Source organism: Hymenobacter sp. R533113 (genome assembly GCF_056835965.1).
Window position 1 is genome coordinate 1 of the sequence record NZ_JAKWBD010000002.1, and the last position, 56893, is coordinate 56893.

At 55.7% G+C, this 56893-nt stretch carries 56 protein-coding genes and 1 pseudogene (1 of these 57 cut by a window edge); 26 read left to right on the forward strand and 31 right to left on the reverse strand.

Annotated features, from left to right (window positions below; translation table 11 throughout):
• Positions 1-272: 272 nt before the first annotated feature.
• Positions 273-929 carry a hypothetical protein gene (locus MKZ35_RS05770; RefSeq protein WP_482512283.1) on the forward strand — a complete coding sequence of 219 codons (657 nt, stop codon included), beginning with the start codon at positions 273-275 and terminating at the stop codon, positions 927-929.
• A gap of 334 nt (positions 930-1263) precedes the next feature.
• Here the strand turns inward: MKZ35_RS05770 and MKZ35_RS05775 are convergent, their stop codons facing one another.
• The 6 genes from MKZ35_RS05775 to alaS all read right to left on the reverse strand — a co-directional run bounded on the left by MKZ35_RS05775 (position 1264) and on the right by alaS (position 7983).
• Complete coding sequence (locus MKZ35_RS05775; protein ID WP_482512284.1) at positions 1264-2421, reverse strand: redoxin family protein; 1158 nt, start codon at positions 2419-2421, stop codon at positions 1264-1266.
• Positions 2422-2628: 207 nt separating this feature from the next.
• Complete coding sequence (gene gatB / locus MKZ35_RS05780) at positions 2629-4092, reverse strand: Asp-tRNA(Asn)/Glu-tRNA(Gln) amidotransferase subunit GatB (RefSeq protein ID WP_482512285.1); 1464 nt, start codon at positions 4090-4092, stop codon at positions 2629-2631.
• Between the two features lie 76 nt (positions 4093-4168).
• On the reverse strand, positions 4169-4432 hold the full coding sequence (locus tag MKZ35_RS05785; RefSeq protein ID WP_482512286.1) for a Txe/YoeB family addiction module toxin: 264 nt from the start codon (positions 4430-4432) through the stop codon (positions 4169-4171).
• Positions 4429-4659 (reverse strand): hypothetical protein, encoded by a 231-nt coding sequence (locus MKZ35_RS05790; RefSeq protein WP_482512287.1) that lies wholly within the window; start codon positions 4657-4659, stop codon positions 4429-4431. The genes MKZ35_RS05785 and MKZ35_RS05790 overlap by 4 nt, the downstream gene beginning before the upstream one ends.
• A 94-nt stretch (positions 4660-4753) precedes the next feature.
• Positions 4754-5239: a DUF6650 family protein gene (locus tag MKZ35_RS05795; protein ID WP_482512288.1), complete on the reverse strand. Its 486-nt coding sequence runs from the start codon at positions 5237-5239 to the stop codon at positions 4754-4756.
• Positions 5240-5250: 11 nt separating this feature from the next.
• Positions 5251-7983: an alanine--tRNA ligase gene (alaS, locus tag MKZ35_RS05800; RefSeq protein WP_482512289.1), complete on the reverse strand. Its 2733-nt coding sequence runs from the start codon at positions 7981-7983 to the stop codon at positions 5251-5253.
• 261 nt (positions 7984-8244) lie between these two features.
• Between alaS and MKZ35_RS05805 the strand changes: the two genes are divergently transcribed.
• From MKZ35_RS05805 to MKZ35_RS05820, 4 genes are all read left to right on the forward strand, one after another.
• On the forward strand, positions 8245-8601 hold the full coding sequence (locus tag MKZ35_RS05805; RefSeq protein ID WP_482512290.1) for a MerR family transcriptional regulator: 357 nt from the start codon (positions 8245-8247) through the stop codon (positions 8599-8601).
• A 148-nt stretch (positions 8602-8749) separates the two neighbouring features.
• Positions 8750-9949 (forward strand): DNA-processing protein DprA, encoded by a 1200-nt coding sequence (gene dprA, locus MKZ35_RS05810; protein ID WP_482512291.1) that lies wholly within the window; start codon positions 8750-8752, stop codon positions 9947-9949.
• 66 nt (positions 9950-10015) lie between these two features.
• Positions 10016-10900: a transposase gene (locus MKZ35_RS05815; protein ID WP_482511702.1), complete on the forward strand. Its 885-nt coding sequence runs from the start codon at positions 10016-10018 to the stop codon at positions 10898-10900.
• Positions 10901-11084: 184 nt separating this feature from the next.
• A complete protein-coding gene (locus tag MKZ35_RS05820; RefSeq protein ID WP_482512292.1) occupies positions 11085-11921 on the forward strand; it encodes an aminotransferase class IV in 837 nt (278 codons plus the stop codon).
• On the opposite strand, the gene MKZ35_RS05825 is transcribed toward MKZ35_RS05820, so the two are convergent.
• The 7 genes from MKZ35_RS05825 to MKZ35_RS05855 all read right to left on the reverse strand — a co-directional run bounded on the left by MKZ35_RS05825 (position 11906) and on the right by MKZ35_RS05855 (position 16796).
• Positions 11906-12127 carry a hypothetical protein gene (locus MKZ35_RS05825; RefSeq protein WP_482512293.1) on the reverse strand — a complete coding sequence of 74 codons (222 nt, stop codon included), beginning with the start codon at positions 12125-12127 and terminating at the stop codon, positions 11906-11908. The genes MKZ35_RS05820 and MKZ35_RS05825 overlap by 16 nt on opposite strands.
• Before the next feature lie 158 nt (positions 12128-12285).
• Positions 12286-12879 (reverse strand): energy transducer TonB, encoded by a 594-nt coding sequence (locus tag MKZ35_RS05830; protein WP_482512294.1) that lies wholly within the window; start codon positions 12877-12879, stop codon positions 12286-12288.
• 260 nt (positions 12880-13139) lie between these two features.
• The gene (locus MKZ35_RS05835; protein ID WP_482512334.1) at positions 13140-13934 is read right to left on the reverse strand and encodes a thymidylate synthase; all 795 of its coding nucleotides are present in this window, start codon (positions 13932-13934) and stop codon (positions 13140-13142) included.
• Positions 13935-14164: 230 nt separating this feature from the next.
• Complete coding sequence (locus MKZ35_RS05840; protein WP_482512295.1) at positions 14165-14989, reverse strand: hypothetical protein; 825 nt, start codon at positions 14987-14989, stop codon at positions 14165-14167.
• Between the two features lie 234 nt (positions 14990-15223).
• On the reverse strand, positions 15224-15520 hold the full coding sequence (locus MKZ35_RS05845; RefSeq protein ID WP_482512296.1) for a TIGR03643 family protein: 297 nt from the start codon (positions 15518-15520) through the stop codon (positions 15224-15226).
• A gap of 236 nt (positions 15521-15756) precedes the next feature.
• A complete protein-coding gene (locus MKZ35_RS05850; RefSeq protein ID WP_482512297.1) occupies positions 15757-16128 on the reverse strand; it encodes a hypothetical protein in 372 nt (123 codons plus the stop codon).
• 446 nt (positions 16129-16574) lie between these two features.
• Positions 16575-16796, reverse strand: a complete 222-nt coding sequence (locus MKZ35_RS05855; protein ID WP_482512298.1) for a hypothetical protein — start codon at positions 16794-16796, stop codon at positions 16575-16577.
• Positions 16797-16947: 151 nt separating this feature from the next.
• On the opposite strand from MKZ35_RS05855, the gene MKZ35_RS05860 reads away from it, so the two are divergent.
• The 11 genes from MKZ35_RS05860 (at position 16948) to MKZ35_RS05910 (ending at position 28269) form a co-directional block, all read left to right on the forward strand.
• Positions 16948-17463 carry a hypothetical protein gene (locus tag MKZ35_RS05860; RefSeq protein WP_482512299.1) on the forward strand — a complete coding sequence of 172 codons (516 nt, stop codon included), beginning with the start codon at positions 16948-16950 and terminating at the stop codon, positions 17461-17463.
• Positions 17463-19250 carry an efflux RND transporter permease subunit gene (locus tag MKZ35_RS05865; RefSeq protein ID WP_482512300.1) on the forward strand — a complete coding sequence of 596 codons (1788 nt, stop codon included), beginning with the start codon at positions 17463-17465 and terminating at the stop codon, positions 19248-19250. The genes MKZ35_RS05860 and MKZ35_RS05865 overlap by 1 nt, the downstream gene beginning before the upstream one ends.
• 57 nt (positions 19251-19307) lie before the next feature.
• Positions 19308-19511: a hypothetical protein gene (locus tag MKZ35_RS05870; RefSeq protein WP_482512301.1), complete on the forward strand. Its 204-nt coding sequence runs from the start codon at positions 19308-19310 to the stop codon at positions 19509-19511.
• Positions 19512-19705: 194 nt separating this feature from the next.
• A complete protein-coding gene (locus tag MKZ35_RS05875; protein WP_482512302.1) occupies positions 19706-19915 on the forward strand; it encodes a hypothetical protein in 210 nt (69 codons plus the stop codon).
• Between the two features lie 33 nt (positions 19916-19948).
• Positions 19949-20554, forward strand: coding sequence for a hypothetical protein (locus MKZ35_RS05880; RefSeq protein ID WP_482512303.1), 606 nt, complete (start codon positions 19949-19951; stop codon positions 20552-20554).
• Between the two features lie 212 nt (positions 20555-20766).
• Positions 20767-21117, forward strand: coding sequence for a hypothetical protein (locus MKZ35_RS05885; RefSeq protein ID WP_482512304.1), 351 nt, complete (start codon positions 20767-20769; stop codon positions 21115-21117).
• Positions 21118-21380: 263 nt separating this feature from the next.
• A complete protein-coding gene (locus tag MKZ35_RS05890; protein WP_482512305.1) occupies positions 21381-21773 on the forward strand; it encodes a hypothetical protein in 393 nt (130 codons plus the stop codon).
• A gap of 49 nt (positions 21774-21822) precedes the next feature.
• A complete protein-coding gene (locus MKZ35_RS05895) occupies positions 21823-23028 on the forward strand; it encodes a DUF4982 domain-containing protein (RefSeq protein ID WP_482512335.1) in 1206 nt (401 codons plus the stop codon).
• A 193-nt stretch (positions 23029-23221) separates the two neighbouring features.
• Positions 23222-23881 carry a hypothetical protein gene (locus tag MKZ35_RS05900; RefSeq protein ID WP_482512306.1) on the forward strand — a complete coding sequence of 220 codons (660 nt, stop codon included), beginning with the start codon at positions 23222-23224 and terminating at the stop codon, positions 23879-23881.
• 510 nt (positions 23882-24391) lie between these two features.
• Entirely contained in the window at positions 24392-26188 is a 1797-nt protein-coding gene (locus tag MKZ35_RS05905; RefSeq protein WP_482512307.1) for a S41 family peptidase, read from the forward strand.
• Between the two features lie 98 nt (positions 26189-26286).
• Entirely contained in the window at positions 26287-28269 is a 1983-nt protein-coding gene (locus MKZ35_RS05910) for an AAA domain-containing protein (protein ID WP_482512308.1), read from the forward strand.
• A gap of 326 nt (positions 28270-28595) precedes the next feature.
• Here the strand turns inward: MKZ35_RS05910 and MKZ35_RS05915 are convergent, their stop codons facing one another.
• The gene (locus MKZ35_RS05915) at positions 28596-29735 is read right to left on the reverse strand and encodes an SMP-30/gluconolactonase/LRE family protein (RefSeq protein WP_482512309.1); all 1140 of its coding nucleotides are present in this window, start codon (positions 29733-29735) and stop codon (positions 28596-28598) included.
• 222 nt (positions 29736-29957) lie between these two features.
• Between MKZ35_RS05915 and MKZ35_RS05920 the strand changes: the two genes are divergently transcribed.
• Positions 29958-30473 carry an FKBP-type peptidyl-prolyl cis-trans isomerase gene (locus MKZ35_RS05920; RefSeq protein WP_482512310.1) on the forward strand — a complete coding sequence of 172 codons (516 nt, stop codon included), beginning with the start codon at positions 29958-29960 and terminating at the stop codon, positions 30471-30473.
• Positions 30474-31122: 649 nt separating this feature from the next.
• On the forward strand, positions 31123-32007 hold the full coding sequence (locus MKZ35_RS05925; protein ID WP_482511702.1) for a transposase: 885 nt from the start codon (positions 31123-31125) through the stop codon (positions 32005-32007).
• 19 nt (positions 32008-32026) lie between these two features.
• Here MKZ35_RS05925 and MKZ35_RS05930 read toward each other — a convergent pair whose 3' ends face one another.
• The 3 genes from MKZ35_RS05930 to MKZ35_RS05940 all read right to left on the reverse strand — a co-directional run bounded on the left by MKZ35_RS05930 (position 32027) and on the right by MKZ35_RS05940 (position 33451).
• Positions 32027-32314, reverse strand: coding sequence for a hypothetical protein (locus MKZ35_RS05930; protein WP_482512311.1), 288 nt, complete (start codon positions 32312-32314; stop codon positions 32027-32029).
• Positions 32315-32376: 62 nt separating this feature from the next.
• Positions 32377-32814, reverse strand: coding sequence for a helix-turn-helix domain-containing protein (locus MKZ35_RS05935; protein ID WP_482512312.1), 438 nt, complete (start codon positions 32812-32814; stop codon positions 32377-32379).
• 34 nt (positions 32815-32848) lie between these two features.
• Positions 32849-33451 (reverse strand): acyl carrier protein phosphodiesterase, encoded by a 603-nt coding sequence (locus tag MKZ35_RS05940; protein ID WP_482512313.1) that lies wholly within the window; start codon positions 33449-33451, stop codon positions 32849-32851.
• Here MKZ35_RS05940 and MKZ35_RS05945 point away from each other — a divergent pair.
• The 3 genes from MKZ35_RS05945 (at position 33434) to MKZ35_RS05955 (ending at position 39423) form a co-directional block, all read left to right on the forward strand.
• Positions 33434-34069: a pyridoxamine 5'-phosphate oxidase family protein gene (locus MKZ35_RS05945; protein ID WP_482512314.1), complete on the forward strand. Its 636-nt coding sequence runs from the start codon at positions 33434-33436 to the stop codon at positions 34067-34069. The genes MKZ35_RS05940 and MKZ35_RS05945 overlap by 18 nt on opposite strands.
• A 221-nt stretch (positions 34070-34290) precedes the next feature.
• Positions 34291-36264 (forward strand): porin, encoded by a 1974-nt coding sequence (locus MKZ35_RS05950; RefSeq protein ID WP_482512315.1) that lies wholly within the window; start codon positions 34291-34293, stop codon positions 36262-36264.
• Positions 36265-36426: 162 nt separating this feature from the next.
• Positions 36427-39423: a leucine--tRNA ligase gene (locus MKZ35_RS05955; protein WP_482512316.1), complete on the forward strand. Its 2997-nt coding sequence runs from the start codon at positions 36427-36429 to the stop codon at positions 39421-39423.
• A gap of 342 nt (positions 39424-39765) precedes the next feature.
• On the opposite strand, the gene MKZ35_RS05960 is transcribed toward MKZ35_RS05955, so the two are convergent.
• The 5 genes from MKZ35_RS05960 to MKZ35_RS05980 form a co-directional block, all read right to left on the reverse strand.
• Positions 39766-40779, reverse strand: a complete 1014-nt coding sequence (locus MKZ35_RS05960) for a hypothetical protein (protein WP_482512317.1) — start codon at positions 40777-40779, stop codon at positions 39766-39768.
• Positions 40761-41378 carry a hypothetical protein gene (locus MKZ35_RS05965; protein WP_482512318.1) on the reverse strand — a complete coding sequence of 206 codons (618 nt, stop codon included), beginning with the start codon at positions 41376-41378 and terminating at the stop codon, positions 40761-40763. The genes MKZ35_RS05960 and MKZ35_RS05965 overlap by 19 nt, the downstream gene beginning before the upstream one ends.
• Positions 41375-41761 carry a hypothetical protein gene (locus MKZ35_RS05970; protein ID WP_482512319.1) on the reverse strand — a complete coding sequence of 129 codons (387 nt, stop codon included), beginning with the start codon at positions 41759-41761 and terminating at the stop codon, positions 41375-41377. Before MKZ35_RS05970 ends, MKZ35_RS05965 begins: the two co-directional genes overlap by 4 nt.
• A 147-nt stretch (positions 41762-41908) precedes the next feature.
• On the reverse strand, positions 41909-42265 hold the full coding sequence (locus MKZ35_RS05975; protein WP_482512320.1) for an MmcQ/YjbR family DNA-binding protein: 357 nt from the start codon (positions 42263-42265) through the stop codon (positions 41909-41911).
• Between the two features lie 7 nt (positions 42266-42272).
• Positions 42273-42446, reverse strand: coding sequence for a DUF6728 family protein (locus MKZ35_RS05980; protein ID WP_482512321.1), 174 nt, complete (start codon positions 42444-42446; stop codon positions 42273-42275).
• Positions 42447-42719: 273 nt separating this feature from the next.
• Between MKZ35_RS05980 and MKZ35_RS05985 the strand changes: the two genes are divergently transcribed.
• On the forward strand, positions 42720-43178 hold the full coding sequence (locus tag MKZ35_RS05985) for a nuclear transport factor 2 family protein (protein ID WP_482512322.1): 459 nt from the start codon (positions 42720-42722) through the stop codon (positions 43176-43178).
• 6 nt (positions 43179-43184) lie between these two features.
• Here the strand turns inward: MKZ35_RS05985 and MKZ35_RS05990 are convergent, their stop codons facing one another.
• The 5 genes and pseudogenes from MKZ35_RS05990 to ispG all read right to left on the reverse strand — a co-directional run bounded on the left by MKZ35_RS05990 (position 43185) and on the right by ispG (position 48048).
• Positions 43185-43853, reverse strand: a complete 669-nt coding sequence (locus tag MKZ35_RS05990; protein ID WP_482512323.1) for an HAD family hydrolase — start codon at positions 43851-43853, stop codon at positions 43185-43187.
• A 64-nt stretch (positions 43854-43917) separates the two neighbouring features.
• A complete protein-coding gene (locus tag MKZ35_RS05995; protein WP_482512324.1) occupies positions 43918-44592 on the reverse strand; it encodes an NAD-dependent epimerase/dehydratase family protein in 675 nt (224 codons plus the stop codon).
• A gap of 155 nt (positions 44593-44747) precedes the next feature.
• Complete coding sequence (locus MKZ35_RS06000) at positions 44748-45176, reverse strand: hypothetical protein (protein ID WP_482512325.1); 429 nt, start codon at positions 45174-45176, stop codon at positions 44748-44750.
• Positions 45177-45261: 85 nt separating this feature from the next.
• On the reverse strand, positions 45262-45717 hold the full coding sequence (locus MKZ35_RS06005) for a WapI family immunity protein (protein WP_482512326.1): 456 nt from the start codon (positions 45715-45717) through the stop codon (positions 45262-45264).
• A 175-nt stretch (positions 45718-45892) separates the two neighbouring features.
• Positions 45893-48048, reverse strand: a pseudogene (ispG, locus tag MKZ35_RS06010) ((E)-4-hydroxy-3-methylbut-2-enyl-diphosphate synthase).
• A 695-nt stretch (positions 48049-48743) separates the two neighbouring features.
• On the opposite strand from ispG, the gene MKZ35_RS06015 reads away from it, so the two are divergent.
• On the forward strand, positions 48744-49865 hold the full coding sequence (locus tag MKZ35_RS06015) for a lactonase family protein (protein WP_482512327.1): 1122 nt from the start codon (positions 48744-48746) through the stop codon (positions 49863-49865).
• 26 nt (positions 49866-49891) lie between these two features.
• Here MKZ35_RS06015 and MKZ35_RS06020 read toward each other — a convergent pair whose 3' ends face one another.
• On the reverse strand, positions 49892-50866 hold the full coding sequence (locus tag MKZ35_RS06020; protein WP_482512328.1) for an NAD(P)H-quinone oxidoreductase: 975 nt from the start codon (positions 50864-50866) through the stop codon (positions 49892-49894).
• A gap of 277 nt (positions 50867-51143) precedes the next feature.
• Here MKZ35_RS06020 and MKZ35_RS06025 point away from each other — a divergent pair, with 277 nt between their 5' ends.
• The 3 genes from MKZ35_RS06025 to MKZ35_RS06035 all read left to right on the forward strand — a co-directional run bounded on the left by MKZ35_RS06025 (position 51144) and on the right by MKZ35_RS06035 (position 53033).
• A complete protein-coding gene (locus MKZ35_RS06025; protein WP_482512329.1) occupies positions 51144-51650 on the forward strand; it encodes a hypothetical protein in 507 nt (168 codons plus the stop codon).
• A 214-nt stretch (positions 51651-51864) separates the two neighbouring features.
• Positions 51865-52407, forward strand: coding sequence for a hypothetical protein (locus MKZ35_RS06030; protein ID WP_482512330.1), 543 nt, complete (start codon positions 51865-51867; stop codon positions 52405-52407).
• 209 nt (positions 52408-52616) lie between these two features.
• The gene (locus MKZ35_RS06035) at positions 52617-53033 is read left to right on the forward strand and encodes an STAS/SEC14 domain-containing protein (protein ID WP_482512331.1); all 417 of its coding nucleotides are present in this window, start codon (positions 52617-52619) and stop codon (positions 53031-53033) included.
• Positions 53034-53208: 175 nt separating this feature from the next.
• Here the strand turns inward: MKZ35_RS06035 and MKZ35_RS06040 are convergent, their stop codons facing one another.
• The 3 genes from MKZ35_RS06040 to MKZ35_RS06050 form a co-directional block, all read right to left on the reverse strand.
• Positions 53209-55284, reverse strand: coding sequence for a HelD family protein (locus MKZ35_RS06040; protein WP_482512332.1), 2076 nt, complete (start codon positions 55282-55284; stop codon positions 53209-53211).
• 199 nt (positions 55285-55483) lie between these two features.
• On the reverse strand, positions 55484-56017 hold the full coding sequence (locus MKZ35_RS06045) for a hypothetical protein (protein ID WP_482512333.1): 534 nt from the start codon (positions 56015-56017) through the stop codon (positions 55484-55486).
• A 295-nt stretch (positions 56018-56312) separates the two neighbouring features.
• Positions 56313-56893, reverse strand: partial view of an IS110 family transposase gene (locus MKZ35_RS06050; RefSeq protein WP_482512062.1) — the 3' portion only. 547 nt of this gene lie beyond the right edge of the window; only the last 581 of its 1128 coding nucleotides appear in the window; its start codon lies off the right edge, out of view; it ends in the stop codon at positions 56313-56315.

Sequence of the window (56893 nt, forward strand, 5' to 3'; positions counted from 1 at the left end):
CTCGGCGGCCGCATGAAACCAGATGAAGCCACCGAACTAAAGGCTATTTTTGAGTTGGAGTAATAGTGCTGCGCTTCATGAGGAATGAAGAATGTTCTTCACTCTTTGCCATCTCATAATTTTACCACTTCACCACTCACCACTCACCTATGCACGAGGCGTCGCTGGCTTTTTCAAAACTTCTACACCAACGTATCGCTGTACGTGGTGGCGGAGACTGCTGAAAATGCCCCCAGCTACCAGTAGCGGCGGCGGTGGCTAAGCTTACTCCGGTGGCAACTGCTGCTCAGCCTGTTACTCCAGTGGCGGCGCCCGTTTTGCCCCCAGCCCTCTGCCCCACCCGCAGCACCGGTAGTACCGGCACCGACGGTTTTCGCCCCACCCGTGGCGGTGAAGCCTGTTGCGCCCGCGAGGCTGCCTTCAATGGCCGGGCTGAATTTGCCCCCACGCCACCCGCTTCCGCGCCGACAATTCCGGCTCCGCCTGCCCCACCCGTGGAGGATAGGCCACAGCGCACAGCCCCGCCCCTTACCGAAACGCCTTACTCCACACTTGGCAGCAATGCGAACGGCCTTATTATCATCGTGCGCATGGACCCGGAGCGCTTTCGGCGACTGCCCAAAAACGTATTCCTCAACAACCTGCTCAAGGCTATCCGCCTGATTGTGGAGGATGTAGTGCTGATCAACGTGGAATCACATTTACCCGTGGCCCTGAGCACGTTGCGACAGAAGCTGGCCGCCAAGCAAATCATTGGCTTTGGCAAAAACCTGCCCGATGTAGCCGTGTACAAAACCCAGCTTTACGAGCCCGTACTGCTGGTCAATGATGTGGCCTATCTGCCCGCCGCCGAAATCGAGTTACTGGAAGAAGATACCAGTCGCAAAAAGCTGCTTTGGCAAGCCATGCAGCGTATGTTTTTGAGTTAAAGCGAGGCTTACTAGTTGAACTTGGCAGTAAATTCAAACAAGCGGTCATGCAGAGGCGGAGCCGAAGCATCTCGTGTGCTGATGCGGGATTAATAACTGTCATGCTGAATCTGGCGTCCGCTTGTCGAAGCATCTCTACCGCTTCGTTGAGATTACTAACCAAGTAGAGATGCTTCGACAAGCAGACGCCAGATTCAGCATGACGTTCTCTTTGGTTGATTTACTGTGGCAACGACCGCACACGAGATGCTTCACTCTGTTCTGCATGACGTCCTATAAAAAAGCCCCCCAGTATCTAGCTGGGGGGCTTTTTTACTTATAACAGCTCAGAACTTTAGTTCGCCGCCAGCACTGATTTCAGCTTCTCCTCCAGCTCCTCACCGCGCAGGTTCTTAGCGATGATGCGACCCTGCGGGTCCAGTAGCAGCGTCTGGGGAATGGATTTTACGCCATAGGTCTGGCCCGCGGCGCTTTCCCAGCCTTTCAGGTCCGAAACGTGGGTCCAGGTGAGTCCGTCTTTAGCAATAGCCTTCTCCCACTTGGTTTTGTCCTGGTCGAAAGAAACGCCATAGATTTCGAAGCCTTTGCTTTTGTACTTGTTGTACATGCGCACCACGTTGGGGTTTTCCTGGCGGCAAGGGCCGCACCACGAGGCCCAGAAATCGATGAGCACGTACTTGCCCCGCAGGCTGCTCAGCGCCACGGGCGCACCGGCCGGAGAGGTCAATTGAATCTCAGGCGCCACCACACCCACGGCCGTGGGGCGCAGCACATCCAGCCGCGTCACCAGCGACTGCGTGTAGCGCGAGTCGGGCAGGGTTTTCTTGAACTGCGTGGCCATGGAATCGGCAAACGCAAACTGCTCATCCGGATTCAGTACGTTGCCCACCACGAAAGCCGACACGACTGAATTGGGGTTCTGCCGCACTAACTGTTTGATACCAGCGATGTTGCGAGCTTGCACTGTTGTGAAGCGCTCCCGGATGGCGCGCAGGGTGTCCTCGCGGCCAGCCTGCGCCGCCTGGTTGTAGCGCTCACCCAGACTTTCTACCGTTTTTTTGGTTTTGTCCAGCTCCTGCATCAGGCGTTGCAGCAGCTCTGAATCGGGTGAGCCTTTTACCGTGTAGCTGGTGCTTAGTTGAGTAGCGTCGCCGCTTACCTGCACCTGGCTGCCATTGTTGAGAGCCAGCAGCACCTGGTTGGCATCGTCCGTTTTAAGCTGATACAGGCCGGCTTCAGGCACGCTGCCTTTCAGGGTGAAAGCGCCTTTCTCGTCAACAATGGCCGTATCGCGGGAGATATACTGGGTTTCGCCCAGCTCAGCCAAATACACTTTGGTACCGGCCGGGGCATTGGTCAACTGTCCGCTTACCTGGTAACTCTCGCTGGCAGCAGCGTTGGCTGTGCCGGAGGTAGGCGCGGCAGCGCGGTTGCAGGCATTAGCCATGCCCAGCACGGCGGTAAACAGCACAATACTCTTCATCTTGTTCATTTTCTCGGTTAAAAACCCTGATCAGACCAGGGAGTATTCATTCTAAGCCGAATTCGGCTGCTGAGGTTCCCCGGTCGGTAACCCAAGCTTCACTGGGCGGGCGCTTAAATGTAGAGACACCTATTTATATCTCCTCGTTGAACAGCCTGGCCGCGAATCGTTTAACGGTATCGTTCAGAGAGGAGACACAGGTATGTGTCTCTACATTTAAGCGCTGGCATCCAGCTTCTGGCGCAGCAATTGGTTCGCTGCTTTCGGGTCGGCTTTGCCGCCGGTCAGCTTCATCAGCTCGCCCATAAACATGCCGGTCAGCGCCTTTTTGCCGGCGCGGTATTCGGCTACTTTGGCCGGGTTGGCCGCCAATACCTGCTCTACCATCGCCAGCAAGCCTGCCTCGTCCGACTCCTGCAGCAGGTTCTGCTCCTGCGCGGCCTGGGGGGCATTTTTACTTGGGTTTTCGAGCAAATAAGGGAACAGCTGCTTGGAGGCAACCGAGTGGCTGATCTTATTCGCGTCGATAAGCTCAATAATATCGGCTAAGTGCTGCGTGCTCAAAGGAAAATCAGCCAGTGGCAAGGCACGCTCATTCAGGTACGATTTCACCGGACCCATTACCCAGTTAGCAGCGGCTTTGGCGTTGGTCGTCTGGCGGGTCAGCTCATCAAAGTACAAGGCGACTTCCTTCTGGTCGGTGAGCACCGAGGCGTCGTAATCCGAGAGGCCTAGCTCCCCGGTGAAGCGTGCGTAAAGTTGCTGAGGCAAGGCCGGCAACTCGGCCTGCACGCGGTGCAGCCAGGCATCATCGATGACCACGGGGGGCAAATCCGGCTCGGGGAAGTAGCGGTAGTCGTTCATTGTCTCCTTGCTCCGCTGCCCACTCGTGGTGCCCGAGGCCGCGTCGAAGCCACGCGTTTCGCTGTCGATGGTTTCGCCGGCTTCTAGAATAGCTATCTGCCGCTCAATCTCGTGCTCAATGGCGCGCTGCACGTTGCGGAAGGAGTTCATGTTCTTCACCTCCACCTTGGTCCCGAACTTATCGGCCCCGCGCAGCATCACCGAAATATTGGCGTCGCAGCGCAGAGAGCCTTCCTCCATGTTACCGTCGCAAATACCCAGATACACCACCAGCTTCTTGATTTCGGCCAGATACGCGTAGGCTTCCTCCGCGTTGCGAATGTCCGGCTCCGACACAATCTCAATCAGCGGCACGCCGGCGCGGTTCAGATCCACCAGCGTTTCCACCTCGCCCGCCAGGTGCATGGATTTGCCCGCGTCTTCCTCCATGTGAATGCGCGTCACCCCGATTTCCCGCGTGGTGCCGTCACTCAGCCGAATCGGGACGTGGCCCTGGGTGCAGATCGGAGTTTTGTCCTGGGTGATCTGGTAGCCCTTGGGCAGGTCGGGATAGAAGTAGTTTTTGCGGGCAAACAGGTTGTCACGGGTAATGTGGCAGTTGGTGGCCAGGCCCATTTTCATGGCAAACTCCACGGCCGTATAGTTCACCCGCGGCAGCGTGCCGGGGTGCCCCAGCGTAATCACCGACAGGTTATGATTGGGCAGCGCGCCGTACTCATTCTCGTCGGAGGAGTACATTTTGCTGTGCGTGAGCAGCTGCGCGTGCACTTCCAGCCCGATTACAGGCTGGTATTTCGATTTTATTGCTTCGTCCATGAATCGCAGATTTACGCGGATTTTTCGGCTGATTAGGCTGATTTATAATGCGAAGGTAGGATACGCTGGCTACCTTTTATTTCTCGTAGTGGTAGCGGCAGGAAGCTACGAACACATTAGCTGCATCAACCTTATACACTAACCTGTGTTCCTGGGTGATGCGCCGCGACCACAGCCCCGCTAACTCACCTTTCAGCGGTTCGGGCTTGCCGGTTCCCGCGAAAGGTGTCCGCTGGCATTCGCGTAAAAGTTGATTGAGTTTGCGCAGGATTTTCTGGTCGGTTTCCTGCCAGTATTGGTAATGCTCAAAGGCATTCACTGAAAAATTTACGCTTCTCACTCCGCCGGAATATCTACCTGCACGGTTTGCCCCCGCCGTATTTGCGCAAGCGACTCGCGCAGGTGTTCGGCGTTGGCCGGCGAAGCCAGCAGGTATTCGGTGGTATCCTGATCTGCATCCGGCTCACTTTCGGTCGTCTCCCCGCGCAAAGTAATGTAGGGCAGCCCACGCAATAATTCCAAGATAAAGGCGGCGCGGTTATCGGGCACTTCAAACGTGATTCGCATATTTTGAATGAGTTTACAAGGTGCAGTTGTTTAACGCCGGGCGGGTCAGGGAAGTGCAGCTAATACTTCAACAAGAGTGTTGATATTAAATAATTTATCGGACATCTGGCGGCAGAATTCGCGCTAATTCATCTTTAACTTCTAAACCATACATGATTGCTACAGCGCTAATACGCAAGCCTAAATCAGCTCTGAGCTTCCCTAATGCAGTGAAGAACGTCCAACTTTCCGGACCTGAACTAAATCTACTATCGACAACCAAGCGAGGCCTTCGTTTATCTTGAACTGCGTCAAGGAAACTCCTGCAAGCACTACGCATTGGGCGAATCTGTTCAGCTAGCGCACTACCGTCATTCAACCCTTTCAATGTATCAGTTAGAAATTCTCGGATTTTTATTACGGATTGAGCACAGTATTCCGGGCTTTCCAATTCATAATCGTTGAACAATACACGGCGGTCTTCGAGGAAAACAAGCAATTGACGCGCTACTGTAATTTCAGGGGCAGATGGGTTCCAAGACACGCCAAATACTGGAATGCTAAAACCAGTAATTCGACTAAGTATTTCTGTAAAATTCATTGATACACAAATTAGCCAATGGTATTATTTATAAGTTCCTCCGCCTTCCCAATAGCCGCCGCCAATCCAGCCACATTTTTGCCCCCCGCCGTAGCAAAGAACGGCTGACCGCCGCCGCCGCCCTGAATTTCTTTAGCTAGTTCGCGCACCAGCGTGGAGGCGTTCAATTTGCCCCCCGCGGCCAGTTCATCAGCCAGCATTACGGCTAATTGCGGTTTGCCATCAATCTCAGCGCCGAGCACCAGCACCAAATTGGGCACAGCTTGACGCAGATTGAAGGCTAGCGTTTTGAGGCCGTCGGCGGAGGTGGCCTGCACCTGAGCGGCGAGGAAGTTTACACCATTTAGGGGCTTTACCTGGGCCACCAATTGGTCTTTCTGCTGGTTGAGGCTTTGCTGGGCAAACTGCTCAATCTGCTTGCGCAGGCCAGCAATTTCTTCCGTTTGCTTTTCGATGCTGGTCAACAGATGCTGCGGGTTGCCCAGCGCCTCACGCACCTGCTGAAGTAAGTCCACCTGCTGATTCACGTAGGCCTCGGCAGCCTCAGCCGTTACGGCTTCGATGCGGCGCACGCCGGCTCCTACCGCCGACTCGGCGGTGATTTTGAGGAAGCCGATGTCGCCGGTGGTGCGCACGTGGGTGCCGCCGCACAGCTCCACCGAGAACTCTTTATCGAAGGTGATGACGCGCACAAACTCGCCGTATTTCTCCCCGAATAAGGCCGTGGCACCTAGTTCTTTCGCCTCGGCAATGGGCACGTTGCGGCGCTCATCCAGCGGGATTTGCTGACGGATACGCTCATTTACCAAGGTTTCCACTTGGCGCAGCTGATCGTCGGTTACTTTGGTGAAGTGGCTGAAATCGAAGCGCAGGAGCTTTTCGTTTACCAGGGAGCCTTTTTGCGCGACGTGGGTGCCTACTACCTCGCGCAGCGCGGCTTGCAGCAAGTGCGTAGCCGTATGATTGCGCCGAATCTGGTCGCGGCGGGCGCGGTCGATGCGGCCGATAAACTCGACGTTCAGGTCTTCGGGCAAATCCAGCACGGTGTGCACGATGAGGTCATTTTCCTTTTTCGTGTCAATCACCCGCACCTTCGACAAGTCCGACTCCAGGTAGCCCGTGTCGCCAATTTGCCCCCCAGACTCGGCGTAGAACGGCGTTTGATCCAGCACCACCTGGTACTCGGTTTTGCCTTTGCGGTCGGTGCGGCGGTAGCGCAGAATGCGGGCCGGCGCTTCCTCCAGGTCGTAGCCCACAAAGGCCGGCTGCTCCTCCGATTCCGTTACGATTGTCCAGTCGCTCTGCTCGGCCTCCTGGGCGTTGCGCGAGCGGCTTTTCTGGGCTTCCAGTTCTTTCTTAAACCCTTCCTCGTCCACAGTAAGGCCTTTTTCGCGGGCAATGAGAGCGGTAAGGTCCAGGGGAAAGCCGAAAGTATCGGATAGCTCAAAAGCCGTAGCGCCGTCGATGCGGTTACCGTTGGCTTTGGCGGTTGCTTCCAAGGCATCCAGGCGGCGCAGGCCGTTTTCCAGCGTTTTCAGGAAGGCAATTTCTTCCTCCTCAATCACGCGCTGCACGAACTGCTGCTGTTGCTTTAGCTCGGGGAAAATAGTGCGCATCTGGTCGGCCAGCACGGGCACCAGCTTATAGAGGAAAGGCTGCTTCTGATTCAGCGACGAGAAAGCATAGCGCACGGCGCGGCGCAGAATGCGGCGAATCACGTAGCCGGCCTTCACGTTGCTGGGCAGTTGCCCATCGGCAATGGTGAAGCTGATGGTACGGATGTGGTCGGCAATAACGCGGATGGCAATATCCGTCTTTTCCTGGTTTTTGGTTTCTGGTTGTTGGTTGTTGGCTTCGTCCGAACTGTTAATTGTTAATTGCTCATTGTTAATTGACAAAGAAGGCGTCGTGCCGTGGTATTCTATGCCCACTTCCTTGGCAATAAACTGAATCAGCGGCTGAAAAACGTCGGTGTCGTAGTTCGACTTTACGCCCGACACGGCCATCATCAGGCGCTCGAAACCCATGCCCGTATCGACGTGCTGGGCCGGCAGCTTCACCAAACTCTTGTCGGCCAGGCGCTGGAATTCCATGAACACGTTGTTCCAGATTTCGACTACCTGCGGGTGGTCATTATTCACCAGCTCCCGCCCCGATTTTTGGGCTACTTCGGCCTTGTCGCGCAGGTCGATGTGAATTTCGGTGCAGGGGCCGCAGGGGCCGGTATCGCCCATTTCCCAGAAGTTATCCTTCTTGTTGCCGGGCATGATGCGCTCCTCGGCCACATACTGCCGCCACAGCGTCTGGGTTTCGGTGTCGGCGCCGAGGCCGTCGCCCTGGTCGCCCTCGAAGTAGGTGACGTAGAGGCGGTCTTTGGGCAGCTTATACACTTCGGTGAGCAGCTCCCAGGCCCAGGCAATGGCGTCTTTCTTGAAATAATCGCCAAACGACCAGTTACCAAGCATCTCGAACATGGTGTGGTGGTAGGTGTCGTAGCCCACCTCTTCCAGGTCGTTGTGCTTGCCCGACACGCGCAGACACTTCTGGGTATCGGCGATGCGCTTGAAGGGCGCGGGCTTGTTGCCGAGGAAATAATCCTTGAACGGGGCCATGCCCGAGTTGATGAACAGCAGCGTCGGGTCGTCCTTGACCACAATGGGCGCGGACGGCACAATGTGGTGGCCTTTGGAAGCGAAGAAATCGAGGAATTGCTGGCGAACGTGGTGGGCCGAAGGAAGTGACATGGCTGGAGCCCTAAGCTTGAGCTTAGGGAATTGTTAGAATCGTGGAACGGAAGCCGGCCGCGCCACCCGAAAGTTGGCAGCGACCAGGATTTTGGCTACTTTTCGCCATTAAACTTAATGGCACTAGCAGCAAAGTTAGCCGACTTTGATAGTAGCGCGAACTTTCAGTTCGCGTTTCGTCAGGTTTGCTGCAAAAATGCCCCCCAGCCATTAACTCAACGATACGCGAACTAAAAGTTCGCGCTACATCGCGCTAGCCTTATGCCTTACAAAGAACGCGACATCGAAAAGCAGTACTTCACCATCGGCGAGGTAGCCGCCCAATTCAACGTCGCGCCGTCGCTGATTCGCTTCTGGGAAACGGAGTTTGAGGAACTTAGACCGCGCAAGAGCAAGAAAGGCAACCGCCTCTACACGCCCCAGGACATCGATATTTTCCGCACCATCTATCATCTGGTAAAAGAGCGCGGCTACACCATTCCCGGCGCCCGCGACCTGATGAAGCAAAAAGGCCCCCAGCTCAAGGAGAAAATCGACGTGATTCAGAGCCTGGAAAAGGTGCGCAAGTTTATGGTGACCATGAAGAAGGAGCTGGACGCTATCAGTAAGACGCAGTAAGAGCAATAGCAGTAGTATCTAATCAGAACGTCATGCAGAGCGCAGCGAAGCATCTCGCTAGCGGTAGTAGGATTACTAATCCTGCGTCAGCACGCGAGATGCTTCGCTGCGCTCTGCATGACCGCCTTTCGGGATAAAGTACTACTGATTGAATTCAAGTCGTGGCGTACTATTTGACTGGCCGGAAGGCACCACTCTCTACTCGCTTCCATACGCTTTCTACTTCATGCCCGCCGACGATACGTTATTCTACGAAGTCGCTCTCACCTTATTTCCCGGAATTGGCCCCCAGCTCACTCGCCAGCTGATGAGCTATGGTGGCTCGGCCAAAAACGTTCTGCATTTGCCCCCCGGTAAGCTGCGCAAGATTCCGGGCGTCGGCCACACGACGGTGGCTACACTTACTGGCGGCGAGCGCGGTAAAGTATTACAGCTCGCTGAAACCACCCTGCGCCGGGCCGAGAAAGACGGCGTGCAGCTGCTGTTTTACACCAGCAAGCGCTACCCCAGTCGCCTCAAAATCATTCCCGACGCTCCTGCCCTGCTATACTACCAAGGCACCGCCGACCTCAACCACCCCAAAACCGTAGCCCTGGTCGGCACCCGCAAAGCCACTGACTACGGCCGTGAGCAAACTGAGCACATTGTAAAGGGTTTGGTAACGCACAATCCGCTGGTCGTCAGTGGCCTGGCTTATGGTATTGACATTACAGCTCACCGCGCCGCTTTGCAGGAAGGTCTGGCAACCATCGGCGTCATGGCCACGGGCCTGGACATTATTTACCCCGCCGTCCATCGCAAAACGGCCGAGAAAATGCTCACCCAGGGCGGCTTGCTCACCGAATTTCCCTTCGGCACCCAGCCCGACCGCTACAACTTTCCGGCCCGCAACCGCATTATCGCCGGCCTCTCCGATGGTACCGTGGTCGTGGAAGCGGCCCGTAAAGGCGGCGCCCTTATCACCGCCGAAATTGCCCTAAGCTATAACCGCGACGTGCTGGCCGTGCCCGGCAACCTCGGCACCGACACTTCCGAAGGCTGCAACCATTTGATTAAAAGCAACAAAGCGGCCATGTACACCGAGCCCCGCGACCTGGAAGAAGTGCTCAACTGGGACTCGGCCCTGCACCAAACCGGTAAAAAACGCCCCCCAGCCACCTACGACGCCGACAATTTCTCGACCGAGGAGCTTCAGCTTATACAAGTGCTGGCTTTGCAGGAAGAATTGCTGGATAATCTGAGCTGGAAAGCCCAGTTGCCCGTTAATCAGGCGGCTAGCCTACTGCTGGGGCTGGAGTTTCGGGGCGTGGTAAAGGCCCTGCCCGGCAAGCGTTTTGCGCTGCTATAATAACTAGATTTTTTATTATTTGATAATCAGTAGCTTGTGGGCATTAACAGTTCTTTTCATTTTTGTATGGCTTTCAGCATCTACCACAACCTGCGAACGGACAACCAATACAAAGCGGCAACCGGGCTAACTCAAGTTCAGTTCGACCAGCTTTACGAGCTATTCGCGCCTTTTTATGAACCCAAAATTCCGCAACCCTACCTAAAATCAAACCCGGTTTTAACCGATACACGCGAAGCCTTATTTTTTATTCTGCACTACTATAAAGCCTATCCCACGCTGCATAATATGGCCATCTACTTCGGCTTTTCTGAATTTGCGGTGAGCCAGTATTTAGAGCGACTAAAACCGTGTTTAAAAGCAGCTTTGCAAGCACAAGGCCTGACACAACGCGTTTTATTTACCAAGCAGACGCAATTTGACGACCTCTTCGCGGGTATCGACGATTTAGTCATTGACGTAACCGAAGTTCCGATTGAACGGGCTGCTAATCAGCAGCTTCAGGAGGAATTTTATAGTGGTAAAAAAAGGCACACCCTGAAATGGTTGCTCATCTGCTCGCTCAGCGGCCGGCTGTTGTGGATCAGCAAAGCCTATAGTGGCCGAACGCATGACTTCACTATTTTCAAAGAAATTTTCGCACATATAACCTTAAAAAACTATCGGATTCATGTGGATGCAGGCTTTGTGGGTATTAAAAAATTTATTAACTGCAAGTATGTTTTTATTCCTTTTAAGGCGCGAAAAAATCATCCACTCACGCCACTCGAACGTCTTATTAATCAGGTGTTGGCTCCACTTCGCGTCGTGGTGGAGAATGTCATTGCACGACTCAAATCGTTTTTCGTGCTTCGTACAACCAACCGGATGAGAAAAAAGGAAAAGCTAACCGATGCCTTCGCTTTGTGCGCCGAAGTAGCACATTTCAAGAATATCTGCTCAATCTGCTGATTATCAAATAATAAAAATTCCACTGATGCCGGGCGGAGTTGTCCTACGAATCGCCCACAGGGCTTCGTAGGACAACTATTGCTGCTGATGCCTGCACTCATGCGGGTCGCTTAACGATAGTGGTACTACGACGGAAAAAGTCGTAGTACCACCCAGCACTTATCTTTTCTCTTATTCGCCGGTTTTGACTCATCTCATCTACAACGGCCAACTAATCGAGGAAACGGCTTTTGCGTTGGCCTTGCCCAACCGAGGCTTATTCTACAATGACGGCTTTTTTGAAACCCTCATCTGGACCGAGGGCGGTGTGCGCCTGCTCCCCTATCACCTGAACCGGATGCAGGCTGCCGCAGCCGCGCTTCAGCTTACTCTACCAACCGAAATAGACACATTAGAAGGACTGGGGGGCATTTTTAAGCAGCTAACAGATGCTCAAGGTTTAGCAGCGGCCCGTCTTCGCCTGCAGATCTGGCGGGCGGGCGCCGGCTTATACACGCCTGTTACTTCCACCGCCGATTACCTGGTCACGGCCGCGGCCTACGAGCCAGCTGCAACCACCGGTGCACGCGCCGATTTTAGCCAGCTAGCGCGCACCTACTTGTCGTCCCTGAGCTTTTGCAAAGGCCCCAATGCGCTGACCTACGTACTGGCCGCCCGCGAACGAGCGGAGCGCGGCCTCGACGAAATTATTCTGCTGGACAGCGCCGGCCACGTTGCCGAAGCCGGAGCAGCCGCAATATTCTGGGTCAAAAACGATTGTCTATATACGCCGGCACTAAGCACTGGCTGCGTGGCCGGAGTGCGCCGGGCTCACCTTCTGCGCACCGCTCAGATACATGGCCTGGCTACTGCCGAAGGGCTTTATTTGCCCCAAGAGCTCCTGGACGCCACCTTCGCATTTACTGCCAACGTAGCCACGCTGCGCCCAGTCAGCCAACTAGGCAGCACTATTTTCTCTGTTGATGCCGGCTCCTTTTACGCGGACCTACAACGCTGGGAAGCAGATTACTTAACCAGTTGAGCCGGGTTGCGACGCCGCAGTTTGCGCCAGCTCTCCTCGAACTCCAGCAAATCGGCTTCGGTCACATCGTTCGTGTGTAATACGTCCATACGGGGGCCTTGCCCAGCGTGCAGAGCGTACAGTGCTACCCATGCACGGTGCTGACGCGTCAGCACGCTCTGCTCTGATTCGGTAACGTAAATTGAAAAGTAGTCGCGAGTAATCACGCGGGCAGCTACGGAGTTCGTGATGGTTCGGATTCAGACTTTGGATAATTTTATTCTTATTTAAATAATTATATTAAATAAATAGTATGGGGTTCTCATCGTCTTATATTGGGAGGTATATAGTATTAAATGCAATATAGGTAACAGCCTGACAATTGCTATTGAATAGAGAAATTAGCGCTCAAGTCTTCTTCTGAAGTTTGGGGGCCAGGCTCAAAACGCAGCATTCGGAATACGCGCTGCGCCTCCTCGGCAAGAGCTTGCAGGGCCGGAGCCGGTACTGGCCCATCGCGGTACGGGTTGGGCGCCGGCGTGAGAGCAACAACCGACGTCCGACTCACCCGACCATTCGGCGCTACCTGTAGCCTGATAACCACTTTCGCCTCGGCCCGCGCCTGCACCGCGGGCGACGGATAGCGGCTATTCTGGGAGAAGAACACCATCGAAATACTGTCTTCGGGCAACGACTGCCCCTGGCGCATGCGGCTACCCAGGCCGCGCTTTAGCAGCTTGGATTGGGCCACGCGGGGCTGTTCCGTGGTATCTGGCGTCGCGGCCGGCGGCTGCGGTTTAGCGGCTCGTTGCTTTTTTTGTAAGGGCTCAATGGTGGCGGGCGGCTGGGCCGTCCAACGGTTGTAGCTGCCTTGCGCATAGGCCGCGGGGGCCGCCATCAGGGTCAGCAGTAAGCACCCGATGAGCAGCAGTAATCCTTTGTGCTTCAAGCTTGCGGGAGTCGCGGCGCTACGCTTCATAGTACTTACTACTTGTGAGTTAACGGATGCCGGGGGGCAAATTTGTTTCGGCTTGCTATGCTACGTCAGCCCCGGCAAATAAATTCCCCGTTGCCGAACGTCAAGTAGCCTCCTATTTGATGAGAGCCGCCAGCTAAATGGTTGCAAAGCATCCCGCAGGCTGGCATACGATTACAAACACAGCATCCATTCGTGGGCTGCTTCGGGGCGTTCAGCCTGAGCGAATTTTACAATCGGTTCCTTCTCAAGCTAACGACCAACTATACGGCGACGGGCGCCTTGATGGCTGGGTGCGGCTCGTAATTTTCGAGGGCAAAGTCCTCATACTGAAAGCCGAATATATCGGTCACGACAGGGTTCAGGCGCAGCTGCGGTAAGGGCCGCGGCTCGCGTGTGAGCTGTAGGCGCGCTTGCTCCAGGTGGTTGGAGTACAAGTGCGTATCGCCGCCGGTCCAGATGAATTCGCCGGGCTGCAGGCCGGTTACCTGGGCCATCATCAGCGTGAGTATAGCGTAGGAAGCAATATTGAAGGGTACGCCCAGAAACACGTCGGCGGAGCGCTGGTAAAGCTGGCAGGAAAGCTTGCCATCGGCCACGTAAAACTGAAACAGAGCGTGGCAGGGCGTGAGGCGCATGAGCGGCAGGTCGGCCACATTCCAGGCCGATACCACCATGCGCCGCGAGTCGGGCTGCGTGCGCAGCAGGCGCACCATTTCGGCTATCTGGTCGATGCTCTGGCCATCGGGGGCCGTCCAGCTACGCCACTGCTTGCCGTAAATGGGCCCCAGGTTCCCGTTCTCGTCGGCCCACTCGCGCCAGATGCTCACGCCCACTTCTTCCAGCGACGTATTGCTGGTGTCGCCGCGCAGAAACCACAGCAGCTCGTGGATAATGCTTTTGAGGTGGACTTTTTTGGTCGTAACGAGCGGAAAGCCCTGGGCCAGATCGAACCGCATCTGGTAGCCAAATACCGAGAGCGTACCGGTGCCAGTGCGGTCGGTTTTGGTGGTGCCGTGGTCGAGAATGTGACGAACGAGGTCGAGGTACTGCTGCATGCGAAGAATAGCGCCAGCCGAAGCCAGCTTGAAAGAGGTGCGGATAGGTCGAGTTGTCAAAAATAGAAAAAGCCGCCCGGTTTAGGGCGGCTTTTCTGTTTTCCTGGGGGGTGTGGACAGTCGGGGGCGCTTTTGCAGAATGCGATGCCGCGAACCAACTGAGTGAAAATAGATACTTATTTAGCCACACGTATTAAACAAATATCTACTTATCTAGCACTTCAATATTCCTAGCTTGCTTTGCTATTCTTCCAAACTATCTTATTGTCAACAACTTTGTAGTTGGGATGATTATTAGTAATGTTTGCGAAGACCGTTGCATGAGGATTACCGCTTGGTGGTACGTCCATCATGCAGTTAAGCAGATATTTATGTCCAGGTATGGTAACATTGTGTTGACCCAGCAAATGAACAATCTTGCTATACCAGACGGTAAACTTCGGCTTAAAATCATCATAGTCGATTTCCGGCTTATATGGGTTCCGAGCATGAATCAAACTACTGCACTGGCTATACATGTCTCGTAGTTCGTCTTCGGTCAACCACTTGCCTTCCGGCAACGGCTGAAAACCTAATACTCCATTTTCGTCTTTCTCCCGTGTTTGTATATGGGGTTGAGGATAATAATTCGGGTTAATTTCCTTGACGCGATTGATAATCTGCCCAATTCGCCATTCCTCGTCTATCTCGTAAAGCGCACTGTATTCCTCTTCGTGACCAATAAGCGTTGCGAACAATATCAGTTCAGCAATCTTGCGGAAATTTAAGGCAATGGTTTCAATGTTAATAGCTAAGTAGGGATTGGTAAACTTTCCGGTCTGCAACAACTGAATACAGTTCATCCGACGCTTGACTTCCATCATTACTGTTTCGTAAGCGAGACGGATAACTTGCATTTGAACATCTTCAGGTGTGCTATCATCACCATGCAGTATTTGCATCTGCTCTGGTGTGAGCCCGAAAGGTTTATACCGGGGACGTGGCTGTTGAGGATTTTTCCCTTGGGTCTGTTTTGCGTTGGATTTGCTATGGTTGCGTTTGCGGCTGGATGGCATAATTAGACGTGGTAACAAGTAGACTTAAAATAGCCATAGAGCCGCAGTTAGTTCGTGGCGTCGCATCTCGCAAAAGTAGCCCCGACTGTCCACACATCTTAGTATAATAACTTCATCTAAAAGGCGGTCATGCTGAGCTTGTCGAAGCATCTCTACTGGTTATTAATCCCAATTAATGCACAGCAAAGCAGTAGAGATGCTTCGACAAGCTCAGCATGACCGCCTTGTTAAAAACTACCGCTTACTGATCTTATTCATCGAAATAGCGCGTTGCTGATTACTCTTAAACCCATCCATATCATCAGCCCGAAGCGCGAGATGCTTGGTGCTGCGGCCAGCCATGCGTTTGCGCCACATTCTGAATGAGGACGCCTTCATTTCCTTTCGCATGAGGGCAATGACGTCTTTCTCTGCCAAGCCAAACTGCGCTTCAATGGCTTCGAAAGGCGTGCGGTCTTCCCAGCCCATTTCAATGATGCGGTCAATGTCGGCGGCTGACAGGGGTTGGGGGGCTTTTTCTTCGTTTTTCATAGCATTCGGAATAGATGGGGCGAGCCGGTCGCAGTAAGGCGTTTCATTCGGCAGAAAGAATCTGCTTCTGTGGGGTAGCAGCGGCCGGCGCTTCTGTAACTGAGTGCCGTTGTCAATGTTCTGTGCGGGCGCGACTGATTGCATTTCTGAGCAGCTATTTCGGGTGTTTATTTTTTCCAAACACCAAAAAAAGCCCCCAGAGTGGGCGGCGGCGGCGGCTTTCCTGCACGCTGACTTTATTGCGCCTCTACTTGGGCCAAGTCCAGATAATAATACGTTTGCCCCCCAAGCATGGGGCGAGAGTTGCCCGTGTAAACGCGGTAGGTGCCACTGAATACTACCTGCTTTCCATCTTGCTGCAAACGCTTCGGCAACGTGCACACGAAGCCAACGTCCTGAGAATCATACGTGCCTGGTATAGCGCGCACAATGGTGTAGCGCTGCTCCGTATCGTTGAAAAACACGGTGCCCACCAAGTCGTTCGCCTGCTTTACCGACGGGGCGTCAGAAGCGCAGGAATAGCTTAATGCATCAGCATCTTCCTGGCAGCCGCTCCCCGCGAAGCACAGCAGGCATAGGCCAGCGGCTAGAAGTTTTATAGAGGGCATATATAAGGAGGCGGTAATGGTTTTGTAGCAGACTCATCGCCTGGCCCTTATGGTTGCAATAAGTAAGAATTGTTATTTTGTAAAAGCGACACGTTGATTTGTGGTAGCAATGATGGAAGTTGCTTATCACTACTCTTTCTTATTGGAAAAACCCTTCAAAGTTGTTAAACCCAGACTACTGAATAAGGCACCGATGCCCCCCGTTTTGTAAGCGCTTAAAAGCACGCATAAGTTTTGGCCAGTGACATCAGAGACGCAATCTGTTGCGCCTTGCGTTTCATATTTAAGACTGACCATCGTATTCAAGACTGCGAACCCACAATAGACACCAATTCCAAACAGCACCCAAATAAGTGAATTAATCCAGCGAGATTTCACAGAAGCTTCATTTCTATGTTAACAAAAAAGCCGCGCTGATCAGCGCAGCTTTTTTATTAATGATCTATTTACAGCGACTTCGTAACTGGCGCGGCGGCCGGCGCGGGCGCGGCTTTCACGGCGGCCGTTTTGGTGTCTTTCTTCATGCAGCAGGCCGCGGTGCCTTTCTCGGGCATGGTGCAGGTTTTGGCGGCGGCGCTTTTCTTGGACTTCTTCTCGTCTTTGCCCTCGTGGGCAGCAGCGGTTCCGACGAAAGCAAACAGGGCGAGGGCAAGCAGGGCGTTTTTCATAAAGGGGAAGAAGCAAAAGTGAGGAAACAAAACCTGGCGGGGCGTGGTTGGCTTGGCTGCGCCTTCCTACTACTGCTCGCCGCTTCTAAAGTACGCATGGCGGCTTAAATTGCCAAGTACGCCGCCGTTTAGTATATCCTATCTAGCTCGAATGCCCCTTCGCAAACTAAGTTACCTCACGCTGCTGGTGCTGGCCCTCATATCGGCCCTGAGCGTGTATTACGTGGCTCAGCTGCGCTTCAACTATAACTTCAACGACTTTTACCCCGCCGGCGACCCCGACCTGGATTACTACGAGCAGTATTCCAAACGCTTCGGCAACGACAACGACTACGTGCTCATTGGCCTGGAAGCCCCAGCTGACGGCTCCGTCTTCAACGCGCCGTTCCTGGCCCGCGTCGATTCGTTTACGCGCTTTGCCCAGGGCCAGCGCTACGTAGAGCAAGTCACCTCGCCCACTACGCTTACCAACCCTATTGTGGAAGGCCTGGGGGTATTCAACATTCCGTACCTGCACCTGGATGAGCCCGCGCGCCTGCCCGCCGATTCGGCTCTCATCTACCGGACGCCGGGCCTGGTGGGCAACCTGTTTGCCACCAACGGCCGGGCCGTCACGGTGATGCTCCAGACCGCGCCCGACCTGAAAAAGCCCCCGGCGACTCCCTGATGACCAGCCTAACTAGCAAGCTCACCCAGTTGGGCTTCGCCGACAGCGACTACCACCTGGCCGGCAAGCTGGTGGCGCAATCGGTGTTCGTGGATCGGTTGCAGCGGGAAATGATCCTGTTCATGAGCCTGTCGGTGCTGCTGGTCACGGGGCTGCTGTGGTTTACGTTTCGGACGTGGTGGGGCGTGGTCATACCGCTGGTGGTGGTGCTGGGGGCCATTTTGTGGGGGCTGGGGCTGATGTCGGCCTGTGGGGTCAGCATTGACCTGATGACGGCCCTGCTGCCGGTTATTATGTTCACGGTGGGCATGTCCGACACTATTCACTTCATCACCCGCTACGTGACGGAGCTGGGCTACGGAGCCCCCAAAAACGCGGCCCTGCGCACCACTATTCGTGAGTCGGGCTTCGGCTCGGGCCTGTCGGCGCTGACCACTAGCATCGGCTTCTTTTCGCTGATGACCAGCTCCATCCGACCCATTCAAAACTTCGGGCTGTTCACGGGCATCTCCGTGTTGCTGGCTTTCGTGCTCACGTTCACGCTGTTGCCGGCCCTGCTCCTGCTGCTGCGCAAGCCCCAGCTGCGTGAGCCCCGCCAGCACGGCCGCGACTGGGACGGCGTACTCGGCCGCTTGTTTCGCTGGGTGCTGGTGCGACGGCGGCTGGTATTCGGGCTTGGGGGGCTACTAATTGCCGGCTCCCTCGCCTCGGCCATGCAGGTGCGCATCAATTCGGCCTTGCTCGACGACTTGTCGGAGGGCGACCCGGTGCGCCAGGACTTCGGCTTTTTTGAGCAAAACTTTGCCGGCGTGCGGCCCTTCGAGCTTGATTTGAAGCCGGCCAACGGCGGCACAATCTACGATCTGGCCGTGCTGCACGAGATTGAGCGCGTCGAAACCTACCTACGCCAGGATTACGGCCTGCGCTTCGTGGCCTCACCGGTTACCATCGTGAAGTCGGTGCGCAAGGCGCTGAATGGCGGCGACGTGGCCGAGTATCGCCTGCCGGAGTCGGAGGCGGAAATGCGCCGCATTTTGTCCAAAATCAAGCTTTTTCGCAAGAAGCCGGAGTTTAGCTCCCTGGTGCAGCCCGACGCCCGCGAAGGCCGCCTCACCGGCCGCATGTCCGACATCGGCAGCATTCGCGCCGACGCAGCCAATGCCAAGTTGCGCACTTACTTAGCCCAAAACATCGATGCCAGCCTGCTGCAAACCCGCCTCACCGGCTCGGCCAATCTCATCGACAAAAACAACGAAAACCTCAGCCGTGATATGATTGTGGGCATGAGCCTCGATATTATCATGGTCATGTTGATCGTGCTGGCATTGTTTCGTAGCCTGCGCATGACGGCCGTGGTGCTCGTGCCCAACCTCGTGCCCATTATCGTGGTGGCGGGCGTGATGGGCCTTGCTGGCGTAAACATGAAGGTGAGCACCAGCATCATCTTCACCATTGCCTTTGGTATTGCCGTGGATGATACCATTCACTTTATCAGCAAGTTAAAGCTGACATTACTTAAAGAGCCTAACCTGTTTCGGGCAGTGCGACGCACCTATCTGATGGCCGGCAAAGCCGTAATTGTCACCTCGCTAATACTTGTGGGGGGCTTTTCCACGCTGATTTTTTCCTCCTTCGACGGCACGTTTTACGTGGGTCTGCTCATTGGTCTCACGCTGCTGTTCGGCGTTGTGGCCGAGCTGACGCTGCTGCCTCTGCTTATCCTGTACTTCTACAAGCACAAGCCCAAGGAGATACGACAGCCGGTGGCGGCGCTGGGGGCTAATTAGCGCATTACTATATAAGCCGCCACCCAGACAAACTACACGCGGCACTTCGCCGTTATAATGGCGTATGAGGTTGAGAACGTGTATTTTTTCTGGCTGCTGCTGGTCGTGGGCGTCGATGGAGCATTGGCCCAGCAAGCTACGGCGGCGAATGATCCGCTGCTGAGCGAAATCCGAGAACGGGACGGGCTCATGCGCACCTACGAGCAAACCAGTAGCCAGCGCAATGGCTTGTTCGGAAAAAAGCCTCCAAGAAAGATCTGAGCGAGGTAAACGCGGCCCTGCGCCGGATTATTCGCAAAGACACCGAGATTTTACAGGCCGTAAAGCAGCGCACCCTGCCCAACTTAGCCCAAATTGAAGCCGCGCGTATTCGGGCCGAAAGCAAGGCCATTGCTGCTACCAACGGTCGGTACGCGGCCCTGGAAAATCAGATTGAGGAACTGCAGATCAGAGAGATGGAGCGCGAAAAGCGGGAAGTAGAGCGCGAAACCCGCCTGCTCATAGCCCAGGCAGCTGCGGCCGAAGCCGAGCAGGTTCGTGCCCAGCGCGAGATGATAGCTATGGGGCTGGCCGCGTTGAGCGCGGTGCTGCTGGGCTACATTCTGTGGCAGCGGCACCGCCAGGGTAAGATGCGGCCGGTTCCGCTGCAACGCCAGAGTCGCTAGGCGAGTAATGGGAAGGCGTTGTTACTTTGCCGTATGATACGATGCTTGCTTTCCGGGTTTTTCCTGTTCATCACCTTCTTTGCCGCCGCGCAAACCGCTGGTTCGGTTCCAGTTACGGAGCCTAGCCCCGTCACCCGCCTGATTCAGGAGCGGGAGCTGCTGGTGCGCCAATACGAAGCGGCTAATGCCCGCCGCAGCAGCTTATTTGGCAATCAGCCTTCCAAAAAAGACTTGCAGGAAGTAGTGGAATCGCTCAAAGGCATCATCCGCAAGGACACCGAAATTGTGCAGGCCGTGAAAAACGACGCCCTGCGCCGCACGGCTAGCGTCGTAGCCGAGAAGCAGCAGGCTCAGCAGCAAATCACGGTGGCTCAAACCGACCAGAGCAGCACCCAGCAGCGCTTCTACGACCTGGAAAACCAGATTCAGAACCTGGAAATGCGTGATAAGCAGCGCGAAAAAGCTCCTCGACGCCCAATCCGCCGCCAAGGAAGCCGAGGACGCCCGGACCAGTCGCGAGATGATTGCCTTAGGCTTAGCTTTGCTCTGCGTGGGGCTGCTGCTGTATATTTTCAAGCTGCGCCAGCGCATCCCGGCCCGCCGCGCCCGCCGCTAAATTTGCCCCCCAGAGCGCGGTAGAGTAGAGACACAAGAGTTGGAGTCTTGTCATTGCTGACGTTGTTTGAGTTGTCATCCTTGATCTGGCGTACGGCACGAAGGACCTTATCGCATCAGAACAAGTGGTTGTTGCGCTAGCCGTGCCCATCCTACAAGGTCCTTCGCGCCGTACGCCAGATCAAGGGTGACAACTGAATTAATAACTAAAAAATGCCCCCCAGTAGCTTCTCCACATGCTTATTCCGGCTGCGCAATACCTGACGTACGCCGAAGCCGTGGGGCTGTATAATGAGCTGCGCGACGCCGAAATTGCTGCGCTGGTCAAAACCTGCGGGCCGCCCTCCTTTCCCTTCGGCGATGGGCTGTATTATCAGTTATTAATAGAAGAAGATGAGGCGCCCGCGGCCCAACAAATCGTGGCGGAGTTTGAGCGCCGCCGCGTAGAGCCGGCGCCCCATAAATGCCCCCGTTGCGGATCTTTGGCAGTAGCCGCTGCGCTGCGGCCGGTGTGGTGGAAGCGGCTGTTTTATGCTGGCACGACGCTATACAAATGTGAAAATTGCAAGTCAGATTTTTCGGGGTAGAGGCGCAATATCTTGCGTCTCGTCGTCTGCGCCGTTCGGGCTCTATTCCAGCACATTGTTCAACGACGAGACGCAAAATATTACGTCTCTACACTCCCCAGTCTATTCGCAAAAAACGCGAGTATTGTCTGAAAGCCTCTCCGTTTCTCCCGCTGCATGAAATTCACCCTGACCCTGCTCTTGCTCCTGCTTATCATGATGTTGCAAGCCCAAACCCGCACCCCTACGGCTACACCAGCTTCTGGTACGATGTAACCGATAAAGTGAAGTTTGGGGCCAACAACGTGGTGGCCGTGCAGGTCAGAAACGAGGGCGCGAACAGCCGTTGGTACTCTGGCTCCGGCATTTACCGCCACGTGTGGCTCACGGTGCAGGCGCCCGTGCACATCCGGCAGTGGGGGGCTTTTTTCACCACGCCCACCGTAACGGCCGCGACGGCGCAGGTAAAAGCCCAAACCCAGGTAGTAAACGAGACCCAGCAGGGAGTCCAAATCACGCTGGTGACCCGCCTGCGCAATGCCGCTGGCCAGGAAGTAGCTCGTACCGAGTCGAAGCAAACCGTGGCGGCGGGCACCACGGCCACCGTGGATCAGCTGCTGACGGTGAAGTCGCCGGAACGCTGGTCGGTGGAGAAGCCGGCAGTGGCGGGAAGCTAAAAACCCTTATGATTATCACCTCTACTTCGACAGGTGGTGGCAACAGGACATAGCCAGCATGGTGCGCCGCGACCGTAACCACCCGTCCATCATCCTGTGGAGCCTCGGCAATGAAATACCCGAGCGCGGCACCGCGGAAGGCGTAAAAACCGCCCGTCAGCTGGCCGATTATATCCGTACCCTCGACACCACCCGGCCCATTACCGCCGCCGTGAATGGCCTCGGCCCCGACAAAGACCCCTACTTCGCCGTGCTCGACGTGGCCGGCTACAACTACGCCGGCGGCGGCGACCATCACCAGCCAGATATCTACGCCCAGGACCACGCCCGCCTGCCCAAACGCATTATGTACGGCGCGGAGTCCTACCCGCTCGAAGCCTTTGGCAGCTGGATGAACGTGGTAGACCACCCCTACGTGGTCGGCGACTTCGTCTGGACCGCCGTTGACTACATCGGCGAAGCCAGCATCGGCTGGCTGGGCTACTGGCAGTACCAGTATTTTTACCCCTGGAATCTGGCCTTTTGCGGCGACATCGACATTTGCGGCTGGAAGCGTCCTCAGTCGTATTACCGCGATGCGCTGTGGAAAGAAAATCAGGTTTCGCACTTCATAAAGCCCCCCACGCCCTCTTTTCCGCTGAATCCTAACAAGGAAGAGTGGAGCAAGTGGGAATGGCACGACGTGGTAGCCGACTGGACCTGGCAGGGCCAGGAAAACAAGCCGCTGACGGTGGAAGTGTATTCCTCCTGCGAGCAGGTCGAGCTCCTGCTGAATGGCAAGACCCTCGGTGTAAAACCGACAACTCGCGCCACCAAGTTCATCGCTACCTGGAGCGTGCCCTACCAGCCCGGCGAGCTAAAGGCCATCGGCCGCACTGGCAATCAGCAAGTGAGCACCGCCGTGCTGCAAACGGCTGCCCAACCTACCCACCTAGCCCTCAGCGCCGATCGCCAAACCATCCGGGCCAACGGCCAGGACCTGAGCTACATCACCGTGGAACTGATCGACAGCAAAAGCATTCGGCACCCCAAAGCTGAAAACGCGCTGAAGTTTGAGCTAAGCGGCCCCGGCACCATTGTCGGCGTCGGGAATGCTAATCCTCGCAGCGTTGAGAGCTACCAGCGCCCCCAGCGCAATGCCTGGCAGGGGCGGGCGTTGGTAATCGTTAAGTCAAGTGAGAAGGCGGGGAAGATTATCCTACGAGCTCTTGCCGACGGCTTGCCGGCTGCAGAGGCAGCAATTACGGCGGAATAGTTGTCCGTATTTCTTTAGGATAGCCAAGCTCCAATTGGTATCGGTTTGCCACAGTTTAGCTTTACTCATGGAACAGAGGCCAAAGCGCAGTAATGATATAAGCTCGACAGAAAGAGCCTGTTGCCGTATGAGCAGTAACCATTTACTAGCAGAACTTTTCGTGGCCTCACGTTAAGACCTGCTGTCCCTGCCTATGAAACTACTTCTCACAATGCTTCTGCTTGGGTTGCTTGCGCCAGGCTGTCAAAGCCGGACTGACCTCCCCACGGAGGTCTCTGCGCCCAGCACTAGCTTCACACCGGATTCCACCACGGAAAGCACCGATTCGGCAGCTTCGGCCGTGCCCGTTGAAACCCAAGTGAAGCTGGCATTGACGGCTAACGCCCTGCAACTAGTGAATTCCCAGACAGGCGCCACGACAGAAATCCCGCTGGGCCGGCCATTTGAGCCGTTGGTTGCTACACTAACCACCATCTTGCGGCAGCCACCTACCAGCGTCGGCGTGAATGGGGAATGCGGTGCCGGCCCGTTGAAAATGGCCACCTGGGCCAATGGCCTTACCCTGGCTTTCCAGGAAAAAACGCCCCCCAGCGCGGCGGACCGGGAGTGGCAGTTTGTGGGCTGGTCGCTCAACCCAGCGCGGGTTCAAGCCTCTGCCCTCACCACTATGGCGGGCGTAGGTCTCGGCTCCACCCGGACTGAAATGGAGAGTGCCTACGTCATTAAGGTCGTCAAGTCCAGCCTGGGCTATGAGTTTTCTACGTCCGCGGGCCTGTATGGCTTATTTGACGGGCCGGGTCCGGAGGCTCGGATTACGGCGATGTGGAGCGGCACCAGCTGCGTGTTTCGTTAGATTGTGGTTTGTATTCTTCTAAGTTCAAACCTTCTAAATCAACACCACATACCTCAATAGTAAACTTGCTGGAAAAGTCTTCAAAATCATTGACGACTTTTCCTCCAACTGGGTCTAAACGGGCACCTTTCTCTGTTACAACTGATAGGTTAAGGGACTCAATTAATATCCAATTCGCATCTAAATACTTGGTTTCTAAATACCTGTTGGAAACTCAAAATATATTGCTCTGTCGGATTGAAATCACCGCCAATAACCCCCATCGTTTTGTCAAGTATCTTCATATAAAAGCTGCCTAGAACTGTTTTATCAGATAGTAGATAAGCTTTCATGTAAGGCCTAGTAGGGATGGGCGTTGGCTAGTATTAAGGTCAACGAGCAGACGGGGGAAATTACGCTACGGGCTTCGGTGGAAAGGCTGCCAATAGCGGCGGCGGTAGTTAAGACGAAGTAGCTAGCTTTATTTCTTCCGCCATAGCTTGCACTGTCGATTATAACTCCTGCCGCATTATGCTTATTTCTCGCTTAGTATTTTGCATTGCGGCGTTATTACTCTTCACGTCCTCAGCCGCAGCCGGTTCAGCAGATACGCTTACCAGCCGTGAAATCCGCAATCTCACGGCGCTAACTCACTTGGTGGGCAGTGTAAAATATTTCTACCCCAACCGTCATACTGCAAAGGTGAATTGGGAAACCGTGCTAGTGCGTGTTATCCCGGTTGTCCGTCGAGCCCGCACTGATGCGGCGTTGGCAGTTACGCTCGATAGCCTATTACGCCCCTTGGTAGCGTTGGGGGGCATTTTCACTAAGCCAGAAGCGGCCACGGCGGATTCATCGGGGGGCCCGTTGTTCAGTGCCGGGCCTTATTACTTCTGGGAGCACCACGGGCTGGGAATGGACAAAACTGGACTACCCGTAGTGCGCCTCATGTTCCGGCTGGCGAGACTACACTATGACAGTCGCATTCGGGCCGCTCCAGCAGCGGAAATAGCTAACATTTTCCCTGCTGACCAGCAATATTATAGCGCTTGGCTTACGGATTCCGTTCGCCTATCAATTCCCTTGGTGCTTTCAAAAGCTGATTATCAGCGTCAACCCCGTCATCCGCAGGGCCGTCGGGTGCGGCGACTTCGGGCAGATGACGCCGCGCACCGCCTTGCCACGGTCATTCTGACCTGGAATATTATTCAGCACTTTTATCCCTACCGTGACATACTGAACCGCACCCGCTGGTCGGCGATGCTGCCGGAGGCGCTTCAGCAGGCAACCAGGACTGACACTGAAGCCGGGCTGCTCCGCGCCTGCCGTATGTTGCTGGCCCAGCTGCCTGACCGGCATTTAAGTATAAGTCCGAAAACCCGTACTGGCTTGCATATCGTTCCCCCGCCTTGGGCGCTGCAATTTACGTTGCTCGATAGTCAGGTAATAGTGCGGCATTCGCCACCGGAGTTGCGGCCTGAGCTGGCACCAGGCACCGTTTTGACACAGGTGAACGGACAACCCGTATCGGCCTTACTGACTGATTTGCAGGCCGCTATTCCGGCCACTTCCCCAGCAGTAGCCCGCCAGCTCGCGGCTGAATCCTTGCTGACACACGTAGCGGCTTTGGCTCCGGTGGCTACTTTTACGCTGCTCAATGCACAAGGCCAATTGGTTGATTATCAAGTAGCGCTTCGTCGGGCGCAGGGCAGTCTGTACCATCAGCCACCGGCGGTGCGGGAGGTAGAGCCGGGTATTTTTTGCCTTAATGCTGCCCGCTTACGCTACGTGGATTTTCAGCGGGCGCTTCCTCAACTGCGAGCGGCCAGGGGTATTATAGTGGATTTGCGGCAACGCCCTACCTATGACTTTTCGCGGGTGCTACCCCACTTCTCGGCCGACTCTATGCTCCCCGACAGCACAGCCACGCCCCTGCTCCGACAACCGGATTTCCGGGGGGCAATTTTCCGGGGTTCCAACTCTCAACTTCGGCCTCCACAGCTGCCGCTGCTTTCGGCCCCCAAGGTATTTCTGATTGGCCCCCATACGTACAGCTACGGTGAAACTATTACGGAGCTGGTTCACCGCTACCACTTGGGGTTATTGCTGGGCCAGTTCACCGGCGGCACCAACGGCGAAATGAACTTTGCCGCCATAAGTCGGGCCTACATGCTCAGTTGGACTGGCCGCCGCGTTATTGCCCGGAATCAGCCTTACCAAGGCACTGGTATTGCACCGAACGAAATTGTAACGCCCACTTTAGCGCAAATAATACAGGAACAGGATGCGGAGCTGCTACGAGCCGTAGAGTGGCTGGAACAGCAATAGCTGAGCTGAATCAGATATTGCAAAACTTCTCCCTCTCCTTCAGCCACCAATTCTCCGTTTCCGTTGTTACCAACGGTCTTAAATAACGCCTACTTCTTTTGTCTGAACAACCGACCCTTACCGATCCTTACGCGCTGGAAAAAGAGCTGCGTAAGGTGCAGGCCCTGCTGAAACTGGAGCAGCAGGAAGACCTGGAGCAATTCAAAATCAAGAGTGCCAAAACCACCATCGCCGAGCGCCAGCACCGCGGCCTGACCTGGTATCCGGTCACCATTACCAAAGAAGAAATTGGCTTTGGCGGCAAGCTGGTGCTGGAATTGGAGCGCCCGGCCAGCCAGAGCAGTCTGCACTTGTTTCAGGTGGGCCGCAACGCCGCGCTGTTCGGCAATATTCCCAACCGCGCCGGCTCCGACCGGCCCACACTCAACGGCGTGATTACGGCCGTGCGCCGCAACAAAATCCTGCTCGCCACCAATAAAGAAGACCTGCCCGACTGGGTGGACGAAGGCAAGCTGGGCGTGGATCTGACCTTCGACGAGGTAAGCTACCGCGAGATGGACTACGCCTTGGGCAAAGTCATGGGCGCGTACGAAAACCGCCTGGCAGAGCTGCGCGACGTGCTACTGGGGGGCAAATTAGCCCGCTTCCGCCCCGATGCGGAGGCTACGCTCTATTATCCGAGTCCGCTGAATGAGTCGCAGCTGGCGGCGGTGCGCCACGTTTTGGCGGCGCAGGATGTGGCCATTATTCACGGTCCGCCCGGCACGGGCAAAACCACGACGCTGGTGCAGGCAATCATCGAAACCATCCGGCGCGAACGGCGGGTGTTGGTGTGCGCGCCCTCCAATACAGCCGTGGATCTGCTCACCGAAAAGCTGGCTGAGCGCGGCGTGAACGTCATTCGCATGGGCAACCCCTCGCGCGTGTCCGATTTGCTGCTGGAGCACACCTTGGACGCTCAGATTATGGGCCACAAGAGCTACTCCGAGCTAAAATCAATGCGCCAAACAGCGGAGCAGTACCGCGACATGGCCGGCAAATTCAAGCGCCACTTCGGCTGGGAAGAGCGCGAGCAGCGGCGCTTGTTGAAAGAGCAAGCGCACCAGCTTTTGCAGGAATCCGACCAATTAGAGCGCTATATCACCGAGGATTTGTTGGATAAAGTGCAGGTAATCACCTGTACGCTGGTGGGCGCCGGCAACCGCGCCATCCGCCACCTGACCTACGAAACCGTGTTTATTGACGAAGCCGCCCAGGCCCTGGAGCCCGGCTGCTGGATTCCGATTACCCGCGCCAACCGCGTAGTGCTGGCCGGCGACCACTGCCAATTGCCCCCCACGGTGAAAAGCGAGCAAGCCGCCCGCGACGGTCTGCGCGAAACGCTGTTCGAGAAGTGCATTCAGCGCCAGCCCGGCGTAGCCCGCATGCTGGAAGTGCAATACCGGATGCACGAGCAGATTATGGCCTTCAGCTCGGCCCAGTTCTACGACAACAAGCTGGTAGCTCACTCCACCGTGCGCCACGCCGACCTGCCCGACTACGACCTCCGCTTCGCCCCCGACCTGGCCGTAGAGTTTCTGGACACAGCTGGCTTCGGCTTTCAGGAGATGGGTATTGCCGAAAGCCGCTCCGTGGCCAACCCCGAGGAAGCCGACCTGCTCCTGCGCCGCCTCACTGAGCTGCTGGCCGCCTACGTGCCGGAAGATCACTTGGAAGATTTGCTCACAGTGGGCGTAATTGCCCCCTACCGCTCCCAGATTAACTATCTGAAAGACCGAGTAGAAGAAACCCCCGAGCTGGCTGAAATGACCACCCACCGCCTGCTCACCGTAGGCACCGTGGACGCTTTCCAAGGCCAGGAACGCGATATTATCTGCGTATCCATGACGCGCTCCAACGCCACCGGCGAGATTGGTTTCCTCTCCGATATCCGTCGCATGAACGTCGGTATGACCCGCGCCCGCCGCAAGCTCCTCATCGTCGGCGACTCCAGTACCTTGGGCCGCCACCCGTTCTACAAGGATTTTCTGGATTACGTGGAAAGCATCGGGGCCTACCGCACGGCCTGGGAAATGCAGTAGCATCACCGCCTCACGGTGGCCTCACCCCCGGCCCCCTCTCCTAAGGGAGAGGGGAGCCTGACGCTCGGCCTACGCGGCTACGTCGGCTTGCGCCTCCGCAACCGCTACCGCCTTCTGATTCTTGGAAAGAAAAAGCCCCCCGATAACAACTCGGGCGGGGGGCTTTTTTGATGCTGAGCTTAGCGTATAGAACTGGTAGCAGTAGCTGAGGCGGGAGCCGAAGGTGCTGCGCAGAACTAGTCGTCTGGCTCCCCTCTTTTCGGGAGAGGGGGCCGGGGGTGAGGCCAACGGCAAGGGGCCGGGAAGTGAGGCCAACCGTCAGGCCCCTACTCCAGATTAATCACCGACATCGTATGCGGAGCATCTGACTTCGTGTTCACGAAGTTCTTCTCCGGCTTGTCGAAGTTGGTCACGTAGAGGCGCTTGCCGATCAGAAGTACTTCGGCGGGCTGGTCGAGGAGGCCGTTGGAGCCGTCGGTGTCGCCGTTTTTGGCCAGGGTGGTTACCGAGTTGCTTTTCAGGTTAATGACCTGGATGGCGTTTTCGCGGGAGTTGCAGACGTACACCTTATCGGTGGCGCGGTCGATGATGAGGCCATCGATGCAGGTGATTTTGTCGCCGGTAAGCTTGACGGGCTCGTTTTTGGCTAGGGTGCCGTCGGGCTTTAAGGTCATTTTGTAGAAGGTGCCGTCGCCGAAGGAGCCCGTGTAGAAGTCGCCTTTGCTGTCGTAGTCGAGGCCATCGGCGCCATTGTCCACGTTGGTTTCGTTGACTTGCGTGGTGAAGGTGGCCAGCACATGCGGGTCCATTGTTTTGGGCTTCAGATGCACAACGCCTTTGTTCAGTTCATCCAGGGTGAGGACCAGCACGGCACTGCCTTTGTCGTTGTTGGGCATGTCCCACTGGCTATCGGTTACATAAATCTTGTTGCCTTTCCAGACCACGGCATTGGCCAGCGCGAAGTTATCGACCACCGTTTCCACGGTGCCGGGCTTGCCGTTTTCCACCCGCACCCGCATAAGCCGCGATTTGAAATTCTTGTCGTTTTCGTACTGGTTTTCGGCGTAGTAAAGGTTGCCATCGGGTCCGAAGGCCAGGTCCATGGGAGCCGCTTTGTTGGTGGTGGGCTCGGGGGGCAAAGTGGTCAGATAGGGCTGGATGCTGGTATCGGTCATTTCCATGAGCACGGCCGGGTAGGAGTTGTTAGCCAGATTGGGCACCGAGAGGATAATGCTGCCGTTGGGGGCCAGGGCCATGCCGTCGGGAGTGTTGTGGGCCTCATCGAGGGTGTGCAGCAGCTTAGGATTGCCCACCTTGGCCACCGTATCCGCCACTACGGTCGCCGTGGTGGCAGAGTCGGCGGGAATGGCGGAAGTTCTCTCAGAATCGGTGCTGCTGGTGTTGGACTGGCAGCCAGCGAGTAAGGTGCCGCTGGTGAGCAGCACTGTGAGTAAGTTGGTTTTCATAACGCAGTGAGTGCGGGTAGGTAGCTCAGATTGGAGTATTTATTGGCTTAACGGCTGGCTGCTGCCCTGGGTAACGGATACCGAAATTTTACATCATCAAAACCCAGCCGCCAGGGTTTGAGTATCACTTATAGAGCGCGGGCGTTAGGAGTCATTTCCGTAACTAGCCGCTCGAAACCCATTTCCAACCCACATTCCAGGACGCACCAGTCCCCTTGCAGTATGGCTCAAATCAGCGAAAACAAAGTCGTTACCATCACCTACGACCTGAGCGTGACGGACGAAAACAACGAAAAAGTATTGGTCGAATCGGCCGAGGCGGATAGCCCCATGGTGTTTCTGTTCGGCCACAGCGGCCTGCCCGAAGAGTTTGAGAATCAGCTGGCTGACAAGCAAGCCGGCGACGCGTTCACCTTCTCCCTCACCCCCGACCAGGCCTACGGCGACTACGACCAGCAAGCCGTCGTGGCCATTCCCAAGCAGGTATTCGAAATCGATGGCCAGATAGATGAGGAAATGCTCCAGGAAGGCAACTTCCTGCCCATGTCCGACAACGAAGGCAATCAGATGCAGGGCAAAATCATGTCCATCGGCGACACAGAAGTGCAGATGGACTTCAACCATCCCCTGGCCGGCATGGTCATGCACTTCGACGGCCAAGTAGCCGCTGTCCGCGACGCGACGCAAGAAGAGCTAGCCCACGGCCATGTGCACGGCGAGGGTGGGCATCAGCATTAGGCTTGCTTTTTGGCTTGAAAGAGAAACGGGGCTTTTAGGCCCCGTTCCTCTTTTAAATCGATACTATTCAAAACAATGATAGTTGATCCTTATTTGGCACTGTTAAATCCTTAGAATTTCTCTTCACTCTTGCCAAGGCTGATCGACTTGAGTTGCAGTCTTTCCTAACTAAGCGTAGGTTCGCCTTAGCAGCATGGAATGCTATAAACTTCGCAGTTATCTCACTATCCTTGAATATGATGAGATTATCCTCTGTACTCGTATATTCTAATACGCTCAAATCCAAAGCGTGCAACTCCTTAAATCTTTCTATGATAACGGATAACGTATTAGGTTGCCGGTGATCAACCACCAAATCATCCCACTGAGAATTTATACTAGTTTCCTGGCATTTCACGCTCCCATTTACTGCGTTTGCTTTAAAGAAATTCTGTTTGACCCGAAGCATATCTTTTTGAACAACATTTCTACAGCTGACAGAAAATAGTTTTTCGGGAGTATACTCCTGGGCATTAATTATCATCAGATAGGATATGTATCCGCTAGTATCATCAGAATACACAACTTCAAAACATTTTGTATTATACTAGATTTTTTATTATTTGATAATCAGTAGCTTGTGGGCATTAACAGTTCTTTTCATTTTTGTATGGCTTTCAGCATCTACCACAACCTGCGAACGGACAACCAATACAAAGCGGCAACCGGGCTAACTCAAGTTCAGTTCGACCAGCTTTACGAGCTATTCGCGCCTTTTTATGAACCCAAAATCCCGCAACCCTACCTAAAATCAAACCCGGTTTTAACCGATACACGCGAAGCCTTATTTTTTATTCTGCACTACTATAAAGCCTATCCCACGCTGCATAATATGGCCATCTACTTCGGCTTTTCTGAATTTGCGGTGAGCCAGTATTTAGAGCGACTAAAACCGTGTTTAAAAGCAGCTTTGCAAGCACAAGGCCTGACACAACGCGTTTTATTTACCAAGCAGACGCAATTTGACGACCTCTTCGCGGGTATCGACGATTTAGTCATTGACGTAACCGAAGTTCCGATTGAACGGGCTGCTAATCAGCAGCTTCAGGAGGAATTTTATAGTGGTAAAAAAAGGCACACCCTGAAATGGTTGCTCATCTGCTCGCTCAGCGGCCGGCTGTTGTGGATCAGCAAAGCCTATAGTGGCCGAACGCATGACTTCACTATTTTCAAAGAAATTTTCGCACATATAACCTTAAAAAACTATCGGATTCATGTGGATGCAGGCTTTGTGGGTATTAAAAAATTTATTAACTGCAAGTATGTTTTTATTCCTTTTAAGGCGCGAAAAAATCATCCACTCACGCCACTCGAACGCCTTATTAATCAGGTGTTGGCTCCACTTCGCGTCGTGGTGGAGAATGTCATTGCACGACTCAAATCGTTTTTCGTGCTTCGTACAACCAACCGGATGAGAAAAAAGGAAAAGCTAACCGATGCCTTCGCTTTGTGCGCCGAAGTAGCACATTTCAAGAATATCTGCTCAATCTGCTGATTATCAAATAATAAAAACTCTACTGAACCTTTGAAACTTTTACGTCTTTTATAAAAAATTCATCTTGCAATAGTTCACCGTCACCAATCTGCGGCAGACTAGTGTCTTGTTCACTATTTTTATTATCTGATATAATTTTATCTGAATAACATTTAAAATTATAATTCAGCAAATCCATTATATCGTTAAAGTGAGTATCACTTAAAGATTGCCCAAATGAATAGGAATTGAGAATTTCTTTGTAGTGAAACAGAGCTTTCTTCTTTGAGCAATATTCCGTATTGCCTATTTTAATTGGCTTTTTCATTACTGACTTTTGCTTTATTATAAGGACAATATAGGCACTCTAAATGGCGTGAGGTTAGCCTCTCAAAGCGGCTCTATTTCAAATTTTACTCTTGCTCCAAGAGTTAAAAACACCTTCTGCAAAGTCTCCAGCGTCACGTTAGCCGTGGATCTTTCCAGGCGCGAAACCTGAGCTTTTTTCACGCCTATTTTTTCGCCCAACTCTGCCTGCGTCATGTTTTGCGCCTTGCGTAGCTCTTTGATTTTTTCAGCTATGAGTTCAGCTCGAAGCTCCGATTCGTACGCGTTACGCTCTGGTATTCCCTCGGCCCCAACGTACTTGCTTTTCACTTCCTGAAACCGTTTGAGGCGAATAGAGCGAATTTCTTGGGCTGGCTGATTTGCGGTGTGAGTTGCCATATATGTAGAGGTCGTACGAGGTAGAGGCGCAATATTTTGCGTCTCGTCGTTGGGGTCGTTATTTAGTTTGTGCGATAGTAAACGTCCAACGACGAGACGCAAAATATTGCGCCTCTACTTTTAGCAAATATGTAAACTAAAACTTCCTCACGGCCCCCCGCAACTCGGGCCAGAACTCTTGGAAATCCGCTTCATACGCCGGCAGCTCCGCCAGAAACGCGGCGGCTCCCATTGCTAGAATTTCGGCATTGGGTACGCGGCGGCTGAGGCCGAGCAGGGCGCGTTCCAGGCCCTGGGGACGGGCGTAGCCGGTGAGCCAATCGTCGCGGCGCATGTAGTGGAGCAGGTGGCGGAGACGCTCGGGCAGCTCATGGCGGCGGGCGTGGAGCAGGGCGTAGTGGCGCTGGGCGAAGGCGGGCAGCGACTCCGTGGGGTTCTGGTGGTAGTGGGCGAAGTCGCGGGCCAGCAAGTGGTCGAAGCCCATATCGGAGACGACACCGGCCCACTTGCCCAGGCCAGCCGTGCGCAGGCGGGCGGTGGTGCGGCGCACCAGTGGGTGAGCATCGGTGAAGGAGTCGATGAAGCGGTGCAGACGGATGCCGCGCTGCACCGCGGGCGGATAAGCCAGCACCCTGGCCTGTCCGCGGACGGCTTCGGCGGCGAAGTTGCCGACCACGATATCGGCGTAATCGGGGGCGGCGGGTGAGCCGGACAGCAGCAGGTGGGCCAGAAAATTCATGGGGGGCAAAAGTACGCGGCGGCGGGCAAAAAGCTGAGCCGCCCTGAACCTTCAGCGGCACCGGCCGTATTTCTAAGCACTATTCTAAACACCACCAAAACCCTGGAAACCATGGCCGAGAAAGTAGCCGTAAGTAACGACGTTAGCAAGCTGATTGAGCGTATCAAAGACATCCGAATCGCGATGATGACCACCGCCGAAACCAACGGCATGCTGCACAGTCGCCCGATGTACACGCAGCAGCCCGATGAGGATGGCACGCTGTGGTTTTTCACCGAGCGCGACTCCGCCAAAATCGATGAGGTAAAGCAGGACCGCCACATCAACCTGGGTTACTCCCAGCCCGACGATAACCTGTACGTGTCGATTTCCGGCACCGCCAGCATAGTAAACGACCGCCAGAAAATCAAGGACTTATGGAGCGAAGGCCTGCGCGCCTGGTTCCCTAAGGGCTCCGATGATCCAAATATTTCATTGCTCAAAGTTGACATCGAGCGTGGTGAGTACTGGGACCAGCCAAGCAACGTACTGGTGCGCGCTTTCGGCTACGTGAAAGCTGTAACCACCGGCGAGCGGTACCAGCCTACCGGCGACGAGCATACCAAAGTAAATCCCTAGAGTTGCTTTTCTGAGCTATAAGGAGAGGGCCGGAAGCAATTCCGGCCCTTTTTTGTTGTATGCCCAAGCGCTAGGTGAATGTAGCGCGAACTTTCAGTTCGCGTATCGTTGAAAAATGATGGCGGGGGCTTTTTCAACGCTTAGCAACGACTGCAACGATACGCGAACTGAAAGTTCGCGCTACATTCACCTACCGCTTGGGACTATCTAATACTGCTTCCTTGACCTCCACCTCACTTACTACCATTTCGTTATTTGGCTTGGCCCCTGGTCAGGCGCGCTGGGGATTGGCCCAGATGGGCACTTCACAGGCGCCCCTGCGCAAGGTGGCGGGGCTGCGGTTTTTCAAGCTGCTGGGCAGCGGGGCCGACAACGGGTTTGGGCTGCGGCCCAATCTACAGTTGTATGGCATGATGGCGGTGTGGGAATCAGCGGCGGCGGCAGAAGCGTTTTTTGCTACTCATCCGCTTTGGGCGGAGTATCAGCGGCGGAGCCAGGAAATATGGACGGCTCGCCTGGCACCCATCAAAGCGCACGGGCTTTGGGATGGCACAAATCCCTTTGATTATTCCGCAGAAATGCCCCCCAGTGACGGTCCGGTGGCCGTACTGACCCGCGCCTCCATCCGCTGGTGGAAAACGCCGCGCTTCTGGAAGTACGTGGCTCCTACCAGCGCGGCCATTGCCAGGGCCCAGGGCGTGCTAGGTGCGGTGGGATTAGGCGAACTGCCGGTAGTGCGGCAGGCTACGTTTAGCATCTGGGAATCGGCGCAGGCCATGCAGCAGTACGCGTATCGGGATGAAACACACAAGGAAGTTATCCGGCTGACGCGCCAGGAAAAATGGTATGGAGAAGAGTTGTTTGCGCGGTTTCGCGTGCTGAGCAGTGAGGGTACTTGGGGGGCAAAAACCCACTTTCTGCATCTTCCTCTGCTGTATCAGAAGCTTAGCATTGCATCGTACATGGCCGATTTACGTACTTGCCGGCTTATGACACGACGTATACTAATGGCCGCTGGCCTGAGCGGGGGGCTTTTATTAGGCCTGAATCAAGAAGCTCGGGCCCAGGGCGAAGCCGATGAAAGACCATCGCGTTTCAACGGCATGGAATTCCGGTCTCCTGACTCTCTTTTCTATATCAACTTTCGCTTTCGGATGCAAAACCGCATAGGCTTCGTGACCCGCTCGGGCACGGATCTGGGGGTGCGGGAGTACGACGCGCGGGTGCGCCGGGTACGTTTGCGGGCCGATGGCTATGTCCTGCGCGAGCGACTAGGCTATAGCCTCCAACTGGCTTTTTCACGCGCCGACCAGGATTTTGAAGCTTCGGGCATTGCCAATATTGTGCGCGACGCGGTGATTTTCTACAACTTCAGCCCTAACTTCTACGTGGCCTTCGGGCTGAATAAGCTGCCCGGCAATCGGCAGCGGGTCACGTCCTCGGGGCAGTTGCAGTTTGCGGAGCGCTCTATTGTGAATTCAGCCTTGACGATTGACCGCGACTTTGGAATTAAGGTATACTTCACCCACCCCATTGGGCCCGTGGCGCTGTACTCCTTGAAAGGAGCCATAACGACTGGCGAAGGCCGGAGCGCCAACGGCTCGGGGCCTGGCTTGGCTTATACTGGCCGCGTAGAGTGGCTTCCGTTCGGCGCTTTCCAAGACGGCGGCGACTACTCGGAGGGTGACCTGGCCCGCGAGCCAACTCCTAAAGTGTCGGTAGCGGCTGGCTATAGCTACAACCGAAAAACCACCCGCACCGGCGGGCAGTTGGGTAACACATTATTTAATCCCGTCGACTTGGGCACCTTTATTTCTGACGCGATGGTAAAATACCGCGGCTGGGCTTACTTAGGCGAATATATGCAGCGTCATAGCCCCGATCCGTTTACCTACGACTTCACCCCTGACCCGCGCTTTGCTTATGTAGGCCGGGGCCTCAACCAACAGCTCTCCTATTATTTCGCCTCGGGCTGGGAGCCGGCATTGCGCTACTCCTGGCTACAGCCCGACCGAGTGCTCAGGGAAAGGCTAACCCAACAGGAAGTACTGGAGGTTGGCCTCACCAAATACCTGCGCAAGCACCGCGTGAAGGCCCAGCTCAACGCCAGCTACCAGCCCGCCCGCGGCAATTGGAGCCTCGACGCGCCCGGCAACCGCTGGGGCGGCGTGTTTCAGTTTGAGCTGGGAATTTAACATCAGAACACTGCGCACCTCTGCGCCAAACCTCTGCGCTCCTCTGCGGGAACCTGACGCCTGCACCACTGGGGGGCAAATTCGGTGCGCTAACGTGCCGCCAGCGTTTTTGCGTAATTTCGCCTCACGCAATATTTTATTTCGCTAAATAACTGCCGCCTAATGCCCGCGTATCGTCCCGAGGAAATTGAAAAAAAGTGGCAAGCCCACTGGAAAACGCATAAAACGTTCGAGGTCAGCAACCGCTCCGACAAGCCCAAGTACTACGTGCTGGACATGTTCCCGTACCCCAGCGGCGCGGGCCTGCACGTAGGCCATCCGCTGGGCTACATTGCCTCCGATATCGTGTCGCGCTTCAAGCGCTTGCAGGGCTTCAACGTGCTGCATCCCATGGGCTTCGACTCGTTTGGCCTGCCCGCCGAGCAGTACGCCATCCAGACCGGCCAGCACCCCGAAAAAACGACCCGCGAGAACATTCAGCGCTATATCGAACAGCTCTCGTCCTTGGGTTTTAGCTACGACTGGAGCCGTGAAATCCGAACCTCCGACGCCAGCTACTACAAATGGACGCAGTGGATTTTCCTCAAGCTGTTCAACTCCTGGTATAACCTGGAAACCAATCGCGCCGAGAACATCCGCACCTTGCAGGATATTTTTGGGACTCAAGGCAGCGCCGGCGTGCGCGCCGCCGGCGACACCGATGAGCGCCACGACTTCACGGCCGGACAGTGGCAGATGATGACCGAGAAGCAGCGCATCGACGCCGTTCACCCCTATCGGCTGGCCTATCAGTCGGATACGTACGTGAACTGGTGCGCGGCGCTGGGCACCGTGTTGAGCAATGACGAGGTGAAAGACGGCCTCTCGGAGCGCGGCGGCTACCCCGTCGAGCGCCGCCTCATGCCCCAGTGGAACCTGCGCATTACCGCCTACGCCGACCGCCTGCTTGCCGGGCTGGACACCATCGATTGGCCCGAGCCGGTAAAGGAAATGCAGCGCAACTGGATCGGCCGCTCCGTGGGTGCGGAGGTCACGTTTCCGCTCCAAAATGCCCCCCAGCAGGGTATTAAGGTGTATACGACGCGAGTGGACACGATTTATGGGGCCACGTTTATGGTGTTGGCGCCCGAGCACGAGCTGGCCGCCCAGCTCACCACGCCTGAGCAGAAAGAAGCCGTGGAAGCCTACGTTCTGGCCAGCAAGCGCCGCTCGGAGCGCGACCGGATGGCCGACACCAAGACCGTGTCGGGCGTGTTTACCGGCAGCTACGCGCTGAATCCCGTGAGTGGCGAGCCCGTGCCCGTGTGGCTGGCCGATTATGTGCTGGCCGGCTACGGCACCGGAGCCGTGATGGCCGTGCCCAGCGGCGACCAGCGCGACTACCTCTTCGCCAAGCACTTCGACCTGCCCATCGTGGCCGTCACCGATGCCCAGCAGAACCTCGATCAGCAGGCCGATCCCACCAAGGAAGGCCATTACATCAACTCTGAGCTCATCAACGGTTTCACCTACAAGGAAGGCACCGACAAGCTTATTGCTTGGCTCGAAGAGCATAACCTAGGCAAAGGCAAGGTAAACTTCCGTCTGCGCGACGCCATTTTTGGCCGTCAGCGCTACTGGGGCGAGCCGCTCCCGATTTATTACAAAGAAGGCTTGGCTTACGGCGTAGCCGAAGCCGACTTGCCCATCGTGCTGCCCGAAATTGATGAGTACAAGCCCACCGAAACCGGCGAGCCACCTCTGGGCCGCGCGCAGGACTGGAAGTACCGCGGCAAGTTCGACTTCGAGCTGAGCACCATGCCCGGCTGGGCCGGCTCTAGCTGGTACTACCTCCGCTACATGGACCCGCACAACGAGGAGCGGTTTGTGAGCGAGGAAGGCGAGCAGTACTGGCAAACCGTGGACCTCTACATGGGCGGGGCCGAGCACGCCACCGGCCACTTGCTGTACTCCCGCTTCTGGTATCTGTTTCTGAAGGATCTGGGCCTCGTCAGCGGCAACGAGCCTTTCCAGAAACTGATAAATCAGGGGATGATTTTGGGCGTTTCGGAGAAAATTCTTCGCTTTAGTGGGGGCGCTCCTTTTTTTGAAACTGCAACTTCACAGGCAGAAACAATTGCTGCTTGGAAAGCTCTTGCTGACGGTTCAGCTCCTGTTAAGCTTCGTACAGAACTGGAGCTTCCAGGATTAGGAATAAAGGCTACGTTTCAGCCAACAAAGGATATTTTTATCAGTAAAGATGCAGAAAATGCTTTGCTGGGAGAACAGGTAATAACTGGTTTCACCTCCTCCCTACATGTCGATATTTCAATTGTTAATAACAGCGTATTAGATATTGAACAATATATTATCCGTCATACTGATTTAGTAAATCCTGTTTTTATTTGTCAAGGCGGCTTCTGGCAGAACGGTAAATTTTATCCTGCTAGCAATAATAAATCTGACAAATTTTTGACTTCATCTGAAGTTGAAAAAATGTCAAAGTCGAAATATAACGTAGTGAACCCTGATGACCTCATCAGCCGCTACGGCGCCGACGCTTTGCGCCTTTACGAAATGTTCCTAGGGCCGCTGGAGCAGTTTAAGCCCTGGAATACCAGTGGCATGAGCGGCGTGAGCAGCTTCCTCAAGAAGCTCTGGCGTCTCTTCCACCCCGAAGATGGTAAGCTGGCCGTCACCAATGAGGCCGCAACGCCTGCGGAGTTGAAGGCCCTGCACAAAGCCATCAAAAAGGCGCAGGAAGACATCGAGCGGTTCTCGTTCAACACGTCCGTCAGCACCTTTATGATTGCCGTGAACGAGCTAACGGCCCTGAATTGCCACAAGCGTGCTATTCTGGAACCGCTCACGGTCATCATCTCGCCCTACGCGCCTCACCTGGCCGAGGAGCTGTGGGCGGAGCTAGGCCACGAGCCCGGCAGCATTACCACGGCACAATTCCCGGTATTCGATGAGAAACACCTCGAAGAAGCCAGCATCGACTACCCCATTTCCTTCAACGGCAAGATGCGCGGCAAAATGACCTTCGCCGCCGCTGCCGTTGCCGCTGATATAGAGAAGGAAGTGTTGGCCTCGGAGATTTTCGAGAAGTTCAGCGAAGGCAAGGCAGCGAAAAAGGTAATCGTTGTGCCGGGGCGGATGGTGAATGTCGTGGTGTAGATTTTAGTTGTTGGCTTTTATAAAAAAAGCTCCCCAGTGGCCTCACCCCCGACCCCCTTCTAAGGGAGAGGGGAGCCTGACGCTCGGCCTACGCAGCACCTTCGGTTTTCGCCTTAGGTACTGCTACCACTCTAATAATAGAACGAAGACCTGTTAAATAGAAAAAGCCAACGACTAATCGTCGTTGGCTTTTTCTATTACCCATAAATCATATAAAATGTGGTAGCGGTTGCGGAGGCGGCAGCCGACGTAGCCGCGTAGGCTGAGCGCCTGGCTCCCCCTCCCTTAGGAGAGGGGGCCGGGGGGTGAGGCCACTCGTTGAACGGGCCGGAGGGGTAAGGCCTACACTACAGGCACGTGCGGCGGAGCTTTATCAAGGCCGGAGCGCTCCATGAAGGCGTTGGTAAATACCTGGCGCGTAGGCGCGTCCAGCAGGCGGTGGCGGCAGCCGAGCCACTGGTTTACGGCGGTATCGCCGTACATTTTGCGGAGGCGCGGTTCGGTCAGGTTGAAGTTGATTTTGCCCCAATGCAGGGTATAGGCGATGTTCAGGATTTCCAAGCGGGCCCAGATCATCTCCAGAAACCGGCGCGTAACTCGCGCCTCTACCCCATCGAACTCCAATACGGCCGTGACGGGGAAGCGCGTGAAGCCCAGGGTGGCTTTGGTGCCTTTTACAAACCGTAGTCCCAGCACGCCGGGAAAGGGCGTTTGTTGGTTGAGGGAGTGAACTTCGGCCAGCACGCGGAGCACATCGCGGTTGTCGATGCCGATGGCGGCGCTGGCCGCGCGGCCCCGGATGTTGGTGTTGTCGAAGGTCTCGCTCATGGTGCCGGCCGTGCCGTTGTTTCGCTCCAGGGCCAGCGGGTACAGTCGGTTTACCAAGGTGGGCACCAACGCCACGCCCGCACTACCCAGATGGTCAAGCACCGTGGCAATCAGGCCCAGGGAGTTATCACCATAGATAAAGCCTGAAGCGGGTGCCGGCCGATGCGGATACACCGCCCGATAGGGTGCCTTAAACAGCAGCTGCACAAATGCCCCCCGGTTCGGATCAGCGCCGGTGGGGTCGAACTGATGGGGATTAATGATGACGGTGAGATGATAGGGCTGGCGCGTGGGGTCATTGAGTGGGAGTTGGAGCCACGGCTGCAGGCCCGTCAGGTCGAGGTGAGTCATGAGCCGCTTTAAGCCGTCGCGGTACGGCACGCGCGGGGAGCTGGATTCTTCCAGCAAAAACAGCGGCTCCACTTCCAACAGCACCCCATGAATAAACCCGAAGCTCCCGAAGCTGACTAAGACAGCATTAAACAGTTCGTCGTCGCGCCACACGTCCGTTACGCCCAGCCAGTCCATAAACCTGGGTGCGGCCGCCGGGTACGAGGCCCTCTCCAGCCACACGTGCCGGTCGGGGCCAGTGACAATGTGCAGCCCCACCACCGTTTCCTGAATGGCGCCGAAGCGAAAAGCCCCCCCGTGCGTCCCCGTTGATAACGCGCCCACAATGCTTTGCCCATTGCTGGCCCCGGAGCCCGCACCGACTTTTTGCGGGGTTCCAGCTGCTGCTCCAGCCCGATGATACTCATGCCGCACTCCGTAAAAAACAGATTATCAGCCGTGCGCCCGGCACTCTGATATGCGGGCGCGACCATACTCGGCTGCAAGGCAAACGACTGCCGTAAGGCCATTGTGTCCACCAGGCCGCCATCGGTCACGGCCACTTCCGAAAACGACCAACCCTTGCCGATAGCACGCATCCGCACGTTGTGCTCAATGCCGTAGCGAATCAGCCACTGGAAGTTGGCCGTCGTCTGCCGATACTGCTCCTGGCTGGTGGGCAGCGTGGGAATGCGTAGCTTGAAGCAGGCGCTGGCTTGCAGGCGCTGCGTAAAGTTCTCGTGGCGGTTGGTCCACTCCGCCATCGGGTGCGCCTCCATTCCGTTGGGCAGGCTCATGGGCGGACGGATAAACTGAGTTTGCCTTCGGGCCTGGTTGCTGGCCCAAGTCCCAGGGTGTCAACGGCAGGCGTGTAGGGCGCGCAGCACCAGCTTACGCGCTGCTTCGTTACCACGCCCACCGTGACGAGGGAAAGCAAAAAGTAGCCGAAGTTGGTGTTTACCGTAACGCTGTTCAGATGATTGGAGCGCGAATCGCAGGGCGGCTTAATATCGGCAGGCTGCCTGAGGCCCCAGAAATACGACGTAACGACTGTGGTACTATTGGGGTCATTCACGACCGTGTCGCAGTCGTAAATCGTGGTGATGCGCGTGGTCATGCAGCCCGACAAAGCCACGGCGATCAGGCAGAGTAAGCTTGTGGCAGAGTATAAACGAGTCATAGCCAACCCAAATAATTTGTATAGTGATAATATATATATAAAATATACCAAATACAAATCTTTAAAACACAAAGAAGCCGCGTCACCTAAACCTGTAGCGGTTAGCATGACACGGCTTGGTGCTTTCGAAGAAACTAAAGGGAATTCTTAGCTCTCTTTGACAAGTTCTTCCCGGACTGCCCGCGGCAGCGAGGCCCGCACTAACTCGTATGAATGGTCGGTCCACTCGCGGAGCTGAAAAGCAGAAACACCGCTGCCAATGACAACGGTGTTCCAATGTTTTTTATTCATATGGTAGCCCGGCAGCACATAGTCGAACTCCTCGCGGAACTGCACGGCACGCTCGGGGTCACACTTCAGATTCACGCTATCATACCGACTAATGCTGGTGAGGGCGAAGATTTTGCCCCCCACCTTAAACACCAGCGTGTCCTGGTCGAAGGGCGTTTCCTCGGTTACGCCGGGCTTCAGGAGGCAGTAATCGCGGTAATCTTCGATGTTCATTTTAGCATTAGAGCACGTAGCGGAACAGCATCACCAGCAAGCCGACCAGGAACATGGCCATGGAGAGCTTATTAATAAAATGCATGGAACGCAGGTTGAAGTTGGTGTGCCGGTTCGGGTCATTCTTGCGGAAGAAGTAACCGAGGGCAGGACCGAAATTAAACAGGTTGCGACCTTTCATTACAGTGGCTTTTGGTACGCTATAAGAACACCCAAGGGTACAGAATGATTTGATTGCAAGGTAAAATAGTTAGCCAAATTTTAGCCTATTTTCGGTCCGGCTTACCGCGCTGCCCGCAAGATAGCGTGGATGCAGCTTACGCTTCATAAGTAGCTAATTGACCGCTCTGGGGGGCTTTTTATAAGGATTACAGTAATTAGGATGAGCTTCAATTGAGCTTATATAGTCCTTGAGCTTGTAGTACATTTTCTAGCTTTTCCCCTTCTTTCCCGCATGAAAAAACTTCTCCTCGCTGCCCTGCTGCTGGGGGGCAATTTTGCTGCCTTTGCCCAAACCAGCACCGCCGAAACTGCCGCCATCAAGCAAACCATCACCACCTTTTTCGACGGCATGCGACGCGGCGACAGCACGTTGGTGCGGAGCACGCTGGCACCGGGCGCAGTGTTTCAGGTCATTGCCAACCGCGAGGGCAAAACGCAGGTGCAGGTGGAGAAAGTGGCTGGTTTTCTGAAAAGCGTAGGTACGCCGCACAAGGAAGTGTACGATGAGCGCATCAGCTTCGAGCAGGTGCTCATCGATGCCAACCTGGCCAGCGTCTGGACGCCCTACCAGTTTTATGTGGGCACCACCTTCAGCCACTGCGGCTACAATTCGTTTCAGCTGGTGAAGCTGGCCGAGGGCTGGAAAATCGTGCACATCATCGACACGCGGCGTAAGGAGAAGTGTATGTAGCTGCTGCTACGATACCGGCGTCGAAAGCCCCATAATCAACTCAGCATTAAGCTGCCTCAGATCCGACACAACCTGGTCGGCGTGGCTTAGGTCCTGGCCGCCGGAATGCGGACTGCTGAAGCCGATGCAGTACATGTCAGCCGCTTTGGCCGCCGTCACGCCGTTGGCCGAGTCCTCAATTACCAGGCACTCGTGCGGGGGCTTACCGGCCAGCTTGGCGGCGTGCAGGAAAAGCGCCGGGTTGGGCTTCGACTGGGGGAAATCTTCTCCGCTAACGATGTTGTCGAAGTACGGATACAGCTCGAAGCGCCTGAACACGCGGTGAATTGTTTCTTTGGAAGCCGACGAGGCCAGCTGTAGCGGCACTCCCGCGCGGTGCAGGTCCTCGACCAGCGCGCGGGCGCCGGGCAGCAGCTCCAGATCGGTCGATTCGTCGAAGGCTTTGCCGAAGAATTCACGCTTGCGGCTCATCAGCGTTTCTACGTCCGGCGTCAGCCCAAATTCTGCCTTGAACTGCTGGTACATATTGCGGGTGGAGGAGCCCAGAAAGGTGGCGTATTTCTCAGCCGTTAGCGTTACGCCCAGCTCGGCGAAGTGCCGAAAAAAGGCGTCGCGGTGCAGCGGCTCGGTGTCAACGAGCACGCCGTCCATATCGAAAATGACGGTTTGAATCATGTAGCAGGCAGTTGTCGGACAAATGTAGTACGCTTTCTACGCGTATTTGCCCCCCACAGCTGGTCTACGCCGAACCTTCAGCTTTGGCCAGCGCCACGATATCCGGCACTTCCAGCACGCGTTTGGGGTAACCGTGGCGCACGGCGTTAATCATAGCTAAACCCATCTCCTGCAACGTGGAAATGTACTTGGGAAACAGGGGCCGCAGCACCGGATAAAGCCAGGATATGTAAGCGTAGGAGGACAACGTATTTTTCAGGCCTTTGGTAGGATACAGGAAGCCGGGACGAAACATGTAGGCTTTCTGGAAAGGCAGCTTCAATAGAGCATTTTCCGTCTGACCTTTCACCCGCGCCCACATCAGTTTGCCTTGCCCGCTGCCATCAGTGCCCGCCCCCGACACGAAGCAGAACGTAAGGTCTGGGTTGCGGTACAGTACGGTTTGGGCAACGTGCAGCGTCAGATCGTGGGTGATGCGGCGATACGCTGGCTCCTTCATCCCCACCGACGACACGCCCAAGCAGAAAAAGCAGGCGTTGTAGCCCGTGAGCTGATCCTGTATGGCCGACAAATCGTGAAAGTCGCTGTGCACAATTTCGCGCAGCCTGGGGTGGCTCAGGCCGTAGCGCTTGCGGCTAATGGATAGCACCTGCTCCACCTCGGGGTCGTTGAGGCATTCGTGCAAAACGCCTTCTCCTACCATGCCCGTCGCCCCGGTTAGTATCGCTCTGATCTTCATAAAACAGTAGACGGCCGGCCAATCGATATGTTTTACCAGATACTTTTCCTGGCTTAAAATGCCCCCCAGTGAAGCAAAAAAGACCCCAAGACCGGAATCGGCCTTGGGGTCCTTTTTGGTTGTAAGTGGTGCTATCGTGTCAGCTCGTGGCAGCGCTAGTCGCCTTTTCGCCGACGAGTAATCACGTAATACTGACCGGGGCTGGTGGTAATATTCGTGCGGTATTTACCGTCGTTTGAATCCCACACCGCTTCATCGGCTTGCACATTCCGCGCATTCAGCTTCGTTTGCATTTTCAACAGGCTCGTCGAGTCCGTGAGGGCCGTTAGCGTGGTTACGCACACGTCGTTCCGAAAGCCAAACCCGATTGTGGCACTCTCCAGATTCTTGTCGCCGGCCTGATACCACTCGATATCGGTGCCGTCGGCGGCCATATCCACGCGCAGCTTTTTGTACTTTCTGTCGCGCTTCTGTACGTCCTTCTTAATGGCCTTTCTATCCTTACCAATGGACTGAATATCCTGGGCCTGCGCAACGGTGGCGCACACAAGGCACACCAGGATCAATGCTAAGAGGTTCTTCATGGTTTCTAGTAGAGCCGAACCAGAAAGCAAATAACGGACCTTTTGTATGGCTGCTATTTTACAAGACACAGGTGAACTGAAATGATTACACTTTGGTGCCTTCCATTCCTCCGTATTTGGCCACAATCCTTTCTAAATCTGTGAGTGTAGCTTGGAGGTATGTTTGATCGGTGCCAAATTCAAACCGCAGTTCATTTTCGGCGGAGTTGTACTCCCGGAATTTCCCTAAAAAAGACACGTGCCCATCTACATCATAGCGTGCGACAAGCTCTAAATTATGCTTGTAGTTGCTCAGTCGAGCTTCACCTTCTAGTCGTTCATTGCCTTTACTCAGCTCTTCGAAGAAGGTATAAATTTCACCTGTAGATGTCCACAGGGTTGCCGTTACTTGATAATTGCCTGACTTTATTTGTATAGTTGCCCGTACCTCATAACCGCCCCAAGGACAAGTTGAATTCGAAAATCCGTATACTTCAATAAAACTCAGCCGCAGGAAGTCACCACTGTCTCCTTGAATGGCAAATTCTTCTATAGCTTCCATATCCATATAAAATAGAACATCATATTAAGGTCCCAGCCAAATAGGCGGTCATGCTGAGCTTGTCGAAGCATCTCTACCGCCTCGTCAGAGCTGTTCCACGGAGCAGTAGAGATGCTTCGACAAGCTCAGCATGACCGCCTGGCGACTTCCTAAACAGCTTCATTGTGAGAATGTACTACACCCCTACCGGCTCTTCCAGCCGCACGGGCTCAATCCAGCGGCCGTCCTCGCGCATCAGCTCAATTAGCTCATCCACGGCCCGCTCTTCGGGCACGGCTTTCTTGATCACGTCCTGGCCGCGGTAGAGGGCAATTTTGCCTTTGCCCACGCCCACGTAGCCATAGTCGGCGTCGGCCATTTCCCCTGGTCCGTTTACGATGCAGCCCATGATACCGATTTTGACGCCCTTGAGGTGGTCGGTGCGCTTGCGGATCATGGCGGTGGTTTCCTGGAGGTCGAACAGGGTACGGCCGCAGCTGGGGCAGCTGATGTACTCCGTCTTGCTCATGCGGGTGCGGGCCGCCTGCAGGATGCCGAAGGAGAGTTGGTTGAGCTGGTCGATGGTGGGCAGCCAGTCCGCTTTGGCGCGCTCGGGCAGCAGTTCGGTGCTGAGCACTATGCCGTCGCCGAGGCCGTCGAGGAGCAGGCCGCCGACGTCGGTGGCGGCGTAGAGCTGGGTTTGCTCGGGCGTTAGCTCCGGGTACTGGCGGTTGATAATAACCGGGTTGGTTACGTCCTGATTAATCAGCCGGAAAAATGCCCGACGCAGCTCCGGCATGGCGTGGGCGTTATCGGTATAGAGGATAATGACGGCCGTAGCGTCGGCGCGCAGCTGATCGAGGGCCGACGGCGTGAGCGACTCCAGGTTCTGAAACACGAAGTTCAGCTCTGTGTGCTGCGGGCCGGCGGTGGCGTATTCGGCCTGGGTAAGCACCGGGAAATGGTCGGCGCGGCAGCCAGCATCGAGCCAGGCCTGGTAGTCCACCACTTCCTTCAGGCCATTGGGCAGCATAAACGGCACCGGACGCTGGCCGCTGTAGATATAATCGGCCCCCAGGTCATTCATCTGAAACTTGTCCAGAAACACGGAATACAACTGCCCGACGGCGCGCAAATCGGCGTACTCCGCCGACGACAGACGCGAGATATCCGCCATAACCCGAGGCACATTTTGCCCCCCAAGGTTCAGCACTTCGCGCGTAAGGCGGCGGTGATACTGAAATGGATTGATGGGAGATAGATTAGCGTCTAGCTCCCCTCCTTTTTTCAAGGAGGGGTGGCCGGAGGCCGGGGTGGTAAAGCTAGAGTTAGAAGCTACATCTACTTGGTCGTTCAACGATTGAACCACCCCGGCCTCCGGCCACCCCTCCTTGAAAAAGGAGGGGAGCTAGACGCAAGCCCCGATTCTATTCCCAGGGGTTTAATGAATGTCGCGTCGGCGGCGCGATTCACATATCTGTCAATCAGGGCTTTGGCTACGGGTGCTTCGGCTTCGGGTGCTTCGGTGAGCGACACGCGCACAGTGTCGCCGAGGCCATCTTCGAGCAATGTACCAATGCCCACGGCCGACTTGATGCGGCCGTCTTCGGCTTCGCCGGCTTCGGTTACGCCCAAGTGCAGCGGGTAGGGCTGCAGGCCCTCTTCGTCCAGCTTTTGCACCAGCAGGCGGTAGGCCTGCACCATCACCTGGGTGTTGGAGGCCTTCATGCTGAGCACCACGTCGTAGTAATTCTCTTCCTCGCAGAGGCGCAGAAACTCCAGCGCCGACTCTACCATGCCCAGCGGCGTATCGCCGTAGCGCGACAAAATACGGTCCGACAAGGAGCCGTGGTTGGTACCGATGCGCATGGCCGTGCCGTACTGCTTACAGATCTGGACCAGCGGGCGGAACCGCTCCCGGATGCGGTTTACCTCGTCCTGATAGGTGGCATCGGTGTACTCGATGAAGTCGAATTTCTTCTTATCGGCGTAGTTGCCGGGGTTCACGCGTACTTTCTCCACGATGCGGGCGGCCAGCTCGGCGGCGTTGGGCGTGAAGTGAATATCGGCAATGAGCGGCACGGTGCAGCCCCGCTTGCGCAGCTCCTTCTTTATTTCCAGCAGGTTCTGGGCCTCCTTCATGCTGGGCGCCGTGATGCGCACGTACTCGCAGCCGGCCTCCACCATGCGCAACGTTTGCTCCACCGAGCCGAGCGTGTCCATGGTATCCACGGTGGTCATGCTCTGCACCCGTATCGGATTTTTGCCCCCCAGCGGCACATCGCCAATCTTGACTTCCCGCGAAAGGCGGCGCTGGTACTCGGTGAGGCTGGGGCAATAAATCTTATTCATCATCTGGGGGGCAATTTTCTGGGTAGAAAACCAGCGGGGCGAAGGGAAAGTTGCGGAGCCGCAAAGGTACAAGCTATGGGCGGCTTCCGGCAGGGTTCGGGTTTTGGAAGAAGCAGCAAGCAATTATTGCGCTATCCTTCCTATCGAACGTCATGCAGAGGCGAAGCCGAAGCGTCTCGCGTTCGGTCGTTGCCACCGATAAAGGCAGTCATGCTTGATCTGCCGTCCGTTGGTCGAAGCATCCCTACTGGTTACTAATCTCATAGCATTGCACCGAAGCGGTAGAGATGCTTCGACCAACGGACGGCAGATCAAGCATGACTGCCTTTTAATTAGGTAGATAGCACCACAACATCAGTACGCGAGATGCTTCGCTACCGCTCTGCATGACGGACTGGTATAGTACAACAGAACAAGTCGACAGCTACCAGAACGATGTAGAGACGCGACACTTCGCGTCTCGGCGCTGAACGACCAATGCCGCACCGTCCGAATTGATAACGATGACAGCGTCGAGACGCGAAGTGTCGCGTCTCTACAACCTGGGGTGAACATTAAATTGCTGTCTGCTACCTTGCCCAACCTTACTCCCACCTTCTCCTATGACCTTTACGCCTTACTCCCGCCGTCATTTTCTGCAAGTTTCTGGTTTAGGGCTGGCGGGCTTGCCCTTGGTACTCTCAAGCTGCGCATCGATGATAACTGCCGAAAAAGCCCCCCAAAGCCAGGACGAATACTTAGTGTATGTAGGTACGTATGCCAAGCCCGAGGAGGACAGCCTTTTTCTGTACAGGCTCAACGTGAGCACCGGCGCTCTCACCCGCCTGGGCGCCACCAAAGCCGGTGCCAATCCCTCCTATCTCACCCTCGACTACCGGCATGAGCATCTGTATGCCGTCAACGAAACGACTGACTTTCAGGGTAAAGCCAGCGGAGCGGTTAGTGCCTTTGCTATTGATCAGAAAACCGGCGGCCTTGCTTTGCTGAATCAACAGTCGGCGCTGGGGTCGGCGCCATGCTATATCAGTCTGGACAAAATGGACCGTTACGCCTTGGTAGCCAGCTACCTGGGGGGCAATGTGGGTATGCTTCCGATTGAGCCCAACGGCGAGCTTGCCCCTATTTCCGATACTCAGCAGCACACAGGCTCCAGTGTTCATAAAAACCAAAAAGCCCCCCACGCCCACTGCATCGTGCCCGACCCGGCCAACCGCTTCGTTTTCGCGGTAGACCTGGGCACTGATAAGGTGTACGGCTACCGGCTCGACGCGAAAGAAGACGCCCTGGAGCCTAGCGCTACGCCGGCCTTTACCGCTGCGCCCGGCGCGGGCCCGCGCCACCTCACGTTTCACCCTGGCGGCCAGCTGGCTTATCTTATCAATGAGCTAAACTCTACCATTACGGCCCTGCGCTACGATGAAGGGGCCGGTACCTTCCAGGAAATTCAGACGCTCACCACGCTCCCACCCGACTTCACGGGGGAGAATTCCTGCGCCGACATTCACGTATCGCCCAACGGCGAATTCCTGTACGGCTCCAACCGCGGCCACGACAGTCTGGTCGTCTATGCCATCGACATCACGAGTGGCCGATTAACCTTGGTGCAGCATGTGCCTACGCTCGGCCAGAAGCCCCGCAACTTCACCATCGATCCGACGGGCCAACTCGTGCTGGTAGCCAACCAGGCCACCAACAACATCGTCACCTTCCGCGTTGACAGCCAGAGTGGTAGGCTTACACCCACCGGCAAGTCAGTGCAGGTGCCAGCGCCCGTATGCCTACAGGTAGTAGAAGATTTTACGCGGAGCAATGCGTGAGCCAGCGCTTGGCCTCACGCATTGCTTTAGCTTACTCGCAGCATAATCTTGCCGATATGCGCGCTGCTTTCCATGAGCTGGTGCGCCGCCGTGGCTTCTTCTAGTTCAAATACTTTAAAGATAACCGGCTTAAAAAGCCCCCCAGCGACCAGCGGCCACACTTTCTCCTCCACCTCGGCCGCCAGCGCCGCCTTGAACTCCCCGCTGCGGGGCCGCAGGGTGCTGCCGGTAATGGTAAGCCGCCGACGCATGATTTCCAGGGCGTTGAACTCTGCTTTGGCGCCCTGCATGGCGTTAATGAATACCAGGCGGCCATCGTCGCGGAGCAGGCGCAGGTTTCTGGGAATGTAGTCGCCGCCGACCATATCCAGAATTACATCAGCGCCGCCCTCGGCTTGTAGCACAGCCTCAAAATCTTCGGTTTTGTAGTTGATACAGCGGTCAGCACCCAGGCTACGGCAGGCAGCGCACTTCTCGTCGGAGCCTGCCGTGGTAACTACGCGGGAGCCCAGCGCGTGCGCCAGCTGAATGGCCGTGATGCCGATACCACTGCTTCCGCCGTGCACCAGCAGCGTTTCGCCACGCTGTAGCTGACCGCGTTGAAACACGTTGTGCCACACCGTAAAGACCGTTTCGGGCAAAGACGCCGCATCTAGTAAGCTCCAGCCAGCTGGTATGGGCAGGCAGTGCCGGGCATCTACCGCCACATACTCGGCATAGCCGCCCGCGGCTACCAACGCACACACTGCGTCGCCCTCGCGCCAGCGCGTTACCGCCGCGCCACGCGCTGCTACGGTGCCGGCTACTTCCAATCCCGGAATCAGGCCTTTTACGTCGCCGCTGCCCGCGTATTTTCCCTGGCGCAGCAGTACATCCGGCCGATTGACGCCCGCCGCGTGCACGCGCACCAGCACCTCGTGAGCGGCAGGCTGAGGCCTGGGGCGCTGCCCAATTTGTAATACCTCCGGCCCGCCCGCCTCCCCAACGATTATGGCTTTCATCTGTTCTGGCTCCGTATGCATTGTTTGGTGTGAGTAAGCTTTGTCAGAGCGGTGTAAAGACGCAATACCTTGCGTCTCGTGCTTGGTTAGCGCGTTCCAGCCGTTAGCTCCGCTGACCTGCGGTTCAACGACGAGACGCAAAGTATTGCGTCTTTATACCATTAACGCGCTTCCATCCCCAAACGCTGCCCATACTTCGTCTACCCGATCCAAAACCCGTCGTATCTTTTGGCTGCCCGGCGCTCCCGTCCTATCTGGGGGGCATTTTTACTTTGTTATGAAAAAGATTAACCTGCTTCCTACCATCTTCAGCGCTGCTCGGGCCACGGGGCTGCGTGCCTGGCAAACTGGAATGCTTTTCCAAAAAGTAGCCCGCACGGCCCTCGATACTATTCAGGACGTGCTGCGGGCCGAGATAAAGAAGGGCAACGCCCAGCTTGTCACCGACTTCCTGGCCGATAAAGCTTTGCCCGCCGCTAAAGCTCTTCTGCTCAAGCGCATGACTACCAGCTTGCTCATGCGCATTGGCTTGCGCGGTGCCCTGGCTAGCAGCGTTGTGGGCTGGATTCTGCCTTTTGTGCTGGACAAGATGATCCAGGTTGGCGTCAAAACCGGCTTTTTTGAGAAGGTAAAAAACCATGACACCATTGTCGATGCGCTGCACCGATTGGACGAGCTCAAGCGCGCCGTCTGGAAAATCATTGCCCCCGATGCTGGCAGCGGTGCCGAGCTTCTTCCCGATGACGTTCGTATTCCTCCCGCCCTGCCAGCTCCCAAGCCCTAGTTTACGGCGCGATGCAGTACGCTCTTGTATAATGATTAACTGCTTTTCTAAATGAATTCAATTTTTCCAGTAAAAACCCAATCCATCGGTCAAAAAACCTGCTGGAAAACCGAAATTCGGCCTGAAAAAGCCCCCCAGAACGTATATCTACTGGCAGAATATAGTAGATTTACCGCTCCGTGGATCTTTCGCCATTTTGTACGCTGGGCCGTCTATGAAAAAGCTGATTATTTTCCTGGGATTGCTGGCCTGGTCTGGACAAAGCAGCCAAGCTCAGAGCGTTAGATCCAAAAAGGCGACGCGCACGGCCTCGCCCTCTTTACGCGCCCTCGATACGCAGAACGGGTTCGGCAAAGCCACCTTCGGCGCCGACATCAGCAAATTCCGCGACCTGGAGCTGGTCAGGACGGACCCCGCCACCCAGACCCAGTTCTACAACTACCTCACCGACCATCTCAAAGTCGGTCCCCACAAGCTCACCGGCATCACCTACGGCTTTTACAAAGACAAGCTCTACTATATCGAGCTGCGTATGATGGGCGAGGCCAACTGCCGCGGTATCCGCGAGCTGCTTAGCGCCCAATACGGTCCGTCTCAGAGCGCCGGCCAGGCCCAAACCTTCTGGTGGCTTGGCCAGCAGGTAACCCTGCGCTACACGGAAGCGCCCGTAGGCTACGCGACTATCGTTCTGGGCAGCAACCAGTTGGCCGGGCAGCGCCTGGCTCAGCGAAAAGCTACCAGCTCGCCAGCCGTATAAGCCAGCTTTTTTGGTGAACTTGTCAGCCTTCACCGCTGGGGGGCAAATTCTTCGGCCTCGTCAGGAAAGTTAGTTGCGGTATTTGCTAATCAGCTTCATCCCAGTAAGTTCTAAGTTTGCCAATCAGCAAGCTCTCCGCCAGAGGCCGAAACGCTGCTGACCTAGTGCTCTCGCGTTTCTGTCAAGATAGGCCTTGCAATTCCTGCTTCATGCTCACAGAAATAGTTAATGGGTTCGGTAAGGTTTATCTAACCATCGAGTACGATACGGTCAACCGCTGGGTATACAATAATTGGATTGGCTATCAGACTTACATCGGTATAATTGCCGGTGCCGATGCGTGCCTGCACCCTCTTCAGGACCACGCCTGCCCTTATTTGCTTAATGACAACCGCCTGGTTATTGGCCCCTGGGACCACGCCGTAGAGTGGATTGTTAGCGATTGGGCGCCCCGCGCCATCGCGCAGGGCCTCACTCATTTCGCCCAAGTAGTCAGCCCCGAGTCGATGGCAGCTCTCTCGGCAGAGGCGATGCACCTCGGGATTGGTGAGCGGCTGCAAATGCGCATGTTTGGTGATATCAAGGAAGCGCACAGTTGGCTGCAAGAGGCCCAACGGGCCGCGTAAAGCGCTCCGTGCGGCGCACGGGAGTTGATTTATCATTGCCGAAACGATAGGGAGAGGAAAGCGTGGCCAGGCGCGAATCATGGAGCTAATGGAAGCGCCTCGCATAAATCCTTCACCAGCAGGCTATTGCTCGTCACCGTCCCCCGCTTTTTGATGCTCTCTGGAGTCGCCGCTCTTAAGAAGACAAGAAGGCGGTAACAGCACCGGAATACGTCAGCGTGAGCTGGTGCATGGCCCGCGTGCAGGCTACGTAAAGCATGCTCTTATCGACCTCCGTTCGATACGTACGGGCGGAGGCAAAGGGCACCACGACCGCATCAAATTCCAGTCCCTTCGCCAAATGGGCAGTGGTGATGACAACCCCTTCCTTAAATGTAGTAGACTCCTCCGTGAGCAAATGAACGCCCGGACCTTGGAGCGCCTCATATGCCTGCGTGGCTTGCCGGAGGGTTTTGCAGATGATGCCCAGGGAATGATTGCCAGAGCTTTTAAATTCCTCAGTCAGCTGACGGATGGCCGCCAGCTCCTCCTCGTGGCTATGGCAGCGCCTTACGACCGGTTCCTGCCCATGCCTTTCCAGCGGGATGATATCGGGATTTGGTGTGATACGCTGCGCGAAGGCCGTAATCTCGACGGTGGAGCGGTAGCTGCGGTACAGCTTGACCACATCAGCCTGCGGAAAGACGCGTTCAATAGTTTCGGCCGAGGAAGCGCTGTACGGATTCACCGTCTGGCTGACGTCGCCCAGAATAGTTTTCCGGCACAGAAACAAGCGGGACAAAACGGCATATTGCACCGGGGTATAATCCTGCATCTCGTCCACCAGCAAGTGCTTTACCTGATCGTAGGTGGTGATGCCTTCCAGGCGCAGGCGCAGGTAAATCAAGGCAAAAACATCCGCGTATTCCAGGCGCAGGCGGTGGTCGACCTTCAGCAGCTCGGGCTTACCGATCCAGCGGTAAAAATCCCGGTAAAGCTCCAGCACCTGGTGGAACCGGAACATGCGGGGAATCGCTTCCCCAATCGTGGCTTTCTCCTGCCCGGTAAGCTTGCGACCGGCGGCGTCGCGCACGTAGGCCCGGATATCATTGGCTACCAGCGCAAAGCGTTTGAGGAGCGGAACCCGATGGTAGGTCCTGAGCTTCTGCTGAATGACGGAAGCGGGGACGACGGTTCTGCCAACCCGCAGCTCGGTGATGGTGAAGTAGGTATTCTCAATATGAACGAGGTATTGGTTCAGCTGGGTGAGGAATTCAAACGAGGCCTTAAATCGGATGCGTTCGATGAAAGCGGAATCGTGCTCCGCCAGCAGCGCGGACACCTGCTCGAAGAAGGTCTGGAACTGGTACCGATTGTCGAGCAAGTCGGCCGCCAGCTCGTCCATACCCATCTCGGGGATGTGTTCTTCCCCCAGCTCGGGTAAGACGTTGGAGATATAATCGGCAAAGACTTTGTTGGGCGAAATAATCAGCAGGTCCTTGGCCGCGATGGTCTCGCGGAAGCGATACAACAGGAACGCAATTCGATGTAAAGCGATGGAGGTTTTGCCCGAGCCGGCCACACCCTGGATGACCATCACCGGCGCGGTTTCGTTGCGGATCACCGCGTTCTGGTCCCGTTGAATGGTCGCGACAATGTTCTTCATCTTGTCGTCGGAGGACTTGGCCAGCTCGCGCTGCAACACGTCGTCGTGAATGTTCACGTCGTTTTCGAGCATGAACTCCAGGCGGCCGTCTCGGATCTTGTATTGCCGCTTGAGGTCGATGGTGCCCCGAATCGAGCCGGATGGGGTGGTGTAAAAGGCTTCTCCCAGCTCGAAGTCGTAGAACATGGAGGAGATTGGGGCCCGCCAATCATAGATCAGGTTCTGGCGCTGCCGCTCGTCCGTGAAGGAATACACGCCGATGTAGACTGACGAGGTCGCTTTACCCTGGGGGGCAAAATCAATGCGGCCAAAGTAAGGGGATTGCCCCAGCTTGAGAAGCTTGCGCTTCCGGGCCACGGCGGCTTCCCCCGTGAAGGCCATGCGGTTGATGGATTGGCCGGCGGCGACCATATCGGCGGCGTCCATGCCGGACTGGTGCTCATGGATATATTCCTTTTTCTGCCGGAGCTCGTCGGAAAACTGCTTGACGGCGTCATCAACCCGTTTACTAGCCAGCACCAGCTTCTCCTTAATTTCCTCCAGATATTCTCTTTCTTCCTGTTCAGTTGGGTTTATCACGGGCGGCTCTTGCGTAATGAACCGCAAAGGTGACCGCAAATTCTGGTTTGTAGAAGCGCCTTGCTTCCTTTATTAAGTATGAAGCGCGTTGCCTCCCACTGATCACACGCTGGCTGATCAGTGAGGCGTTTCCAGGGAAGTGCTCAAAGTAAAGCTGCCGTCAAACAGCTCCGTTTTGAGTCAATAGCCAAGTACTTCCTGCTAACAGGGCTGGGCTGCCTCAACGTTACCGGCTGCACGACCACCCCAGGCGGCGCGTGATGAGCACCAGCGCCAAAGCTACCAGGGCGCCCGTCAAAGGCATGAGTAGCATATGGCCACCCAGCAGCACATACCCCACAGGCACGCCCACAATCTGCACCATTTTCAAAGTTTGAGAAGCGGTACAGGCCGGCGTCGGGGCCACGCCCAGCAACCCAAACCAATAACCTAGCGAATTACCAATGATGCCCGCCAGCACGCCCAGGCCAATATCCACCAAGTGGGGCATCATTCGCGTTAATGATTCGGCCCGCACCCACAGCAGCAGCATAAAGCTTACGATAATTATCCCGGCCATTGCTTTGCGCAACTGTGTCATGCTTCGTGACTCGGCCGCTCGTCCGGCTGGGGCGAAGCTGATGGTTTCCATCTGCGCGCGCCGCGTCTGCTGGTAAGCCAGGAAACGACGATACCCGTTGGAAGCAAAGCGAAACACCCGGACAGCCGTGGGAATATGGATAGCAACGGGAGTAGCGGCGGAAGTAGCAGAAGAATTCATGGCGGCGGGCGTATAAGTGATAACTCACCAGGAAAGACGCTCGCCGCGCCGCTTCCTTACAACTTTGCGTGTTAGTTCATAAAAAAAGCCGCTCCCGTTGGGAGCGGCTTGCCAGCAAATTCTATTGCTTGGCCAACGGCGGATCGGCGGTTCAAAATGTGGCGGCGGCCGCTATGGCACTGCCGGCTTCCAGGTCTTGCCGCACCCTATCGAGCTTGGCCTGGCAAGCGGATCAAACGAACAGTTACCGCAACAGATACTGTGATGAAAAACAAGCCGGAGGGCCAATTTTTTGTTAGATTTGGGCTGTCAAAGGAGCGCCGTTTGGTGCATCCTGTGTAGCCTCGGCCCCGGTGGTCGGGGCTACTTTTTGCGGCAGGACCGTCGCCGGGTGATAGTGGGGGTTGTAGTCTTGGTCGTTTTTCCAGAGCGAGTAGCTGAGCAGGAGCAGTTTGCGCATGACGGCAATCACGCCGACCTTGCCGTTGGGGGAGCGGGCGCGTAGCCGGGCATAAAAGGCTTTTTGCTGTTCGTTGTAGCGCAGGCTGCTGACGGCCGGCAGGTAGAGGGCCGTGCGCAGGCGGGCGTTGCCGCGCCGGGAAATGGCCGTGGGCCGGGCCAGGTTGCCGCTCTGGCGCTGCACCACGTCCAGGCCGGCATAGCTGGCCAATTGCCGCTCGTTTTCAACCAGGGCGAAGCCACTGGTTTCGGCCACGATGGTCACGGCCGTGGTTAGGCCGATGCCCGGCACGCTCGTGAGCTGGGCCAGCTTGCGGGCCAGCGCGGGCGTGGCGTCCACCACGGCCGCGGTTTGGGCGTCAATCTCGGCCATTTGGGCTTCGAACAGGGCCTGGCGCTGCTGCAAGCGTTGCAGGG

Excerpts from the sequence above, each read along its gene's own strand:
- MKZ35_RS05775 (WP_482512284.1), bottom strand. The coding sequence starts at position 2,421 with ATGAACAAGATGAAGAGTATTGTGCTGTTTACCGCCGTGCTGGGCATG.
- gatB (WP_482512285.1), bottom strand. The coding sequence starts at position 4,092 with ATGGACGAAGCAATAAAATCGAAATACCAGCCTGTAATCGGGCTGGAA.
- MKZ35_RS05790 (WP_482512287.1), bottom strand. The coding sequence starts at position 4,659 with ATGCGAATCACGTTTGAAGTGCCCGATAACCGCGCCGCCTTTATCTTG.
- MKZ35_RS05795 (WP_482512288.1), bottom strand. The coding sequence starts at position 5,239 with ATGAATTTTACAGAAATACTTAGTCGAATTACTGGTTTTAGCATTCCA.
- alaS (WP_482512289.1), bottom strand. The coding sequence starts at position 7,983 with ATGTCACTTCCTTCGGCCCACCACGTTCGCCAGCAATTCCTCGATTTC.
- MKZ35_RS05805 (WP_482512290.1), top strand. The coding sequence starts at position 8,245 with ATGCCTTACAAAGAACGCGACATCGAAAAGCAGTACTTCACCATCGGC.
- MKZ35_RS05815 (WP_482511702.1), top strand. The coding sequence starts at position 10,016 with ATGGCTTTCAGCATCTACCACAACCTGCGAACGGACAACCAATACAAA.
- MKZ35_RS05830 (WP_482512294.1), bottom strand. The coding sequence starts at position 12,879 with ATGAAGCGTAGCGCCGCGACTCCCGCAAGCTTGAAGCACAAAGGATTA.
- MKZ35_RS05835 (WP_482512334.1), bottom strand. The coding sequence starts at position 13,934 with ATGCAGCAGTACCTCGACCTCGTTCGTCACATTCTCGACCACGGCACC.
- MKZ35_RS05840 (WP_482512295.1), bottom strand. The coding sequence starts at position 14,989 with ATGCCATCCAGCCGCAAACGCAACCATAGCAAATCCAACGCAAAACAG.
- MKZ35_RS05845 (WP_482512296.1), bottom strand. The coding sequence starts at position 15,520 with ATGAAAAACGAAGAAAAAGCCCCCCAACCCCTGTCAGCCGCCGACATT.
- MKZ35_RS05850 (WP_482512297.1), bottom strand. The coding sequence starts at position 16,128 with ATGCCCTCTATAAAACTTCTAGCCGCTGGCCTATGCCTGCTGTGCTTC.
- MKZ35_RS05855 (WP_482512298.1), bottom strand. The coding sequence starts at position 16,796 with ATGAAAAACGCCCTGCTTGCCCTCGCCCTGTTTGCTTTCGTCGGAACC.
- MKZ35_RS05860 (WP_482512299.1), top strand. The coding sequence starts at position 16,948 with ATGCCCCTTCGCAAACTAAGTTACCTCACGCTGCTGGTGCTGGCCCTC.
- MKZ35_RS05865 (WP_482512300.1), top strand. The coding sequence starts at position 17,463 with ATGACCAGCCTAACTAGCAAGCTCACCCAGTTGGGCTTCGCCGACAGC.
- MKZ35_RS05870 (WP_482512301.1), top strand. The coding sequence starts at position 19,308 with ATGGCGTATGAGGTTGAGAACGTGTATTTTTTCTGGCTGCTGCTGGTC.
- MKZ35_RS05875 (WP_482512302.1), top strand. The coding sequence starts at position 19,706 with ATGGAGCGCGAAAAGCGGGAAGTAGAGCGCGAAACCCGCCTGCTCATA.
- MKZ35_RS05880 (WP_482512303.1), top strand. The coding sequence starts at position 19,949 with ATGATACGATGCTTGCTTTCCGGGTTTTTCCTGTTCATCACCTTCTTT.
- MKZ35_RS05885 (WP_482512304.1), top strand. The coding sequence starts at position 20,767 with ATGCTTATTCCGGCTGCGCAATACCTGACGTACGCCGAAGCCGTGGGG.
- MKZ35_RS05900 (WP_482512306.1), top strand. The coding sequence starts at position 23,222 with ATGAAACTACTTCTCACAATGCTTCTGCTTGGGTTGCTTGCGCCAGGC.
- MKZ35_RS05905 (WP_482512307.1), top strand. The coding sequence starts at position 24,392 with ATGCTTATTTCTCGCTTAGTATTTTGCATTGCGGCGTTATTACTCTTC.
- MKZ35_RS05915 (WP_482512309.1), bottom strand. The coding sequence starts at position 29,735 with ATGAAAACCAACTTACTCACAGTGCTGCTCACCAGCGGCACCTTACTC.
- MKZ35_RS05920 (WP_482512310.1), top strand. The coding sequence starts at position 29,958 with ATGGCTCAAATCAGCGAAAACAAAGTCGTTACCATCACCTACGACCTG.
- MKZ35_RS05925 (WP_482511702.1), top strand. The coding sequence starts at position 31,123 with ATGGCTTTCAGCATCTACCACAACCTGCGAACGGACAACCAATACAAA.
- MKZ35_RS05930 (WP_482512311.1), bottom strand. The coding sequence starts at position 32,314 with ATGAAAAAGCCAATTAAAATAGGCAATACGGAATATTGCTCAAAGAAG.
- MKZ35_RS05940 (WP_482512313.1), bottom strand. The coding sequence starts at position 33,451 with ATGAATTTTCTGGCCCACCTGCTGCTGTCCGGCTCACCCGCCGCCCCC.
- MKZ35_RS05955 (WP_482512316.1), top strand. The coding sequence starts at position 36,427 with ATGCCCGCGTATCGTCCCGAGGAAATTGAAAAAAAGTGGCAAGCCCAC.
- MKZ35_RS05960 (WP_482512317.1), bottom strand. The coding sequence starts at position 40,779 with ATGGACTGGCTGGGCGTAACGGACGTGTGGCGCGACGACGAACTGTTT.
- MKZ35_RS05965 (WP_482512318.1), bottom strand. The coding sequence starts at position 41,378 with ATGAGCCTGCCCAACGGAATGGAGGCGCACCCGATGGCGGAGTGGACC.
- MKZ35_RS05970 (WP_482512319.1), bottom strand. The coding sequence starts at position 41,761 with ATGACTCGTTTATACTCTGCCACAAGCTTACTCTGCCTGATCGCCGTG.
- MKZ35_RS05975 (WP_482512320.1), bottom strand. The coding sequence starts at position 42,265 with ATGAACATCGAAGATTACCGCGATTACTGCCTCCTGAAGCCCGGCGTA.
- MKZ35_RS05980 (WP_482512321.1), bottom strand. The coding sequence starts at position 42,446 with ATGAAAGGTCGCAACCTGTTTAATTTCGGTCCTGCCCTCGGTTACTTC.
- MKZ35_RS05985 (WP_482512322.1), top strand. The coding sequence starts at position 42,720 with ATGAAAAAACTTCTCCTCGCTGCCCTGCTGCTGGGGGGCAATTTTGCT.
- MKZ35_RS05990 (WP_482512323.1), bottom strand. The coding sequence starts at position 43,853 with ATGATTCAAACCGTCATTTTCGATATGGACGGCGTGCTCGTTGACACC.
- MKZ35_RS05995 (WP_482512324.1), bottom strand. The coding sequence starts at position 44,592 with ATGAAGATCAGAGCGATACTAACCGGGGCGACGGGCATGGTAGGAGAA.
- MKZ35_RS06000 (WP_482512325.1), bottom strand. The coding sequence starts at position 45,176 with ATGAAGAACCTCTTAGCATTGATCCTGGTGTGCCTTGTGTGCGCCACC.
- MKZ35_RS06005 (WP_482512326.1), bottom strand. The coding sequence starts at position 45,717 with ATGGAAGCTATAGAAGAATTTGCCATTCAAGGAGACAGTGGTGACTTC.
- MKZ35_RS06015 (WP_482512327.1), top strand. The coding sequence starts at position 48,744 with ATGATAACTGCCGAAAAAGCCCCCCAAAGCCAGGACGAATACTTAGTG.
- MKZ35_RS06020 (WP_482512328.1), bottom strand. The coding sequence starts at position 50,866 with ATGAAAGCCATAATCGTTGGGGAGGCGGGCGGGCCGGAGGTATTACAA.
- MKZ35_RS06025 (WP_482512329.1), top strand. The coding sequence starts at position 51,144 with ATGAAAAAGATTAACCTGCTTCCTACCATCTTCAGCGCTGCTCGGGCC.
- MKZ35_RS06030 (WP_482512330.1), top strand. The coding sequence starts at position 51,865 with ATGAAAAAGCTGATTATTTTCCTGGGATTGCTGGCCTGGTCTGGACAA.
- MKZ35_RS06035 (WP_482512331.1), top strand. The coding sequence starts at position 52,617 with ATGCTCACAGAAATAGTTAATGGGTTCGGTAAGGTTTATCTAACCATC.
- MKZ35_RS06045 (WP_482512333.1), bottom strand. The coding sequence starts at position 56,017 with ATGAATTCTTCTGCTACTTCCGCCGCTACTCCCGTTGCTATCCATATT.